The sequence below is a fragment of the Corynebacterium sp. CCM 9204 genome (genome assembly GCF_041357695.1).
Lineage (GTDB): Bacteria > Actinomycetota > Actinomycetes > Mycobacteriales > Mycobacteriaceae > Corynebacterium.
Genome location: NZ_JAUERX010000002.1, coordinates 288,358 through 346,028, shown reverse-complemented (window position 1 = coordinate 346,028; position 57,671 = coordinate 288,358). Strand labels below are relative to the sequence as shown.

Here is a 57,671-nt window from a genome sequence, read left to right as displayed (position 1 = left end):
GTGGTCTGGGCCGTGACGATCGTGGCATTGCCGGACCACAGTTTACGTTCCACGGCGACCAGTTCAGCGGCGATTTCAGCCATGAGACCCGCCCTTCTACTTTTCGTTCATCTTCTGGTATGCGGCCTCGACATCGTCCAGCCCGCCCAGACCGTTGAAGGCCTGCTCCGGGTAGTGGTCGAAGTCGCCGCGGCAGATCCGCTCGAAGGCCACGATAGTGTCCTCCAACGGCACGTAGGAACCGGGAATGCCGGTGAACTTCTCCGCGACGAAGAAGTTCTGGCCGAGGAACCGCTCCAGGCGACGAGCGCGCTGAACCGTGATCTTGTCCTCTTCGGACAGCTCGTCCATACCGAGGATGGCGATGATGTCCTGGAGTTCCTTGTTCTTCTGCAGGATGTTGATCACACGCTGAGCGACGTTGTAGTGACGCTCACCGACGATACCGGGCTCAAGAATCCGCGATGTGGAGGTCAGCGGGTTCACGGCCGGGTAGATACCCTTCGAGGCGATCGAGCGATCAAGCTCAGTGGTTGCATCAAGATGGGCGAAGGTCGTCGCCGGAGCCGGGTCGGTGTAGTCGTCCGCAGGGACGTAAACGGCCTGCAGAGACGTGATCGAGCGGCCCTTCGTCGAGGTGATGCGCTCCTGGAGCACACCCATCTCGTCCGCCAGCGTGGGCTGATAGCCCACAGCGGAGGGCATCCGACCCAGCAGAGTCGACACCTCGGAACCGGCCTGGGTGAAACGGAAGATGTTGTCGATGAACAGCAGCACGTCCTGGTGTTGGACGTCGCGGAAATACTCCGCCATCGTCAGCCCGGACAGCGCCACACGCATACGAACTCCCGGGGGTTCATCCATCTGGCCGAAGACGAGTGCGGTGTCCTGGAGAACCCCCATCTCCTCCATCTCGAGGAAGAGGTCGGTGCCCTCACGGGTACGTTCACCGACACCGGCGAACACGGAGGTACCGGAGAACTCACGGGCGATACGCGTGATCATCTCCTGGATGAGAACGGTCTTACCGACACCGGCGCCACCGAACAGGCCGATCTTTCCGCCCTTGACGTACGGGGTCAGGAGGTCGATGACCTTGATACCCGTCTCGAGGATCTCGGTCTTGCCTTCGAGCTGGTCGAAGGGCGGTGGGTCGCGGTGGATGCCCCACTGCTCACCATCACGACCGAGGCCGGGCTCGTCGAGGCAGTCACCGAGAGCGTTGAATACATGGCCCTTGACGACGTCGCCGACTGGAACGGAGATCGGACGACCGAGGTCGGTAACTTCCTGGCCGCGGACGAGTCCATCAGTGGGGGCCATCGAAATGGTACGCAGCAGGTTATCGCCCAGGTACTGGGCGACCTCGAGCGTAATGGTCTTGGCGACTGCCTCGAGCTTAATCTCGACAGTCAGTGCGTTGTAGAGGGCCGGAAGCTCGCCGCGCGGGAATTCCACGTCGACGACCGGACCAATGACGCGCACAACACGGCCGGCGGTGGACGCCTGCTGTGTGTTCTGCTCTTGGAGAGCTGTAGTCATAATCTAGTCACTTTCTCCGCTTTCGGCGAGCGCTCCCGCGCCACCGACGATCTCTGTGATTTCCTGGGTGATCTGTGCTTGACGAGCCTGGTTGGCCACACGGGAGAGGTCCTTGACCAGCTCGTTCGCATTGTCGGTCGCCGACTTCATGGCGGTGCGCCGGGATGCTGACTCACTGGCTGCAGCCTCGAGCAGCATCGCGTAGAGACCACGCGACACGTACTGCGGAAGCAGTGCGTCGAGTAGTTCCTCTGCGCTGGGCTCGAAATCGTAGTCCGCCTCGACCTCATTCGATGAGGAGGCGAGTATGTCTTCCCCGGTCTCGATGTGATCAAGCTCGATGATCGGCTCAATCGGGAGGAGTTGGTGTGCGCGAGCGTTCTGCGTGAGCATGGACTCGAACTCGGTGTACACGACGTGCAACTGATCGAATCCCTGGACAGCTTCGCCTTCGGGCGCAGATAGTCCTTCACGCCACTTCGCGGTACCTGCAGATCCTGCAACGAATCCATCGATCAGGTGCCTGCGCATTCCGTGCGTTTCCTTGTAACCCGGGTCCTGGGAGAACCCAGTCCAGGCACCAGCGATTTTCTCACTGCGGAAACGGTAGTAACTCAAACCCTTGTTACCGGAAACGTACAGAACCACTTCGTAGCCCTTTTCCTCAAGCATCCCACGCAGTTCCGCAGTCTTCTTGAAGACATTGTAGTTGTATCCGCCGCACATGCCACGGTCACTGGTCACCACGAGAATCGCGGCCCGACGTCCGTTCTCGCGTTCACGGAGCATCGCGTGATCGAGTTCAGTGGCGGATGCCAGGCGTTCGATCACATTGTGGATCTCTTCGGCGTACGGCATCGATGCCTGAACCCGCTGCTGGGCCTTCGTGATTCGCGAGGTGGCGATGAGCTCCTGCGCCTTGGTGATCTTCTTCGTCGAATTCACCGATTTGATACGGGAACGTAGTTCTCGAAGATTGGCCATGGTCTATCGCCTCCCTTCTTTTCCTTGGACGGTCATGGTGCGTGTCACGACCCTATTTCTTGGCTGACTTGCGAGAAACCGTGATCTTGTTCTTCTTCAGGTCTCCCTCAGCGAGAGCTCCGACCTCAGGCTCGTTGATCACGGGGGTCCCATCCGTGGTCTGGAAGGTTCGCTTGAAATCCTCGGTCGCGGAAACGAGCACTTCCTTGGACTCATCGGAGAAAGCAGCGCCACCTGCGATCTGGTCGTAGACTTCGCGGGCGTTGCCATGCAGGTACTCGTGCAGTTCCGACTCGAAACGACGGACATCTTCGACGGGAACGTTGTCGAGGTGACCTTCGCCTGCGAGCCAGATCGAAACCATCTGATCCTCGACGGCCATCGGGTTGTTCTCGGACTGCTTGAGCAGTTCGACGAGACGCTGACCACGTTCCAGCTGGCGCTTGGATGCCGGATCCAAATCGGACGCGAAAGCCGCGAAGGCCTCCAGGTCACGGTAGGAAGCGAGATCCAGACGCAACGAACCGGACACCTTCTTCATGCCCTTGGTCTGTGCGGCACCACCGACACGGGAAACCGAGACACCGACGTTAATGGCCGGTCGGACACCCTGGTTGAACAGGTCCGATTCCAGGAATACCTGACCGTCGGTAATGGAGATGACGTTGGTCGGGATGAAGGCCGAAACATCGTTAGCCTTGGTCTCGATGATCGGCAAAGCCGTCATCGATCCTGCGCCCATGTCATCGGACAGCTTTGCGGCACGTTCCAGCAGTCGGGAGTGCAGGTAGAAGACGTCACCCGGGTAAGCCTCACGGCCCGGCGGACGGCGCAGCAGCAACGAGATCGCACGGTAGGCCTCAGCCTGCTTGGTCAAATCGTCATAAATGACCAAAACGTGCTTGTTGTTGTACATCCAGTGCTGCCCCAAGGCCGCACCGGCGAACGGCGCCAACCACTTGAATCCAGCGGAGTCGGAGGCAGGAGCGGCAACGATCGTCGTGTACTCCAGCGCACCGTGCTCCTCGAGGGTCTTCCGGATTCCGGCGATAGTGGAGCCCTTCTGACCGATGGCAACATAGATGCAGCGGACCTGCTTCTTCTCGTCACCGGACTCCCAGTTGGCCTTCTGGTTCAGGATGGTGTCCAGGCAGACAGCAGTCTTACCGGTCTTCCGGTCACCAATGATCAACTGACGCTGACCACGCCCGATGGGGGTCATTGCATCAATAGCCTTAATACCTGTCTGAAGCGGCTCCTCGACGGGCTGACGCTGCAGCACAGAGGGTGCCTGAAGCTCGAGGACACGGTCCTCTTCAGCCTCGATAGCGCCCATCCCGTCGATGGGTTCACCCAGGGGATTGATCACTCGGCCGAGGAACTTGTCACCGACCGGGATGGACAGGACTTCTCCCGTCCGCTTGACTTCGTCGCCTTCTTTGAGGCTCTCGTAGTTACCCAGCACCACGACGCCGACGCGGTCGGTATCGAGGTTCTGTGCGACGCCGATGACGCCACCCGGGAACTCGAGCAGCTCATTCGTCATCACTGACGGGAGGCCCGAAACCTGGGCGATACCGTCAGCCGCCGAAATGACCACGCCGACCTCCTCACGGGAGGCCTCCGGGGAGTAGCTCGAGGTGTAATTCTCAATCGCGCTACGGATCTCGTCGGAGGAGATCGTCAGCTCCGCCATGTTCTTCCTGCTCTCGGTTGTTTCTTCCAGCATTATTTGTCTAGTTCTCCTGGTCGTAGTCGGCGCCGGTCACGGCAGTTTCGACCGCAGGCGTTGAAGTTTGCCTGAAGTAGAACCATCAATGACTTCCGAACCGACGCGGACGACCACACCACCGAGGAGGCTGGGGTCAACCTCAGAGTGGATGGACATCTCACGACCGTAGATCGTGCCCAGCTTGTCCTTCAGTCCCTGCTCCTGCTGCGCAGTGAGCTGGGTCGCGGCAACCACATGGGCAACCGTCCGGTTCTGCATGTCGGCGGCCAATGCACTCAGTGCGGCGATGTCGTCGACGGGGCCGTGGTCTCGTCGGGTGATCGCCTGCAATGCCAGTGCCTCGGTTACCGGGGTGACCTTCCCGTACAGAACGTTCGCCAGCAACCCTCGCTTCGCGTCGGCAGTCGCCGTGCGGTCGTCGAGAAGTTGCGTGAGTTTGGGTTCGTCGCTCAGTATCCGGGAGAGCCGGAACAGTTCGTCCTCGACCTGCTCCAACTGCCCCTGATTCCGGGCAGCCTCCAGCAGTGCGCGGCGGCCGAGTTCAACTAGGCCTTCCCGCATCTCACGGGGGGTCGACCAGGTCAGTTCAACCGCATCTCCGAGGACCTTGAGGGTGGTATCGGAGACCTTTCCCCCGAATACCTCCCGCACCAGGCCCACGCGCTGCTCGGCGGGGTTCGAAACCTCCGCTGCAGCGACACGCAGGGCGCGGTCGCCGTCGAGGACTTCCACGACGTCGAAAAGCTCGGTTCCGGTCTGTGCGGCGCTGGCCACGGCGTTGCCCTGGCCGGACAGGATCGTGTCCAGATTGCGCGTCGCCTTCGCCAATGCCTCGCGGCTCGCTGCGTGCATGTCGCTCACTTTCCTGCCGGGGCCACGGTGTCGAGATCGGAGAGGAATGTATCGATCGTCCCGGAGCGCTTGACGTTGTCGCCGAGCTGCTCGCCGAGGAGGCGCTCAGCCAAGTTGATCGAGTTCTGTCCCATCTCACGGCGAAGCTCGGTAATGACCTGCTCGCGCTGAGCCATCAATTGCTTCTCACCGGACTCGATGATTCGGTTACTTTCTTCTGTGGCCTGGGCCTTCATGTCTTCGATGATCTGCTTGCCCTTGGTACGCGCATCTTCACGGATCTGCGCGGCTTCAGCACGAGCCTCAGCGAGCTGGGCATTGTACTTTTCCAGGGCCGCCTTGGCTTCCGCCTGAGCAGCTTCCGCGCGCTGAATTCCGCCCTTGATGCGGTCTTCGCGCTCGACGAGCACTTCACGGGCCTTCGGAAGAACAAACTTCCAGAAGCCGATCAGGATGACAATGAAGCACAGCGCCGACCAGACCATGTCGTAGGTGAACGGGAACAAGGGTGAAATCTGGCCGCTCAGCGGCAGATTTCCATGCTCCGCGCCACCTTCGGCAAGGTGGTAAAGGTGGTTAGTCATAGGTCCTCACAGCTTTCGTTGTCGGCGTGGTTCTTCGCTGTTGAGTAGATCAGAACAGGAAGCCGGCAACGAGGCCGATGAGAGCAAGCGCCTCCACGAAGGCGATACCCAGGAACATCGTGGTGCGGAGCTGGCCGGCCATCTCGGGCTGGCGTGCCATACCCTCGAGGGTCTTACCGACGAGGATGCCGATGCCGATGCCGGGGCCGATCGCGGCGAGGCCGTAGCCGATGGCGCCGAAACCGGAGAAGGAGGTGGCGGCTTCCTGCGCGAGGATGATCTCGTTCATTGGTGTGTCGTTCCCTTTCTTAAGCCCAGAAAGGTCATTGTCTTCTGGGCGAGGTGGTGATGATGGGGTATTCAGTTGACCGTATTGATGCCCCGGCCTGAGCCGAGGCTGGTCCGTGGCTCCGGTCTCCCGGAATCACGAGGCCTGGGCCGACGCCCCGGAGGGCGACGGGTGTCAGTGTTCGTCCGCGTGCAACGACAGTTCGATGTAAACGGCAGAGAGGAGCGCGAAAATGTACGCCTGCAGGAAGATGACCAGCAGTTCGAACAAGGTGAACGCGACTCCGGCAAGGAAGGTCACGCCACTCAGCAGGGTCCAGCCGTTCAACTGCCAGAAGAAGAAGTTCGTGGCGGAGAACAACAGAACCAGAATGAGGTGACCTGCGAGCATGTTGGCCATCAGACGCAGGGTCAGCGTGGCCGGCCGCATGACGAACGTCGAGAAGAACTCGATCGGAATCGTCAGAAAGTGGAGCAACGGCGGAAGGTTCGGGACCACCGTCGAGCACTTGACATACTTGAAGAAGCCGTAACGCTTTACACCCGCGTAGATGAACGCGATGTAACCGACTATCGCCAGCGTCAGCGGCATGCCGATTCGAGCATTCGGGGAAATGTTCAGTCCCGGGATCACAGACGGGAGATTCATCGCAAAGACGGTGAAGAAGATAGCCGTCAGCAATGGCAGAAAGCGGTGTCCCTCCCGCTTGCCGAGGATCTCCTCGGCGATATGAAGCCGGACGAAATCAAGGCCCATCTCCCCCACGCTCTGCAACCGGGACGGAACCAGTTTGGGGTTCCGCATGGCGATGGCGAAGAAGAGGACGAGCAGAACCGCCATGAGCAGGCGGACGAACATCAGACGGTCGAGTGCGAATGCGCCGTTGAAGAAGTCGTGGAACCAGAGGTTCACGACATTCCCGTGCTCATCCACGTACCCCGGGAAAAATTCTTGGTCCAGGTCGGGCTTATGGAACTCACCCTTCATGGACAGTGTTGTAACGCTCAGCGTTCTCTCCCGTGTTCGGGCCGCACCCGACGCTTCTGCCTGCGGGTGCGGTGCGATGGACGTCTGAAAAGTACCTGGACCAACCGCGGACTCCGTCGCACATCATCGCGGTGATCACTGGGGACGGGAAGCCCGGCACCATCCCAGCAGAATGGCACACCTGTACGGACGAAAGCACGTCAGCACAACGGTTCCCTAAACCCGGGATCAGACTATCAGGTGCCGGGTACGTTTACCGAAGATTGCCCCGGGGGTATTCACCCACCCCCTGGACCAGAACCAGCGCACCACTGTTCAACGGGGAAAATGTTTACTTGTAAGTTCGGTCACATGGTGTTGAAGTGGGGGCTACGGGGGTAATCCACCAACTTCAGAGATGTAATGCATCTCCGGATTTTCCCGGCCCCCGGTTCCCCCGTATGCGCCTTATCCTATACTCGGACCTCAATACCGGACGTAACACCGTGATTCATCTGTCGCGGGAACGATGTCCACCCACTGAAATAGAGCACGCGGGAAGTGTCAGGAGACATAAGTCGTGCGACTGCTCACGATGGCCCATGTCTCTGATCCCAGGACCACGGTCAGTGCCGCCATTACCGTGACGAACAACGCCCTGCGTGAGTAGAAGTCCAGATCACGCAGAATGAACAGAAGGATGAGAAGTGCCACCAGTTTGAGGAGCCAGCCACCAAGCACTAAAACGGCTGTCATACTCGGTGAGGTTCCACCGGTAATCAGAACACTCAGCACTGTCAGAAGAACGAATCCGCCTCCGACAATCCCACCGATGATTCCACCCCACATTCCCCGTTCACCATCGATCATCCACCACCCCGACACGGAGAGTGCCGTGATTCCGAGCAGGGCGAACGACCCCATCTGAGCAGCACGTATAAGCGGGATCCGATGATTGTCATACGGGGACTCGGGGAACTGGGTCGATTCACTCACATGCGGAATCCTACGTCATGGGAGATGGAGGGTCGATCGAGAGTTCACGGTCCCGCTTCCGTTTGTCCAGGACCGGTGTGATCGTAAAAATGAACGCCAGCGTAATCGCGAGGAAAAACCCCACGAGCACTTCCATGACATGGAGGACCGTGAACGCTACCGCACCGAAGGCGACCGCAAAGGTCCACGAGTAGATCGTTACCGCAACCTGACGGGGGGAATGCCCGTGGCGCATGAGTTGATGATGCAGGTGATTCTTGTCGGGAACCGACATCGACTGTCCGGTGACCAGACGTCGGACAACCGTCAGACAGAGTTCCGCGAGAGGAACACAGACGCATCCCACGGCGACAATCATCGGTGCCATGACAGCGAAGATATCTGCCACACCGTACAGGGAGAGATTAATCTTTCCCGAGGCGGACGTTGACCCGGCTGCGAGAAGCAACCCGATCAGCATACTGCCGGTGTCCCCCATGAAAATCCTCGCGGGAGCGAAGTTGTGCGGGAGAAACCCGAGACAGATTCCCACCAGGCCCGCTCCAATGATGGCGGGTGGATACGCGGACACCGCTCCTCCCTGATCGTGGAGAATGGTCAGGGAAAAAGTCAGGATCGCCCCACCCGTGATCAACCCGACCCCGGCTGCAAGTCCGTCACTGCCGTCAACGAAATTCAATGCGTTGATCAACGCCACGGTGACGAAAGCAGTGAGTACCGTCGACAGCACCTGATCGAGCACGACGGTTGTTCCACCACCGAACGGAAAATATATCAGGGTCCAGGTCAATCCCATCAGGCTCATCACGACGGCACCAAGGATCTGTCCGATGAGCTTCGCCAGAACATCGAGTTCGAAAAAATCATCGATGATACCCACCAGCACGATGACGAGTCCAGCCCAGGCGACGGCCCCCATCTCCGGGGTGATCGGTTGAAAACCTCTGTTGAGCGCTGGAAGCTGCTGTGCCAGGAAAACTGCCGCCAGAAAACCAGTGAACATAGCTACTCCGCCCATCTGCGGAGTCGGGTTCTTGTGCACGTCCCGTTCCCTTACCGGGTCAACCTTGTCTGTGCGAACCAAGACATACCGGACGATTCCGGTGGCCAGATAGGTCACCGCGCAAGCGACGAGAAGGACCAGTCCAAGTTCGCGCAGGGGGACTCCGGCGCCTCCGGATCCCATGTCAGGCCAGAGTCTCCGGAGAGATCCCGAGCGCATCAGCGATCCGTGCAGCCGGGACGGCCCCTTCCCGGAGCAGTCGCGGGCGACTCCCGGAAAGATCGATAATGCTCGAAGGCTGACCCGCCAGACAGGTTCCGCCATCGAGATAGACGGAAACGGTGCTACCGAGTTGCTTCCGGGCTTCCTCGGCTGTTGTTGCCGGAGGTTGACCGGAAATATTCGCACTTGAAACCGCCATCGGCCCGGTTTCCCTCAGCAGCTCGATCGCAACCGGGTGCAGCGGCATCCGGAGCATCACCGTGCCACGGGTGTCTCCGAGATTCCAGGGAAGACTCGGTGCCTGGACGACGACTATGGAGAGTCCACCGGGCCAGAACGCCTCGATAAGAGTACGCACCTGCGGTTGATTGTCACGGACGAGTCCCTGGACCGTGTACCAGCTTCCGACGAGAACAGGAACCGGCATGTCGGGTCCCCTGTGCTTCGCCCGAAGCAGGTCACCGACGGCACGATTATCGAACGCGTCGCACCCGATTCCATACAGCGTGTCCGTCGGTAGGACGACGAGCCCGCCGCCTTTGACCGCGTTGACGGCAGCGGATACACCGTTGACGCGGTCCTCGGTGTTCAGGCAGTTGTAGATCCGGCTCACTGGTTTGTTCTCTCTTTCCGGGTGGAACCTCGTTCAGCAGTGTCCGAGTCTACTCGCCGTGGTGAATCGCTCCCGACCCGCCAGGTCGCTCCGGGTCCGAACCCGGTTAAACCCACCGTGCGCGGAGAACGCCGCCCGTACCGCACCTCCGGTGGAATCATCATGTTCGATTCCACAGATACCCCCCGGTTTCAGCAGTTTATACACGGTCTCGAGCATGGGGATGATGACCTCCATGCCATCTATGCCACCAAATACGGCACGGTAGGGGTCATGGGATATTTCAGGGGGCAAGATCTCCGATCCGCGCTCAGGAACGTACGGCGGGTTCGAAAGTACCAGGTCCACCCTGCCCTGAAGATCCGGGAGGATGTCCATCCGGGTCGCATCGGCCTCAACGAGCCGGACACGGGGAGCATGTACATCAATATTTCTCCGTGCCCACCGGGCTGCGTCCGGATCCAATTCGACCGCGATGACCGTGGCATCAGGGACCGAGTAGGCAACCGCGATCGCGAGTGCCCCCGAGCCGGTGCAGAGATCAACGACGACGGGGGTAGCCAAATTAGTGAGTTCAGTGATTCCCCAGGCTGCGAGCAGTTCAGTCTCGGGGCGCGGGATGAAAACCCCGGGACCGACTGCCAGGTCAAGCCCGCCGATGGAAGCAGTTCCGGTGATGTACTGGAGAGGCTCTCTTCGGGCCCGTCGCCTGACGAGCGCCGCGTAGCCTTCCGGTGCCGGTTCCCCGCCACGGAGGAAGAGGTCCATCCGCCCGCAGCCAAGAAGATGTGCCGCGAGCAACTGGGCGTCGACGAGCGGCGTGTCGATGCCCGCGGCAGAAAGAACCGCCGCAGCGTCGCGCACGGCAGCGGTTACCGTGAGCTGCACGTGGATACCTCTACTCAGCTTCCAGACGGGCGTTGCGTTCCGCGGTCTGGAGCGCGGCGAACAGATCCTCAAGATCACCGTTCAGAACGGTGTCGAGGTTGTTGGCCTTGTATCCGATCCGGTGGTCACTGACCCTGTTTTCGGGCCAGTTGTAGGTCCGGATACGCTCAGACCTGTCCATGGTGCGGATCTGGGCAGCACGGCCCTCTGCGGCTTCAGCGTCAGCGGCTTCCTCGATCTGCCGCTGCAGCCGGGCTGCGAGAACCTGCATGGCACGAGCTTTGTTCTGGATCTGTGAACGTTCCTTCTGACAGGTCACAACAATTCCCGTGGGCAGGTGTGTGATACGGACAGCCGAGTCGGTGGTGTTGACTCCCTGGCCTCCCTTGCCCGATGAACGGTAGACGTCCACCCGAAGATCCTTGTCATCGATCTCCACGGCCTCAATCTCATCGGGCTCCGGATAGACGAGAACACCCGCTGCGGAGGTCTGGATACGCCCCTGTGACTCGGTCACGGGCACCCGCTGAACCCGATGAACACCACCCTCGAACTTGAAGACGCTCCACGCACCGTCCGCAGAAGGCTGCTTCGACTTGATGGACAAGGTCATGTCCTTAACTCCACCGAGATCTGATTCGCTGAGCCCCAGAATTTCAGTACTGAAGCCGTGCTTCTCAGCGAAACGCTGGTACATCCTGGCGAGCTCGCCGGCGAAGAGCGCCGCCTCTTCACCACCGGCGCCGGACTTGATCTCCATCACGATGTCATCGGCATCGTGCGGATCACGAGGAGCAAGGAGGTCGGCGAGCTTCTCCTCCAACTCGATCTTCCGTTCGGAGAGACGTTCGGCCTCAGCGGCAAACTCGGCATCCTCGTGGGCCATCTCAAGGGCTGCCTCAAGATCACCACGCACAGCAGACAACTCACCGTGCACGCGGATGATCGGTTGCAGTTGCGAATAACGCTTACCGACTCTACGGGCGGCCGTCTGATCATTGTGCAACTCCGGGTCTGCGAGCTGTGCTTCGAGGCCCTGGTACTCGGAGAGGATGTCGTCGACAGCGGAAACCTGGTTCGACATCTTAGGAGTACTCCTCCTCGCCGTCAGACGCCATCGGCGCCGACGAAGCGATCTGCATCATGAACTCTGCATTGGATTTCGTCTTCTTCAACTGCTTCAGTAGCAGATCAATTGCCTGCTGATTGTCCAGGGCAGACAGAATCCGACGTAGCTTGTGCATGAGCCGCGCTTCCTCGGGGGCGAGCAGAAGCTCGTCCTTGCGGGTGCCGGACGGGTTGACGTCGACGGCCGGGAACACCCGACGCTCAGAGATCTTGCGGTCGAGCTTGAGCTCGGCGTTACCGGTACCCTTGAATTCCTCGAAGATGACCGTGTCGCCGGCCGAACCGGTCTCAACCATGGCAGTCGCGATGATTGTCAATGAACCACCCTGCTCGATATTCCTGGCGGCACCGAGGAAACGCTTCGGCGGGTAGAGTGCGTTGGAGTCCACACCACCAGACAGAATGCGTCCCGACGCCGGAGAGCTGTTGTTGTACGCGCGTCCCAGTCGGGTGATGGAATCGAGTAGAACGACGACGTCTTTCCCTTCCTCCACCAGGCGCTTGGCACGCTCGATAGCGAGCTCCGCGACAGCCGTGTGCTCGCTCGGCGGACGGTCGAAGGTGGAGGCGATGACCTCACCTTTGACTGAACGCTGCATGTCGGTGACTTCCTCCGGACGCTCATCCACAAGCACGATCATGCAGTGGCATTCCGGGTTGTTGGTCGCGATCGCGTTGGCGATGTTCTGCATGATCGTCGTCTTACCCGCCTTCGGAGGTGAGACGATCAGTGCACGCTGCCCCTTACCGATCGGCATGATTAAATCGATAAGTCGAGTAGTGAGAACCTTGGGGTCAGTCTCCAACCGCAGACGCTGATTCGGGTACAGCGGGGTGAGTCTGTAGAAGTCAGGGCGTTTACGTGCCTCTTCCGGACTCATCTGGTTCACCGTGTCGACTTTGACCAGCGAATTGTACTTCTGCCGGTTGCGTCCACCACCGCTGTGCTGGTTGGCGGGCTGTCCGTCGGCACGCATCTTCACCTGACCGGTGATCGCATCCCCAGAGCGCAATCCGAACTTGCGGACCATCTGCTGCGGCACGAAAACGTCCGCTGGGCCAGCGTGATACCCGGTTGTACGGACAAATGCGAGATTGTTGTCGACGATGTCGAGAATACCTCCGACCGGAGAGAACACATCATCATCGCGAGAATCATCGTTGCTGTGATTGTTACCGTAGGCGTCGTTTCCGCCTCGGTTACGGTCCCGGCGGTTACGTCGGTTACGACGGTTGCCCCGCCCACCATCATTGTCATCGCCACCGCGGCTGCGGTCCCGGCGGTTGTTCCCCCCGTTGTTGTCCGAATTCTGCTCGTCACTGCCGCCGCCCCGGTTGCGGTCCCGGCGATTGTTGTTACGGCCTCCGTCTGAATTCTGCTCGTCACTGCCGCCGCCCCGGTTGCGGTCCCGGCGATTGTTGTTACGGCCTCCGTCTGAATTCTGCTCGTCACTGCCGCCGTCACGATTGCGGTCCCGGCGATTACCGTTACGGATGTTTCCGTCATTGTCATCGCCGTCATCCTGCGTACCGTCATCACTAGTGTCACGGCCACCCTTCCGCTGCTGGCGGGCACGGTTGCGACGTGCCCGGCGCGCAGCCGAACGTGATTCAAAATGCCCGTCATCGTCACCGTTGTCACTGTTTTCAGTACCCGGGGAACCCTCCGCCTCGGAATCCCGATCTTCGCCTCGATCACGACGTTCCGCATCGTTCGGGTCACCATTCTTGTGGGCACCGTTCCGCTGCTGACGCTCATTCTGTGCAGACGTCTCCGGCTGCATTGCCGCATCCCCCCTCTGCGCGGACTCCCGCGCAGATTCCCCCGGAGTGATCGTTGAGGTACTGACCCGGCGTCGATGCCGTTCTCCACCGGAGACATCCGAACCTGACTCCCCCTGATCCGGTGCTGAGGCTGTGGCGGGGGCCTGGCTCTGTCCACCTGCGCCGCGGATTGCCTCGATGAGGTCTCCCTTGCGTTTGCCGGAGATTCCCCGGATACCGAGTTTCTGCGCCATTTGGCGCAGCTCAGTGAGCTTGAACGAGGCGAGATCCTTGTTCACGGCGTTGTCCGTATCGGTCACGAAAGTCCTTTCAATCGCTGTACCGGCACTGATGGCGTCATACACCACTGGGCAGATCGTACTGCCGGCAGCTTTTCACGGAAAATAATCAGTCATCGCAGTACCGCTCGGCTTCGGACACCTGCCGGAGAATATCCGTGGGGCGATCCGGGAGCGAGGAAGCTCTGCTTCAGACTTGTCTGGGTGCTTCGGCCGGTTCATCCTTCGGGTATACCGCCGGGAGACCGTCATCGAAGCTGTATTAACTGGCCCGGGCATGCACCCCGGCCATTCGAGTGCGCGGCCATGGGAGGAAGCACGGAAGAAGATTGTCGTTCCCGATAATCCGGCTCCGTGCCTCGGCCCTGGCGGTCACACTGCATTAACCTGTCGGTTCAGTCACCTACTTTAGCGTATTCGGCACGTCTACGCCTACATCGGACACGGTCGAACAGGTAGTCCGCATCATAGCTCCCCGGAGAAATGACACGTCCCGCACCAGCATTCCATGGACCCCTGCCCCCGCATCAGCACGCGGTTAGAGTGGTGAACATGCTGAGTACCATGCACGACATCCCCATGTCGTTGACCAGGATCCTGCGCTACGGTTCCACCGTGCACGGGTCATCGACGGTCACGAGTTGGGACCACGGTGAACCAACCTCAATGACATTCAGCGAGATCGGGGTCCGCGCAGCGGCACTCGCCAACGCTCTCCGAGATGAACTCGGCATAGATTCCGACCAGCGTATCGGTACATTCATGTACAACTGCGCCGAGCACCTGGAAGCGCTGTTCGCGGTTAGTTGCATGGGAGCGGTGTTCAACCCCCTCAACAAGCAACTCATGGAGGATCAGGTCTCCCACATCATCAATCACGCCAATGACCGCGTCATCATCTCCGACCCACGGCTGATTCCGAAACTGGGACGGATCCTCACCCACTGTCCCCGGGTCACGGATGTGATCATCACAGGCCTGCAAGGCATCGACACGCTCTCTTCGCATCTACCCGACCACATCAGGATCCACTCCTACGAAGCGCTCATCGACGGTCGCCCCACGACATACGACTGGCCCGTCCTCGACGAACACACCGCAGCCGCGATCTGCTATTCCACCGGCACAACCGGGGCTCCCAAAGGGGTCGTCTACTCCCACCGGTCCATGTATCTCCACTCCATGAGCCTCCGGACCACGGATAGTTTCGCGGTGAGCCATGGGATACCTTTCCTCTGCTGTGTACCGATCTATCACGTCCTCTCCTGGGGGGTCCCGATATCCGCATTCATGTCCGGCGCACCGATGATTCTCCCCGGCCCTGATCTCTCCGCACCGACACTCGCGAAAATCATCGCGACGACCCACCCACGGGCGGCATCCGGGGTCCCCACACTATGGATTTCGTTGATGGTGCATTATCTCTCGCATCCCCCAGAACGAATGAGTCTCCAGGAGATCTTCGCGGGCGGATCCCCCGTACCACCGATCCTCATCAGAATGTGGGAGGAACGGTACGGAGTCGACGTCATCCACATCTGGGGCATGACAGAAACCTCACCCATCGGCACCGTCGCCCGACCACCGATGGGTGTCTCCGGCCAAGCCCGTTGGACATATCGAATCAGCCAAGGCAGATTCCCCGCATCCATCGAGTTCCGGGTGGTCAACGACGGCCGGGAAGTCACCGGAACAGATCGGAACCAGGGCGAGATCCAGGTCCGTGGCAACTGGGTCACAGCCTCCTACTACCACTCCCCAGAGGAGGACAAAGGTGGCCTCGCACAGAGCTTCCGCGGCGCGGACGTCGGGGACGCCACCGACAAATTCACCGATGACGGGTGGCTGCGCACCGGGGATGTCGGATCGATCACCCGTGACGGCTTCCTCACCGTTGAGGATCGTGCCCGCGACGTCATCCGATCCGGCGGGGAATGGATCTACTCCGTCCAACTGGAGAATCTGATCATGGAGGCGGATGAGGTCGTAGAAGCCGCCGTGATCGGATATCCCGATGACAAATGGGGTGAACGGCCCCTCGCTGTGACGGTCCTCTACCCTGGGGTCACCCCCGGAAAAGCCACCGCGGAACACCTCCGGGACACACTCCGCGAGAAACTCCCGGCCTGGATGCTGCCCGAGTACTGGACCTTCGTGGAACAGATCGACCGCACCAGCGTAGACAAGTTCGACAAAAAGGATCTGCGCAAACACCTTGCTGACGGCGACTTCGAGGTGATCCGACTCAAGGGCCCTGGCGAGCGTTGACGATGAACCGGGATGGCTTTCTCCCGGCGAACCCCCACGGCAGCTCGCGCATCGGGGACCGGTGACAATCAGAGTATCCGAGATTAACATCGTGGAATATCATCTACAGCTCCACTGAAAGGAACCCCGATGAGTCTCCGGGAACAACTGCCCCTCACCGAAAAAACGGGCACCTGTAGCTGTACTGAACAAGAGATTCCGATCCCGGAGCTGGATGCGGCTGCCATTCCGCATGCCATCCGACACGGGGCCATCCATGGTGCACTGGGGGTCCTCCCCATCGGAGGGGCGCTCGTCCTCGTCGCCCCGCACAATCCGGTCCCCCTGATCAACGAGATCGCCGCTCGTGAGGAATCCTTCGACATGAAGTTCATTCAGCAGGGCCCGGACGAGTGGCGGATCAGATTCACCAGGATGGCCTGACCCGGAGTTTCCACGGGGAGTTTTCCTGACCATGATTCCCGGGCCATAACTGTGACATCATGAAGTGATCTGCACAATACCGTGCAGTCGGTATCATCCCCTGGTCACAGCATCTGGGCACGGTTTCGACGTCGCGCTACCCTGCCGCGTATGGCGTAAACTCCTTGCCACGGTGGGCGGGGAAGGTACTCCACTCGGATCGTCCGGCACGTACCTGCCGGTGGAGGGAATTCAATCATGGCTACAGTGACTTTCGATAAGGCCAGCCGAATATACCCGGGGGCCAATCATCCGGCCGTCGATAAACTTGATCTACACATTGATGATGGCGAGTTTCTCGTTCTCGTCGGTCCGTCAGGCTGCGGAAAATCCACTTCACTCCGGATGCTCGCCGGACTGGAGGACGTCAACTCGGGCCGCATCCTCATAGGTGACCGCGACGTCACTTCGGTACTGCCGAAAGACCGGGACATCGCGATGGTGTTCCAGAACTACGCACTGTACCCGCACATGACCGTCCGGGAGAACATGGGGTTCGCCCTCAAGATCTCCAAGACCCCGAAGGACGAGATCGCCCGCCGCGTGGACGAAGCCGCGGGGATCCTCGGTCTCGAACCTTTCCTGGACCGGAAGCCCAAAGCGCTCTCCGGCGGCCAGCGTCAGCGGGTGGCCATGGGCCGCGCCATCGTCCGTAAACCCCAGGTATTCCTCATGGACGAACCCCTGTCCAACCTTGACGCGAAACTCCGTGTACAGACTCGTACCCAGATCGCCTCGTTGCAGCGCAACCTCGGTGTCACCACGGTGTACGTGACGCATGACCAGACGGAGGCGCTCACCATGGGCGACCGGATCGCCGTTCTCAAGGACGGGGTACTCCAACAGTGCGGCACGCCGCAGGACATGTACGACCGGCCGGTCAACAAATTCGTCGCCGGATTCATCGGATCACCCGCGATGAACCTCGGGACGTTCCACGTCGACGGCGACGAGGCCAAGCTCGGTTCCGCTGCGGTGCGGCTCCCGAGGGACACGGTCGCAGCTCTCACCGAAGCGGACGGCGGACGCATCACGATCGGTTTCCGGCCCGAGAGTCTCGAGGTTGTCAGCGAGCAGGTGGGCACAACTATTCCGGTGGTCGTCGATCTCGTTGAGGAGCTCGGCTCCGACGCCTACATCTATGGTCACCTCGCGGGTGCCACGGATGCGGCGATCGGATCTGGCCCGGACGAATCCGCTGATTCGCCCATCATCGTGAGGGTTCCCCCACGGACCGCACCGACGCGCGGCGAGACGATCCACGTGCGGATCCGGGAGAACCAGCAGCACTGCTTCAGCGCGGCCACCGGCGAGCGGATTGCCTGACGTCCTTTCGATCCCCAGTCGCTGAACGAAGCGGGGTGGGTGGGAGATTCCTCTCCCCGCCCACCCCGACTTTCAGGTCCGCCGGTCCGGATCAGTCAACGGTGACCTCGACAGGTCCGGCCACCTCAAGCTCGTGCACCACGAGTCCGTCTGCCCGCGCCTGGTCCAGGATCATCGGATCCACGGGTTCCGTGGACAACACCATGACGGTGGGTCCTGCTCCAGAAAGATAGGCGGCCCAGCCCCGATTCCGGAGTCGGTTGACCCACTCCGCAGTCACGGGGAGGACATCCGCACGGTAGGGCTGGTGCAACCGGTCCCGGGTGCCCTCCCAGAGCAATTCGGGATGATGCTGGATGGCCACGGTCATCACCGCGCACCGGGAGACGTTGAAGCGTGCATCCATGTGGGTGACGTCACTGGGCAGCACCTGGCGGACGGCCTGCGTCGAGGCACGGAAATCAGGAACCAGGGCCGTGGCCCGAATCCGCTTGTCAGTGGGGATTCTCACGGCACGGTACTGGGGTTTCGTCGTACCGTCTACCGGTACCTCGGTCCAGCCTACGATGGCGCTACCGAGCACACTGGCCGCGGCATTATCGGGATGTCCCTCGAAATCGCTGGCCAACTGTACGAGAGCCGCATCATCGAGCACAAAGCCCGCGAGCCCATTCGCCGCGGCGACACCAGCGACAGCGGCAGACGCTGAGGAACCAAGTCCACGGGACTGAGGGATCGAGTTCCGGCAGGTCACCTTGAGTCCTGGCACGGTGACACCGGCAGCGTTCAAGCCTGCCCGAACAGCACGCACCACGAGGTGCCGCTCATCAAGGGGAACCTCCCCCACACCCTGGCCCTCGACGGTAACCTCGAGACCGGACTCCGTGACTTCCACATCAACATGGTCATAGAGACTCACCGCGAGGCCCAGGGTGTCGAATCCTGGCCCCAGGTTCGCGGAGGATGCGGGGACCGTGACGTGCGCGGTTTTACCTACAGGAAGTGCGGTGCTCACCGGGATCACGCCTTCAGACCAAGTGCCTCGACCACGGCAGCGGGATCGACGTCAATCGGGGTCGGTTCCGGCATCTGCAGCAGCGCCGTCGTCGGATCCTTGAGGCCATTACCAGTGACAGTGCAGACAACGAGCTGGCCCGGCTCGAGCCAGCCGTCTTCGTGCGCCGCAAGGACACCGGCGACGGACGATGCGGATGCAGGTTCGACGAAGACGCCTTCCTTACCGGCGATGAGCCGGTACGCCTCGAGGATCTTCTCGTCGGTGGCGGCACGGAACACGCCTTCAGACTCATCACGGGCGGCGACAGCCGAGTGCCAGGACGCCGGGTTACCGATGCGGATAGCGGTCGCGATAGTCTCCGGGTTGGTGACGGGTTCACCGTTGACAAGGGGTGCTGCGCCCGCAGCCTGGACCCCGAGCATCCGGGGACGACGCGTGGTGACACCGTCGTTGAAATACTCGGTGTAGCCTTTCCAATAGGCAGTGATGTTACCGGCGTTGCCGACGGGCAGCGCATGGATGTGTGGCGCATCGCCGAGGACATCGGCGATCTCGAAGGCCGCGGTCTTCTGCCCCTCGATACGCATGGGGTTCACGGAGTTGACCAGGGCGATCTCCGGATACTCGGTGGTGGTCTTCTGGACGAGCTCGAGGCAGTCGTCAAAGTTACCGCGCACCTGGATGATCTCCGCACCGTGCATGACCGCCTGAGCGAGCTTCCCCTGGGCGATCTTTCCTTCGGGGATAAGGACGGAGCACTTGATGCCCGCGCGGGTCGCGTAGGCAGCCGCTGACGCGGAGGTGTTGCCGGTGGACGCGCACATGAGCACCTTCTTGCCGTTGGCGACGGCATCAGTCACTGCGACGGTCATACCGCGATCCTTGAAGGAACCGGTGGGGTTGAGGCCCTCGACCTTCAGATAGACATCGCAGCCGGTGATCTCGGAGATGTGGTGGGCCTTCAGCAGCGGGGTGCCACCCTCCTGAAGCGTGACGGCGTTCCACCCCTGGGCCACCGGCATACGGTCGCGGTACGCCTCGATCAGTCCGGGCCAGCCGTGGTGGACGGGGTTGTGGGAGCTCATTGGATCATTCACCTTCCAGTCTAAGGACACTGTTGACGGTTTTAACTGCGTCGAGCTTCTTGAGCGTCTCGACTGTTTCGGACAGGTCTGCTTCACGCGCGGAATGCGTCATGACGACGAGCCGTGCGGCATCGTCACTCTCCTCCTGGCGAACCGTACGAAGAGAGATACCCGCGTCGGAGAAGACCCGGGAGACATCGGCGAGAACACCGACGCGATCCTCGACCTCCATGTCGACGTGGTAACGGGTGATTACCTCTCCGAACTGCGCGACGGGGAGGTTCGCATAGGTGGACTCCCCTGGTGCACGACCACCGTGAACCTTGTTCCGGGCAGCGCCGACGAGGTCTCCGAGCACCGCGGAGGCGGTTGGGGATCCGCCCGCACCGTTGCCGTAGAACATGAGGCGACCGGCGGCCTCCGCCTCGACGAACACCGCATTGAAGCTCTTGGTAACACTCGCCAACGGGTGATCCCGTGGAACGAGGGTCGGGTGAACCCTGGCCGAGACCTTCGCGGCACCGTCGTCGCCGGTGATGCGTTCACAAATGGCCAGTAGTTTGATGGTGTACCCCGCTGCGCGGGCGGCCTCGATATCGCGTGCGGTGATTGATGAGATGCCCTCACAGTGGACGTCCTCAAAAGTCACGCGGGTGTGGAACGCCAGGGATGCCAGGATAGCGGCCTTGGACGCGGCATCGTGCCCCTCGACGTCAGCGGTGGGATCAGCTTCGGCGTAACCGAGACGAGTGGCCTCCGCGAGCATGTCGTCATAGGATGCACCGGTGGAATCCATGGCGTCGAGAATGAAGTTAGTTGTGCCGTTGACGATACCGGCCACAGATTCAATGCGATCACCCGCGAGGGAACGCCGTAGTGGGCCGACGACGGGGATCGCGGCAGCCACAGCAGCTTCGAAATAGAGGTCCACTCCGGCAGCGTCCGCAGCCTCAGCAAGCTCTGCGGAGTGCGCCGCCACCAGAGCTTTGTTCGCGGTGACCACTGATTTCCCGGCCTTGAGCGCCGCCAGGACCAGTTTTCGGGGATACTCGATCCCACCGATCACCTCAACGACGATATCCACGTCATCGCGTTGGATGAGTTCCATTGCATTAGTGGTGAGCAAATCCTCGTCTACTGAATCACGGTGCTTTGATATATCCCCGACCACGACGCCTTTGACTTCGAGGGGTCCACCGATCCGATGCGTGAATTCATCGGAGTTGTTCTGGAGAAGTCTGAGGACCTCGCTCCCGACGGTTCCGTGTCCGAGGAGAGCCACGCCCACCGGGCTGCCCTCCCCCTTACCTGGGTTATAGGTTGGGTGTTCTTTGACGGTCATGGCGCTCCATGTGGGTTCTGGTGACTTGTGCTCTACCGATTCTCCGCCGAAACAATCTGCCCAGTCCACCTACTCAAGATTCAATCTGCAGGCGCACCGAACCATGTCGAGGCGTACTCAGCCATCATAGACAGAGTGTTCCACCGACCTCGCCGATGGACCGCCTTAATCCCCGTGGATTCACCGTCAGCGTTAGGGTCCGGAGCCCTCTCGGGCAGACCGTCGATTCATCATATCGGGCTACTCGGATACGGGAGGCGCCGCAAACCTGAGGACCTATCAACCTCGCACCTTCACGTCCCCGGATCAACAAGGTCATATTGTGGACGGTTAAGAAAACAGAACACCGGTGGCGTACATGCAGTCGCAACCACCGGGTTCACGCGCCCCACCGGACAGTTTCACCCTTTAACCGGGAGACCCCACTATCTCCAAATCCAAGGAGTTCCCTCACGAATCCATCCGACTACGGCGCGGCATCATCAATGCAACGTCACTCTCTCACCGTCTGCGGCACGTCCGCAACGACGAAGGACAATAACTCATGCACACAGGCCACCTGCGCAGGCCACTACACAGGTTCTACACCGGGGGTGCCGCGACTGTGACAGGTTCTTATGCGGACGGCAACATTCACACGGCTACCTCAACTGGATGTTCGCCCGTTGGGTGAATTTTCTCAGGATTTTTACTATTCATGTAACACTTCTACGACAATTCCGATACAGTTCATGTATTCACCACATCTACCGAGTCTGCTGACCACGATGTGGTGGGCACACATGTAGCCACAGATGAAATTGTCAGTGGCTTAGGTCGGGCATGCCCGAACCGACATACTTCACACCCTTATCAGGAGATCTTTTTACATGACGAACCGTCGTTTCACCTCCGCCGCAATCGCGGCTGTCGCTTCCCTCGCACTGCTTGCTGGTACCGGCTCGGCCGTCGCCACCGAAGGCAACGCCAATGCCCATGTCACTGTCAACGGCTCCTCCGTGAAGGTAGGTGGCAACGCCGAGGGTGAGAATTCCGGTTCCTCCGTCGACGACATCACCGCCAAGATCAAGAACGCCTTCGGCTCATCCACCAACACGGACGAGAAGAACGACGACACCGACAACGGCGACAAGAAGGAAGACGCCAACGGCTCCTCCATCGACGACATCACCGCCAAGATCAAGAACGCCTTCGGCTCATCCACCAACACGGACGAGAAGAACGACGGGACCGACAATGGCGACAAGAAGGAAGAAACGGGTTCCAATGCTAAGGCTGAGGGCGGCTTCAAGCTCGCCCTGGGACTTGGTGCCTTGGCTCTCGTCTTCAGCTTCGCCTACAACTGGGCTGTTCAGCATCACCTGATCGCCCCCTTCTTCCACTAGGATTTAGGTTTTCCCGGTTCCCCGGGAAACTGAAAACGCCACTCCGCCTTTACCGGCGACGAGTGGCGTTTTCTCTTTGTCATCCTCAAGTTGATGATTTCCCCTTGCTGTATCTCTGTCGATCAGCCGATCTGTGTGGGCCGCATGAAACAAGCCGCCTCCATACCGTGCTGATCTTGACCAAAGGCAGGACCGGAAGAGCCCAACGGCGACGGGACCGGGTCCGACGCTCCATGAACACGAAAAAGGCGGAACGGCTTTCCCTGCTACACAAGGTGCCGGTCCGCCTTTTTCTCCCCTCAGATCATCGAATCCGAGGGTGTCCGGTTTCTATCGGAAGACAGGGTGCTCAAGATCGGTTAATTCTCAGTGTTCGCAGAATCAATCTTGTCCTGACGAATTTGTTCGGCGCGCTCTTCGATACACCGTTCACGTTCGGTTGTGTCCTCGATCGAGTTGCACTCGGTGATCGACTCGATGTTTTCGGTACCGATGAACTGCACGAGCGCCCAAGCAAGAACCACGCTGAGGATGATGGCGACCACGGAGATAATGATCGCGGCGATCGAGAGTCCCTTTCCGTTCTTTGACCCCGTCACCCCTTTAGCTTTAATGATTCCCACGATGCCCAGAATCACACCGATAGCTGCCAGGAGCCAATTGAACACCGGAACCCAGCAGATGAGCAGCGCGATAATCGCGACTCCGAGAGCCCATGGGGCGATGGCGTTCCTGGTTGATCCATTTCTCGCCTGCGGGTGATCGAGTCCAGAGGGATATCCGTCAGATGGATTACCGTATCCGGGAGTGTCAGGATTTGTCATAAAGATCTTCTGCTTTCTCTTGTCCTACGATGTAAGGCACTGGCCCCCTAGCATTTAACGCGCAGGAAGAAGGTCCATACGCTTTATGCTCAAGGAGGGCAGTGCCCGGAAAGTCTACGTAATAAATCCCCCATAGACAACATCCGTCACACCGTCTGTCCCCAGCTAGACCTGATCTGTTTCCAGGGCCAGAAGATCATCGAGGGTCTCTCTCCGTAGCATGAGGTGGACCCGTCCATTTCTGACAGTTACCACCGCTGGGCGGGTGAACATGTTGTAACGGGAGCTCATCGCGTAGCAGTAAGCACCCGTACCTGCGATCGCGAGAAGGTCCCCTGAAGCGATATCATCCGGGTATAGAACATCGCTGAGTAGGATATCCCCCGATTCACAGTGGGACCCGACAACCCGCGTCGCAATGCCCTTTCCCTCCACGAAACGGTTCACCACACGCCCCTCATACTCCGCCTGATAGAGGGCTGGGCGGATATTGTCGCTCATTCCCCCGTCGACGGACAAGTACCTGCGGGTCATGTCCTGGGCCGTATGAACATCCTTCACGGTACCGATTGTGTAGAGTGTCACCGTTGAGGGGCCCGCAATCGCCCGGCCTGGTTCCACGAGTAGTTGCGGCGGCTTGAGCCCCAGCGAATCAGCGTGGGCACGCACCTCCCGGAGAAGACATGCAGCGACGCCCGGCACGTCGAGAGGTTCTTGGAGTTCCGTATACGCAATACCGTATCCCCCACCGAGATCCAGGATGGATACCGCGTCTGCCGCGTCCTCTGGCGCCAGATTCCGGATGAGTTCGCCCATGAGCCCCAACAGGCGTTCGGCTGCGAGTGAGAATCCTTGGGCGTCGAAAACCTGCGAACCGACATGACAATGGAGACCCACGAGTTTGAGGTTCTCGGCTTCAACCACCGCCACACAGGCCGCATGCGCCGACCCCGAGGCCAGGGAGAAACCGAATTTCTGGTCCTCATGGCTGGTGGCGATGAACTCATGGGTGTGCGCCTCAATCCCGGGTTTGACCCGAACAAGCACTTCCTGCTCAACACCCTCATTCACCGCAATGGTGGATAACCTGCTGATCTCTTCGGCGCAATCGACAACGACGTGCCCGACTCTCGCCCTGACACTCGCCCGCAGAAGCTCTTCCGATTTATTGTTCCCGTGGACGGTAACGCGTGAGGCAGGAAAATCAGCGGCCAAGGCGACCTGCAGTTCCCCGAGAGAAGCGACGTCGAGGGACAAGCCTTCCTCATCAATCCAGCGTGCAATGGTTCTGGTGAGGAACGCCTTGGAGGCGTAGTGGACATTGTGCCCACCACCGAAGGCCTCGGCCATATCACGGCACCGGGACCGAAAATCATCCTCATCGACCACGAAAACCGGAGTTCCGTAGGTCTCCGCGATCTCAGGGAGTGGAACACCAGCAATCGTTACAACCCCGTCATCCTGGCGGCGGGCGTTCCTGGGCCAGACGTGAGCGGGAAGTCCGTTGAAAGTCTCCGCCACATCCATCATCCGCCGTGCGGAAAATGACGCACCTGCGGCGCGCTTCTCGACGGAATCGAATCCGCCGTCCGCGATACCCGCGATCGCACGGCGTTCCAGTGACGGCTCGCTACGGCGGTTCATTTACATCCGCTCCGGGGCCGTGACGCCAACAAGCCCGAGAGCGTTGGCGAGTGTCTGTCGGGTCGCTGCTGCGAGCGCGAGGCGGGCACGATGCACCGGTTCAGCTTCCTCACCACCCCGGGGCAGGATCTGACAGGTGTCATAAAACCTGTGGAACGTCCCCGCGAGCTGTTCCGCATACCGGGCGACCCGGTGTGGCTCTCGTAGCTCAGCCGCCGCCGTGACAACCGCGGGGAATTCCCCGAGGGTGCGGATGAGTTCACCTTCCCTGGGTTCCGTGAGCAGGGAGAGCTCTGCTCCCACGTAGTCGACGCCGAGGTCCGTGGCCTTCCTGGCGATGGAGCACAGCCGGGCGTGCCCGTACTGGACGTAATAGACGGGATTGTCGCTGGACTGCGACGACCAGAGGTCCATGTCGATGTCCAGGGTGGAATCCACGGAGGAACGGATCATGGCGTAACGGGCTGCATCCACACCAATCGCCTCTACCAGATCGTCGAGCGTGATGACCGTACCGGCACGCTTCGACATCTTCTTCACTTCACCATCCTTGACCAGGCTGACCATCTGCCCGATCATGACCTCGACGCTGGCCGGATCATACCCCAGTGCCGCTGCAGCGGCTTTCAGCCGGGCGATATACCCGTGGTGGTCCGCGCCCAGCATGTAGATGCACAGGTCATGGCCGCGTTCGATCTTGTCGACGACATAGGCGATGTCACCCGCGATGTAGGCGGCGTCACCGTCGGACTTGATGACGACGCGATCCTTGTCGTCACCGAACACGGATGATTTCAACCACCAGGCGCCGTCCGCCTCGTAGAGGTTTCCGTTCTCCTTGAGCATCTCGATCGAACGCGCGACAGCCCCGGAGTCAAAAAGCGAATTCTCGTGGAAGAACACATCAAAGTCGGTGCCGAACTCGTGCAGGGAACTCTTGATGTGGGCGAACATCATATCAACGCCATGCGCGCGGAAAGTCTCCTGTACGGTTGCGGGATCCTGCTCCATGACACCCGGAACCTCAGCCTTCACAGCCTCCGCGATCTCACTGATGTACGCGCCGCCGTACCCGTCCTCGGGTGTCGGTTCCCCTTTCGCCGCTGCAACGAGTGACCGAGCGAAGCGATCAATCTGAGTACCGTGGTCATTGAAGTAGTATTCGCGGGTGACACTCGCACCGCAGGCGGTGAGTATCCGGCCGAGGGAGTCTCCGACGGCAGCCCATCTGGTGCCACCGAGGTGAATCGGCCCCGTCGGGTTCGCGGAGACGAATTCAAGGTTGATACGACGCCCCGAAAGTACATTGCCGTCACCGTACCGGTCCCCTGCGTGCAGGATCTCCTCGACGATTCTCCCCTGTGCATCGGCTGCCAGCCGGATATTGATGAATCCCGGCCCGGCGACATCCGCCTCAGCTATCTCATCCGACTTCGCTAGCGCGTCCACGAGCCAAGTCGCGAACTCCCGCGGATTGGCCCCCACCTTCTTCGCCGTCTGCATGGCCACATTCGTGGCGTAATCACCGTGTTCGGGATTACGAGGACGCTCAACGGTCACCTGTTCAGGCAGGAGCGAGGAATCGAGGCCGCGGGCGTCCAGAATACCGGTCGCGGTGGTTTTGATGAGGGAGGCGAGATCTGATGGAGTCACGGTCAGTCATGCTATCAGCCTCCAACGACCACGTACGTAGTCTCGTCCACGTCGGCGAAGTACCTGGCTCCACTCGATTACATCCCTGGATTTCCGTGACGAGCAACGGGGGCACCCATCGACCGCCCAAATGCCGCTATCTCGAAACAATGGCCCGGGGCCAGTCCGTTCTTGAACAGCCGTGAAAATCACCGAAACGGTTCACAGGAAAACATGAACTCCACCCCCACGCTCATACATCCGCAACTCCACCCCCTCCCCCAGAATCGATGTCACCGACCACACCACTGGTACACCAACCCCAGCAGCCTCCTCACTTCTCCCACAGAAGATTTGTCGTTACATGACAGTGAAGCAGCAAAGTAAATCCACCAGGCAGGTTTTTAACGTCGCTTGATAGGTGACCAGACCACAATGACCCATCAACCCAAAAGTCCACCCCCGGGGGTATTTTTTATCACTCTTAGCCAGAGCAGGTCAGCAAACCCCCTCCGATGTCCGGAAAGACGGTTCTCACTGCAGCGTTAGACCTTTTCGCTGAGTCAGCACCGCCCCCATCACAAACATTGACTCCCTTCAAGATATCCGGATAAAGAAATTTTTCCCCGATTCTCCATACTCGATAAAGTCTCTCCGCCTAGGATTCAGGAGACTCACGGTGGCGCCCAACGCGACAGAAACTTGATCGATTCCGCCCCGAGGACCACCGGCCCACGCATTCCGAAACACAAGGAGGTCCCATGCGGGATTTCACTATTCTCACCAACGCGGTGGGAGGTAGCCTCGGGCTTTCAGCGGCCGTGGCCACCATCCCTCTGCTCACGTTCTTCGCGATGCTCATCTTCGTCAAGGCACGTGCTCATACCGCAGCCCTCGTTGCCCTCCTGGCGTCCCTGATCGTGGCGATAGTCGGATTCAAGATGCCCGTTCTCCTCGCTGTCTCCTCCGCGTTCCGCGGTGGAGCGTTCGGCATCTTCCCGATCGTCTGGGTCATCGTCATGGCTCTCTGGTTCTACGAGATCACCGTCGTATCCGGACGGTTCGAAGACCTGCGACGCACATTCGACAGGTTGGGAGCCGGCGACATTCGTATCCAGGCAATCCTGATCGCGTTCTGCTTCGGCGGCCTCCTTGAGGCACTCGCCGGCTTCGGAGCTCCGGTCGCGATCACCGCCACGATGATCCTCGCACTCGGCGTCAAACCACTGAAGGCAGCGGTTGTCGTCCTGCTTGCCAACACCGCCCCGGTGGCTTTCGGCGCAGTCGCGATTCCGATCACCACAGCCGGCGCCGTAGCCGGTCGAACCACCGAACAGACGGAGAACATCGCCGCGATCGTCGGACACCAGGCCCCATTCCTGGCATTCTTCGTTCCGGTGATTCTCCTCTTCATTCTTGACGGAGCCCGGGGAATCCGGGACGCCTGGATGCCCGCTGTCGTCATCGGCTTCTCGTTCGGAATCGCCCAGTGGGCCACGTCGAACTTCTTCGCATACCAACTCACCGACGTGGTCGCCTGCATCTTCTCGCTCGGGGTCGCAGTCGCTTTCCTCAGGATCTGGAAGCCTCGGGGAGTCACCGCCATGCGCGAGCGTCTCGGTGTCGGCGAAATCAAGGCCTCGGAGGAACTCCCCGGGAGACGGATCTGGATGGCGCTCATGCCCTACGGTGTCGTCACCGTCATCTTCGGCATCGCAAACCTCGGAACCACGATTCCGAATGCGCTCAAGTCAGCATCCATCACTTTCGACTGGCCACTACTCTCCGACGCCCTGTTCAACGCCGACGGTAGCCCCGTGAAGTCTGCTTACACCTTCGCTTGGCTATCTAATCCCGGCACGCTGCTCCTGATCTCCGGGCTCATCGTGACACTCCTGTACTCGATCTTCAGCGAAGGGGGCCGATACCGGATAACAATCGCCGCAGCCTTCACCGCCATGGCGCACTGCATGGTGAAGATGCGGTGGGCCGCACTCACCATCGCGGCGGTCCTGGCACTCGCCTACGTGATGAACTTCTCGGGGCAGACCGTTGCCATCGGCCAGTTCGTCGCCTCTCTCGGCGCGATCTACGGGTTCCTGGCTCCGACGCTGGGGTGGGTGGGCACAGCCGTCACGGGATCTGACACGTCCGCCAACGCGTTGTTCGGGAAAATGCAGGTCACCGCCGCCGAAGCGGCCGGATACAACCCGGACCTCATGTTGGCCGCTAACACGACGGGTGGTGTCGTCGGAAAGATGATCTCCCCCCAATCACTCGCCATCGCCGCTACCGCCGTCTCGATGGGCGAGGATGCAGCGGATAACCCCCGGGAATCCGACATCTTCAAGGCTGTTCTCCCCTGGTCCATCATCATGCTCTTCGCCGTCTGCTGCCTTGTGTTCCTTCAGACCAACATACTGAGTTTCCTCGTCACCACCGTCGGCTAATTCCGGACGCCCCCACCCCACCCCCACTGGAGCCCCGGAGGGGTTCCCACCAATTCCAGCGGTGGGAACCCCTCCGGGGCTCCAGTGGATTCTACCTTCATATCACGACACAAATAGCATCCGATGTTTTTAACCACATACCCAAAACAAAACAAATAAACCTCATCTGAATCAGATTTTGTTCTTAATTCAGATGCTAATGATAAATAATACCGAAGGACTAAACTAAATAGCGTCGGCAACAACTCATCCCCCCAACGAAACCCCGATAAGCTGCACATTTTACGCAAACGCACCCGACCTCCGAAAGGAACTAAACAGAACTCGACAACATGTTTGAGCCGGCCCGCAATCCGGAAACCGGGTAACATGAGAAGCATCAGCCACACCTCCACATTCGCCAGTAAGAATTTAGGTAAGGCTTCATTTAAATTTAATCGCCCAACAACAGCGAGGAACACCATGCGTGTCGCTCTCTTCTCCACGTGCATCGGGGATGCCATGTTCCCGGATGCAGTCAAAGCCACCGCTGTGGTCATCTCACGCCTCGGACACGAGGTCGTGTTCCCACCGGAACAGACCTGCTGCGGTCAGATGCACGTGAACACCGGATATCAACGTGAAGCGGTGCCACAGATCCGGAATTACGTCGACGCTTTCTCTGATCCATCGATCGACTGCGTTGTCGCTCCTTCAGGATCCTGCACCGGGGCGGTACGTGAACAACACGTACACGTCGCCAAGCGGTACGGAAAGAAAGGCCTCGCAGAGGCAGCCCAGAGAACCGCGGACAAAACTTACGATCTCTCCGAGTTTCTCATCGACGTCGCCGGAGTCGATCAGCTCGGCGCATTCTTCCCGCACCGGGTCACCTATCACTCGACCTGTCACTCACTCCGTTTTCTCAAGGTCGGAGACCGTCCTCTTCGCCTACTCCGCAACGTCGAAGGCATCGATCTCGTAGAGCTTCCGCATGCGGATGAATGCTGCGGATTCGGTGGCACATTCTCAGTGAAGAACGCCCACACTTCGGCAGCGATGGTCGCCGACAAGGTCCGCAACATCCGCGACACCCGGGCAGAATACGTCACCGCAGGTGACGCATCCTGTCTCATGAACATCGGTGGGTCCCTCTCCCGACAGCAGTCAGGGGTACGCGCCCTCCACATGGCGGAGATCCTGGCGTCCACGAAGAGCCATCCATGGCAACCGGACTCCGCAATCTACTCGAAGGAGGCCATGCTGTGACCACTCTCCTCGGTACCCCGAAAATGCCACCGCGCGCACCGAAGGGCGTCGGGCACCTCCGCGGCTCCCAAAGCTTCACCAAAGCGGCGGAAACCGAGCTCGACAACGCCACCCAGCGACGCAACCTGCACAAGGCAACCCACACCATCCGCGAGAAGCGAATGCAGGTCATCACCGAGATCGATGACTGGGAACGGCTCCGCGAAGCGGGTTCGCACATCAAACGCGATGTGATGGCACGGATGCCGGAACTCCTCGAACAGTTTGAACAGGAGGTGACCGCCCGCGGCGGACACGTGCACTGGGCACGGGACGCCAACGAGGCCGGCGCCATCGTCACCGAGCTGGTCAGGCAGACCGGCGAGACCAACGTGGTCAAGATCAAATCAATGGCAACGATGGAGATCGGGCTGAACGACCAACTCCGGGAGGCGGGGATCTCCGCCCGGGAAACCGACCTCGCCGAACTGATCGTCCAGCTCGGCCACGACACGCCGAGTCATATCCTCGTACCCGCTATCCACCGCAACCGGGCCGAGATCCGGGACATCTTCGTCCGGGAGATGCCCACCACGGACGAGACCCTGTCGACGGAACCCGCCGAACTCGCGGAAGCCTCACGGCTCTTCCTCCGCGAGCAGTTCATGCGCGCCAAGGTTGCGATCTCCGGCGCCAACTTCGGTGTGGCGGAAACCGGCACCGTCGCCATCGTCGAATCCGAGGGAAACGGCCGAATGTGTCTCACCTTGCCCGAGACCCTCATCAGCGTGATGGGCATCGAGAAACTGCTGCCGACCTTCCGCGACTTCGAGGTGTTCCTGCAGCTCCTTCCCAGATCATCCACCGGTGAGCGAATGAACCCCTACACGTCACTGTGGTCGGGGGTCACCGAGGGCGACGGCCCACAGAACTACCACATCGTCCTCATCGACAACGGGCGGACAGCAGCACTAGCCAACGAGATCGGCCGCGAAGCACTCAAGTGCATCCGCTGCTCAGCGTGCCTCAACGTCTGCCCCGTCTACGAGCGGGCCGGCGGGCACGCCTACGGTTCGACCTACCCAGGGCCGATCGGCGCGATCCTCACCCCACAGCTCACGGGCATCGACTCCGCCCATGACCCGAACGCATCACTTCCGTACGCATCCTCACTGTGCGGCGCCTGCTACGAGGCGTGCCCGGTCAAGATCGACATCCCGTCCGCGCTGCTGGAACTGCGACACCAGAAGATCGAAAGCCACAAACCGAAGATCGAGGGCGTCATCATGGGCGCTATGGGGCTGGCCTTCGGTAACCGGCATATCTGGAACACAGCGACGCATCTCGTGTTCCTCGGCCGGTTACTCGGCGGATTCGACGGTCGGATCACCCACCTGCCGAGTTTCCTCGCCGGTTGGACCGACGTTCGCGATACCTGCGTACCACCGAAGAAATCGTTCCGGCAGTGGTTTAACACCGACGAGGCCCGGGAACTGCTAGCCGAGGCACGGCGTACCGGTATCCCCGGCTCCGGAAACACCGCCTCGGCACCTGAAAGTACGGAGGAGAAGTGATGTCCACCGACACCCGCAGTGCATTGGACCGTTCGACGAATGCGGCCGCAAAGAAAGAGATCCTGAAACGGATCAGGAACGCCCACAAACTCGCGAACACAGCACCCGGCCCGGTGGCGGTTCCCCGCGAGTACAACCTCGAGCCCGAGATGGATTGGCCTGAGCTCAAGGAAGTCCTGATTGACCGTCTCGTCGATTACAAAGCAATTGTCCAGGAAACCACCCCGGACCAGATCTCCGACACCATCACCTCGATCCTCAAGGGCCGGGGCGCCCGCACGGTCCGGTACGCCGAGGGCCTTGATGCCGAACTGTTCTCGGGATTCGACGGCGACGCCGGACCCGACGACTGGGACACCAACCCCCGATTACTCAACGAGGTGGACGTGGTTGTCACCGACAGTCGGGTCACCTCAGCACAAACCGGTACGATCTGTCTAGAGACCGGCCCCGAATGTGGGCGCCGCGCCCTGACACTCGTCCCGGACTGCCACATCTGCATAGTGCGCCGCAACAGCGTCGTCTACGGTGTGCCCGCGATGATCGAACGCCTCGACCGCCGTCAGCCGATCACCATGATTTCCGGCCCTTCGGCGACCTCGGACATCGAGCTGAGCCGGGTCGAGGGAGTTCACGGCCCTCGCACACTGATCGTCGTAATCGTGAACTGACCGCACCTTCCTCATTACCCCGATACCGGGTGCCCCCGCCACGGTTAGGCACCCGGTATCGGGCTGTTCAACAGAGATCTCGCCCCATCCCACAGCAACACTCCGTACTCACCGGGATGCATCAGGGCTGCAGTTGGGCGGCCGCCACCCCACAATCCCCCGAAAACAGGCTCAAGCAGGGATCTCGTGGATGTTTAGTGCCCAAGCTCCGAATACCCCCGATTCCCCGAGAAGATCCTGTGGAGCCTCCACCTAACCCGGAGCACTCTATAGCTCCACCGGATCCTCCACACACGCCGCCCAGAAACCAGGCCGTGTGGCCACTGGAAGCAGCGCCCCGACGACCAGGAAGACGAGGTCCGCCCATCAAGAAAACCGCTGTTGACAGCGCTTCTGTACCCGGTACTCCGCAACAGGAATGTCACTCTGCAGTGAACCACCCACCGGCTCCAGCATCAGCTCACCCAGAGCCATTTGGTGGCTGGCCCCCTACTGGTGCTAAACTAACATCCGTTGCGCAGTCACCGGGGAATGTTTCCACATAACCTGAAACTGCGTTGGCACGCCTCCGTAGCTCAGGGGATAGAGCATTGGTTTCCGGTACCAAAGGTCGCACGTTCGATTCGTGTCGGGGGCACAATAGGTAAAAGCTCCACCGCTTTTGCGGTGGAGCTTTTTTACTAGGCATCTGCGGGATCTGTTCATTGGCTGAAGTAGGTCGCCCACCCCTCCCTCACATATGTTGTTCTTCCGCTCCGGTGTATTTTTGCGGCAGACCGGTCTCAAGGCATTCCTAGGGCTAGACCCAAGGGCAGTACGCCACAATCAGACTGGCCGGATGAAAAAGAAAACCCGTTCAGCCATTGGGACCGGGCATGATGAACCACATCACAAAGTAGAAAATCACCTGTGGCCCGGGAAGTAGAATCGACGCCACGAACAAGATACGCAGCAGCGTACTGTTGATCCCGTAGGTCTCCCCAATACCGCCGATAACACCAGCTACCAGTTTGTCCTCCGCACTGCGTCGAAGTTTACGCCGCAGTAGGGGTGCATCGGATTCATTACTCCGACCATTGCCGGGATATTCATATTCCATGATCACGCCTTTCTCGAGCTGCCGGGGACGGACTGGTTGATTATCTCCCCTGCAGACTCAATTATCCGGTCATAACATGTGGAATCACATCAGGGATTACCCTGATTCTCCCCCGATTTTCCGGTTCAAGACCGGAGTCCGTCGGCAGCGCTCGATGACACCCGAACGATCACTGATTACAGGGGGTAACACCGTTATCCGGGAATGCGTGACGCTCAGGATCATATCCTTCTGCTCCGGGGACGTTGTCGACGGAGAGCACCATCTGAAGATACCGGGTCAGAAGAGGGATATCGGCCCGATCCAGGCCGTCAAAGATGAGCCGCTGCACTGATTCAACATGCTTCGGCGCTGCAGCGATGAGGCGTTCAGTACCTTCACGAGTAATCCCGACCACAACCCCTCTGGCATCACCGGCACAGCGGGTCTTATGGACGAGGCCACGGCGTTCCATCCGGGTGATCTGGTGCGAAGCACGTGATCTGTCCCAGTCCAAGTCAAGGCAGATGTCGCGGAGTCTCATCTGCCGGTCGGGGTTCTCCGAGAGACTGACCAGGACAGCGAACTCCGACGTTGAAAGACCGTGATCAGTGACCAGTGTTTCTTCGATACAGCGACTGGCTTTACGGACCGTTGCAAGCAGAAGCCGCCAGAAGGCCTGCTCCTCCTGCGACAGCCAACGGGGCGACGACTGTGGATCCGAGTTCATGGGGCTAACTGTATCGGGCACCTGCCCAGTCCTGAAATCCCGCACCCGGACGCCAGAGACACCGAATACGGCAGGTATGCGCAGGTCTACAGCTCAGGCTCGTGGTATCCGACATCGTTCAACCCCCGTCACATCCCCCCTGTTGAAGCATCGGAATACATCACAGTAATGAGAACTCGTCAGGGTCTGCTGAAAAACAACATTCTTCACTCCCGAGGCTTCTTCAGATCCGACATCACCAGATGGTGTCGCCCCGGAACATGGTCATAGCGGGCTGGCACGCAAGTGAGCACGAATATCTGCCCCTCTTTTCCGGCGTCCGCCAATACGGTGGCCATACGGCGGAGGCGTCCACCGTCGGTACTTCCCAATGCATCGTCGATGAACACCGTCACCCCGTCATCCTTAGCGACAAGTTCCGCGACAGACAGTCTCACCAGGATGCCGATCTGTTCCCGGGCCCCGACAGAGAGCGAGTCAACATCGATGGTGGCGTCTCCGAGAGTACGGTGAGCGACCGCAAGTTCCTCAGTGAGTCCGAATGAGACACCTGGCCCGAACACCGTTTCTGCCATGCCCGTCAACCGTCGGGCGAAGGGCTCCGCGTATCGACGACGAGCGTCATCACGGTAACGGAGCAACGTCTCCCGGAGTCGTTTCGCGGCGGCCGCCCGACGAAGGGTGGATTCAAAGCTGTCGCGAGCTCTCATCTCCGCCGACACCGCCTTCTCCAGCCGCTCTTCCGCGCCGGTTGCCTGCTCGATTCTTCCCTTGTTCTCCGCGATCGCCCGCTCTGCGAGGCGGATCGTCTCATCAATGGAATCCACCTGCGCTTCCGCTCCTCTGAGGAGTTTGGTAACAAGGCCCGGGTTCACCTCGTTGAGTTCCCGTCTGGCGGCCTCCAGTTCGTCCTCTGCGTGCTGCATTGCAATCGTCTGTTCCGCGATACGCTCATCCAGGTCTCCGGTATCGGCATCGCCTGCGATCCCGGATTCGGCCGTAATTCGAGCTTCTTCGGCACGTTGGAGAGCTTCTTGCGCCGCTTCGATTCTCGCATCATGGACAGCTAGTGATCCGGAAACCCGTCGTTCCGACAGTGCCGACAACCGCGCTCGGCAGAGTGCGACAGCGTCCTCTTTCTCTTGTCTCTTAGCCTTCGCCGCATCGAGGTCCGCGGTAATAGCGGGAAGATCGGTATCCTCAGTCTCCTCATCTACGGTAGTTGCACCGAGAGAATCCATCTCGTGTTTCAGAGCATGTTCTTCTCTACCCGCGAGACGCGCCTCGCGTTCCCTCCGGAGGGTGTTCAGTTCGCGTTGCCGCGCCTGCTCGGACACGAGCCGTTTTCTGGCTGTGTCGACATCCGGGCATTCCAGTGCCCGGAGCAGGTCCACTAGGGACCGCTCCACCGAGCTGACATCCGCGTTCGCTCCCTCGATCCCGGAACCAGGGGTGATCACGGCCGTTATCCCTGATACCACGAAGGTCATTGTCCCGGTCACATCATAGGAAAGACCGTCACCGTCGAGAACGACGTCTTCACCATCGACCGTGATCCCAGTCGGTTGTTCGGCAGTCAATGCGATCGAGGCCGAGGCTGCATCTCTCCGGCTTCGGGCGAGTTTGAGTTCGAGCTCCGCTGCCTCCACCTCGGCGACCGCCGACTCAGTCACGATGTTCTCAGATGACTGCTCACGCAGGACCGACATACGCTCATCGAGACTGGCGATTTCATGGAGTATTTCCCCCAGTTCCTCCCTGCGGAGCCTGTCAAGGAGGCTCTTGCGTCGGAGTTCCGTGGCCTTTACCAGTTCCGTGGCTTGTCTGAGTTCCCTCTCCGCGTCGCTGAGATCCTTCTGCGCCTCCTCGATCTTCTCCCGCTCCCGAGCGGCTGCGGTGGCGAGCTCCGTACGCTCATGGGTGAGGGTGACGAGCTTCTTCTCCATCTCGGTTACTTGGGCAGCAAGTTCCTCACGCCTGCGCCGCGCACCGAGAAGGGCATCGCGGGTCGCGGTGACAGCGGTGAGTGCGTTCACGGCTGCTCGCAACCTGGCTTCTGACTGCTCCGCTTGCTTCGCCGCGTTCCGCAGTTCCGCGCGTTCTCTGATGGCGTCCGGTCTCCGAGCTCTCGCGGAGCTCTCCTCTTCCGAGCGCCGACGAACCTCTTCGACATACTCTGCGAGCTTTTCGACGTCGGTGTTCGCTTCGGCTAATTCGGCGGCGGCATACTCCGCATTCGCGCGTGCCACTTTAAGTTCCCCAGTCTCCGTACCGCGGGCGGCGGTGTAATAGCGCTCGTATTCCTCCTCAACTCGGCGCAGAATCTCCTCGCCTTCCCGGAAAGTAGGGTCCTCTCCTGATCCGGAGTCCTCCGTACCACCGAGAGCACGGGCGAGGGACGGCACTCCCGCAGCGGCAACCGCGGCATCCAATTCGCCCTGTCGTACGAAGAGCACGTCCATGAGGGCGGTGTCCAGGTACTTGTCGAGGATTTCAGCAAGCCGGTCCTCAGCTTCCCTTCCGGTCAGATTCTCCGGGTGGGGTCGCCGAACTGTGAGCACCGCCGACTTCTGTCGGAGATAGCTTTTCGTAACGGTGAAGGAATAGGGGCCAACCGTGGCGGTGAGTTCGATCCGTGGTGCGACATCGGCACCCACCGGCTGAAGTGTCCGAACCTCGCGGCGGTTGCTCGAGTGGGGAAGCATGAGCACGGTTCGCACCGACTCGAGGATCGTGGACTTTCCCTGTTCATTGTCACCACTGATGACGATGAGTCCACTCTCCGGGAGGTCCCGGAGTTCGAGGTGACCGATTCCCCGGACATTGTCAAGGATGATCGAGTGGATACGCATGTCGGTGTTCCTTCTCAGACAAATCGGTGAAGTAACCGGAGGGCATCTCGGGCGACAGGGTCTGCGGGTGTGGTGTCGCTGCCGAGTGCGGCGTCGAGAAGCTCGTCCCACGCGCCCGCCACATACCCGGACAAGCAAAGTTCCCGCAGCTCTGCGTCCCCTGGTACCACAGAGAGATCCATCAGCCGGGGGCGTTCCCTGAGTGAGGCAAATCGGGGTTCCAGCCTGGCGAGTTCGTTCTCCAGATGCTTCCAGGTACCGAGGTCGACAGATCCACGCAGCGCGTACTTGATGACGGTCCTCGCCTTATCCGGGTACCCATCGAGTCGGGAGATGAACGCGGAGACGTCCGCACTGGAGTTGATCTCTGCGCCGAGAGACTCGAATATCCACGTTCCAACATCGATCTGTCGAACAACTACCTCCGCGGGCGAATCGGGGGCGTCATCGTCAACGGTTACGGTGACCACGAGGGCCGTTCCCGAATTGTCCTCCCCGCCCCCACCGGAATCGAGATCATGGTAGTCCGTGGCCTCCGGCGCACCGGAGAACCAGATCCGGCCAGTCTCACCGACCGACTGTGCGGAGTGAGTGTCCCCGAGCGCGACGTAGTCGATGATCCTCCGGGCCAGTGCATCCTCAAGAACCCCGAGATCGATGAGACCCGGACCCGGATCACCACCCCTGTGGAGTACTTGTCCATGGGCGGCGAGAATCCTGATACCCGGTGTCACCTCCAGCTTCCCAAGCGCACGTGCCGCGAGGTCTTCGCTGGCATATCGAGCAGTCAATGGGGCACCAACCAATTCGACACCATCGGCGACCTCCCGGGGTGCGTCATCCGCGAGAACACTAACACCGGGGATGTTGCACGCGCCGTAGAACGGGTTTGCTGCGGTCAGGGGATCGTGATTGCCGGGCAGCAGCCACACCGGGGTACGTAACGAGGCCAGGGCCTCGAGAGCACGCCCGGTGGTGTGTTCCGCGAGACTATTGTGTTCGAAAATGTCCCCGGCGACGAGCATGAATGCACACCCATGGCTGACTGCTGCGGCGTCGAGTACTCGGATGGCGTCAATACGCGCCTGGTCAAACCGTGCCTGCGCTTCAGGGGGAAGGAACCAGCGTTCCATCCCGAGCTGCCAGTCGGATGTGTGGAGGAAAGAGATTGTGGTCATGTACTGCTCCGGGGTCCATGGGCAAGATGATGGTAGAGCTCGGTGATCTCCGCAACGCCGTGGCGGGCTTCGATACGTGTGTAGGAGACGGTGAACAATGCCTCGACGAGCTTGTCTGGATCGGTCTCATCAATGAGTGGTGACGCCGTCGGCTCCGGAAGCGGGGGAAACTCGGCACCTCGCCAGAACTCCTCAGTGCTCACCACCGCAGATTCGTTCCGCTCCGTGACCGCGCCGCTCATGCTGCGTTGAACCGCGACAGGATCGACTCCACGCAGGGCATAGAGGAGATGCGGTCCGGCTTCGAGTTTCTCCGATGCTATCCGTGCAACAGCAACCGAGTGTTTGCACACGGGAGCCGGATCAGGGCATGTGCAGTGGAAACGAAACTCGTCTGCCTCTGCACAGAGCAGAACATCGAGTACTTCATCAGGAATATTGCCCCGTCGGACGGCATCGATCCCCCGGGGGTCTCCGGCCAGAACCCTGATAGCCCGCTGCAGATCCTCCGCCCCCCGGTAACCGAGGCTGACGGTAACCGTGAATGGTTCATTCTGGCTACCCGCGACGGTCCCGACGATGCGGTCCCGATCAACGGTCACGGAGAGAACATTGCCGTTAGTGGCATAAGCCACACCTCTTTTCCGGCGTCCCTCCTCCGCAAGTGCGGCGACCCCTTCGCCGAGTCTGCGCATGACGGGACTCACAGGTACCACGTTCTTCTGTTTCTTCTTTGCACGAGGCGTTTCGGTGGTGACCCGTGTGGTACGTCCAAAATTTGCGTAGATAACGTTGTCGGCGCCCGTGCTGTGTCCTCGGCGAGATGTACCGGTGTCGCTCATTCCGCTTCCTCTCTCAACTTGACCGGCCCGGTAGGAGGCTCAGCCGCCCGGGAACCGTGCGCTCCGACCCTATCCCGGTAGCTGAACAGTTCCGCCAGCTCGGCATCGGACAATTCCGTGATCCATCCTTCTCCACCATTGATCACCGTGCCCGCCAAACGACGTTTTCCTTCGAGCACTTCCTGGATCGCCTCCTCGATCGTGCCCTCGGTGACCATCATGTAGACGCGGACGTCCTTGAGCTGGCCGATCCGGTAAGCCCGGTCAGTGGCCTGATTCTCCACGGCAGGATTCCACCAACGGTCCATGTGAACCACAACGTTGGCCGCTGTGAGATTGAGGCCGGTTCCTCCCGCTTTCAGGGAGACGATCATCACTGGTGGACCGTCGGTGGACTGGAATTCAGCGACGATTCGGTCCCGTCGGCCCCGACTCAATCCACCATGCAGGAACGGGATATTCCGATCCAGTCGTGAGGACAAATACGGAGCAAGAATCGTTCCGAAGGCCCGGTACTGGGTGAACACGATTGTCCGTTCCCCGGCTGCGGTGGTCTCGTCGAGCAGATCCATCAGTGCGGAAACCTTGCCGGACCGATGCCTTCCACGGATCGAGACCGGCGAACCGTCACCGAGGTAGTGGGCAGGGTGATTGCAAATCTGCTTCGTTCTGGTAATCGCCGCGAGGACCAGCCCACGACGTGCAATGGCCTCGGTTCCCGCCAGTTTCTCCTGTACTTCGTTCACGTAACTCTGGTAAAGGGCCGCTTGCTCAGGTGTCATCGGGACCCGGAGAATGGTCTCGTTCTTCTCCGGGAGGTCGTCGATAACAGTGGGATCTGTCTTCACCCGACGCAGGATGAACGGAGCAGTGAATGTACGGAGCCGCTCAGTCATCTCCTCGTCACCATATTTCTCGATGGCATTCGCATAATGGTTCCGGAAGAAATTTGCGCTACCGAGGACACCGGGGTTGCAGTAGTCCATAATCGAACGCAGTTCTGATAACCGGTTCTCCACCGGGGTTCCTGTCAATGCGACACGGTGCCGGGAGGGAATGCTCCGGACAGCCCGCGAAACGGCGGTCGCGGAGTTCTTGATGTGCTGAGCTTCGTCGAGAACTACGCGCCACCAGCCGACTTCGCAAAGCGCCTCCAGGTCACGGGTCACTGTTCCGTAACTGGTGATCACGACATCGGTATCGACGACAGTACCGGTGAAAGAAGCACCACGAAGACGCGTTGCACCGTGGTGCACGATGACGCTGAAGGAGGGAACGAAGCGCGCGGCTTCCGCCGCCCAGTTCGCGAGAACCGCATTCGGAGCGATCACCAGGGTCGGACCGAAATTTCCGTCAGAGTCGTATTCCTGCTTTTCAGCGGCGGTCAGCGCAAGGATCTGAAGGGTTTTACCCAATCCCATGTCATCCGCGAGAACCGCTCCCAGACCAGATCGTGACATCCAGTGGAGCCAGTCAACTCCCCGCCTCTGGTAGGGACGAAGCTCCGCATGGACGGTCGCGGGAATCTCGACCCGACACGGGGCCGGCTGCTCCGGGACTGCACCGGTTGGGAGACCATCTGCATCGGTGGCGATGCTCTCCCCCATGATCCGTGCATGCCAACCGATGGCAGTGAATTCGACAGGAGCATCCTCAACGGCGAAACTCTCCATCGCGATCTTTCGGAGTTCGGCTGCGGTCAACGCCCCTGATGTACCTGTGCCTTCCAGGTATTCCCGGCTCGCCGCTTCGAGTTTCTCCTCCAGATCCCGGACATCGCTGTCTCCCGACATCCGGGCAGTTGCCAGTGCCTCACGGCACCGTTCAACCTCTTCACGGAGATGTCCCTCCCCCGCTCTCACCAGCTCCTCCACGTACTTTGCCACACGGGCGACGCTCGCCTTATCCGCGACGACCCAGTTGCCACGGAGCTTAACCAAGCCATCCCGGGAATTGACCAGTTCAGCCATCTCACTATCGTCCAGAACTGTGTCTCCGAGACTGATACGCCAGTTGTAGTCGACTATCTGGTCCAGACCGAACCGGCGATGTGTGCCACCAGCGACACCCGGATCCTGGGGCGAAGAGGTGGTCACCTTCAAGCCCATTTCCTGGTGCGACCATGACGCGGGCAACAGCACCAGAAAACCCGCGTTCCGTAGTGCGACGGCATCCTTCTCAACGAAGGCGAGGATCTGGCTTCCGCTCAGGGCCACATCCCAGTCACCATCATCGCTCCCGGTAGCAGAATCACGGAGCCCGAGCCCGTGGCGGGTGTCATCCAGGAGAGCACTGACGCGGACGGCCCTGAGATGCTGCTCATTCAATTTTTGCCAGATCTCAACTGGCCAAATCCCACGTCGGAAAGGCTCCGGGCTACCACCGTCTTTCCTGACCGCGACCCGTACCCGCCAGAGATCTTCAACCTGCTCCTCATCTCCGGGTTCGTGAACCACCGTCTCAGCGAGCCCACGAAGTGCAGACACCGTGTACCGGGCACCACGGGCACGGGTCAGATCAATCACCCGATCCTTGCCCGGTGCGGGTTTGGGTGACGCGGAGACGGAGGGGCCGGGTCCTGGTTCCTCGACGACGAAAACCAGCTCAAGCCGTTCACTGTCCAATGAGTCCCGCCACTCCGTCAAACCGGCGACGAGTCGCGCATTGCCCCTGTTGAGGGCTTCACCAGCGAGCAATGCAGCAACGAAGGGATGCGGTTCACGATCCACGTCGGCAAGCCGACAGTCAGCCAAATAGGCGAGTGCGATCCAGTGCGGAAGAATTCCTGCTATTTCCTCGGCAACTGCCGCCGAGGCATTGACGGTGAGAATCCGGGGAGCGGCGGCGGCCATGGCTGTCAACCACATGGCTTCATCCGCCCCCATCACCAACTGCCATTCGGGCCACCACTGCCCGTCAGCCCATCGACACCGCAGGGAAACTCTTCCGGCTCGGACGAACCGTTCGAGCCCCAGATACAACCGGACCAGCCACAACAGGTCGGGGGCGACCGCTGCTCGTTGCATCGGTCCCACTGCAGGACCCGGCTGATCCAGCGGAGCGAGCTGTGCCAGCAGTTCAACCGCTTGTTCGGGGGTAAAAGCCGTAGTCGGAACAGTGAGGCTGACTCTACGTTGTTTCGGAGTCTGAAGAATGACGGGAATCCTGTGTCGGAAGGATCTCCCCGACAACGTGGTCTCCAAAGCCATGGGAAATGTACCGTCCGGAACTGAGTCGGGACCGACCACACGATGTCCGTCAATTTGCTCGATCCATACGTGCAGGCCCGTGTCACGGCACCACAACCCATGTGCGAGATGCGTGGGCTCCGGAGTCATGCTGTCTTTTCTACCACCGACACCTGACTCCCCCAACCATCTGAGGCGAACATTTTTTCGATACTCAGCACCCCGGAGGTAAACACCCACTACACATCCTGCTCTCACCCCCCCCAGAACGGGCATCTTCTCCCATCCGGCCAACGAACTCCCAGGTGCCCCCGCACACTCCCCCGAAATCAGGGCTCTCACCACCTGTTTTAAGGAACCATGTCGACGGTTACCCCGCCTTCCGCCGGAAATAACTCCATGGATCACACGTCTCAGGGTTGCTGACTCTAAGCTGGTGTGAAACCGTCTTTAAGGCTGATCTCACCAGATGGCGGCCCGATCCAACGATGACTTTCGACGATTCCCCGGAGAAGCCCCTCACGAGACAGTCACCATACACCGCCATCCAGTACACCTAGGAGGACACATGGCCGAACAAACCTGGTTCGTCATTGCCATTGTCATATACATGCTCGTCATGCTCGCCATCGGATTCTGGGGGTTCGGCAAGACCGACGAATACGATGATTACGTTCTGGCCGGTCGCGGCCTCAACCCATTTGTCGCCGCACTCTCTGCCGGTGCATCAGATATGTCAGGCTGGCTCCTGATGGGGCTTCCGGGTGCTCTGTTCGTGACCGGCTTCTCGGAACTCTGGATCGCGATCGGACTGCTGATCGGTTGTTGGGCAAACTGGTTCTGGGTCGCTCCACGCCTACGCAGTTACACGGAGGTGGCGAACAACTCCATCACCATCCCGTCCTTCGTCGAGAATCGGCTGCGCGACAAGTCACACACCCTCCGTATCATCAGTTCACTGATCATCCTGGTGTTCTTCACTTTCTATGTCTCCGCGGGCATGGTTGCCGGCGGAAAGTACTTCCAGGCCACCTTCGACGGTGACTATCACACGGGCCTTCTCGTCGTCGCTGTCGTAACCGTCATCTACACGGTCATCGGTGGATTCCTCGCGGTCTGCTACACAGACGCCGTCCAGGGCATGATCATGTTCGCGGCACTGCTCATCGTCCCGGTGATGGCACTGTTCGTGATGAACGATCCCGCCTCCATCTTCACCTGGGCTACCTCCAACGACTACGGCCCCTACACCGAGGGAACAGGTAATCCGTCCTACTTCTCGATGATCTCCGGAGTCTCCTTCGCCGCCATCATCGGTAACCTGGCATGGGGGCTCGGATACTTCGGCCAGCCACACATCATCGTCCGGTTCATGGCGCTCAGTTCCCCCAAAGAGGCGAAAGCCGGGCGCCGCATCGGCATCGGCTGGATGCTGCTCTGTGTCATCGGTGCCGCCGCCGTTGCACTGATCGGAACATCCTTCTTCGGACAGGACCCGAACATCGCGATCACCGACCGCGACTCCTACGAGACGATCTTCCTCGACATGGCCCGCATCCTCTTCCACCCGTTGATCGCAGGTCTGGTGCTCACGGCGGTTCTTGCGGCGATTATGTCGACGATCTCATCTCAGCTCCTGGTCACGTCCTCCGCGCTCATCGAGGATTTGCTGCGACTGTTCCACAAGAGCGCCATGTCCAATCAGAAGTTGGTCTACTACTCCCGTACCGCTGTGGTCGGCGTCGCCATCATCGCCGCTATCCTCGCGTGGAATCCCGACGCCTCGATTCTCGGACTCGTCGGCTTCGCCTGGGCAGGCTTCGGCTCAGCTTTCGGCCCGGTCGTGATCGCGTCGCTCTACTGGCGTCGCCTCAACACCGCAGGCTCCATCGCAGGTATGGCCACCGGTGCCCTGGTCGCATTCTTCTGGGGCAGGTCTGCACTCGGTGGTTTCCTTTATGAGATGGTTCCCGGCTTCATCCTCGCAACCATTGTCATGGTCGTCGTCTCTCTGCTGACCGCACCCCCGTCCCGTGCCGTCACCCGAGAGTTCGATGAAGCCGCTGAATTGGCGAAGCTCTCCGACCGAAATCCCGACCTCGCGGTCGATGAGGTACAGGCCAAAGCCGCGAAGGGCGAAATCTAGATACCCCGCTCTCGACGGTCGTGACCGATGATCGACGACTGGCCCGGCACCACCCCGAACGGGTAGAGCCGGGCCAGTCGTATTCAAGGAACCGGATTCCGCAACCCCGGGTCCAATGATTCATGTCGACAACCACCCCCGGTACCCGCCCTCCAGCATGGATCACCGTTTCACTCATTCTCATGACCGCCAGCCTGCTGCTCTATACGCTCGCGCCGACAACGGGTCGGATACCAAACGGACAATCGGAGCCACCACGATTGTCCGAGACGTTACCGAATATCAGAATCGTCACCGATCGACCCGATGTTCCCGGATATCGTCGTGACCAGTTCGGTGCCGGTTGGGGCCCCGCGCGTGCGGGCAACTCAACCTGCACGACCCGGGAGATGATGGTCTCGAAAGCCCTCCCCGGTGCGCTCGTCCTCCGTGACTGCACAATCAAGGCCACGAAGGGTCTCGATCCGTATTCCGGTGGAATCATGGCGACGCGGAGCCCGGAACGGAAACAACGCATCGAGGTCGACCACATCTACCCGCTAGCTGCGGCCTGGGATATGGGCGCATCGGAATGGGATCCTTCTGTGCGAGTACGATTCGCCAACGATCCACTGAATCTGGTTGTCGTCACGGCTGTGGAGAACAGAGCGAAGTCCGATGCACTTCCCGCCACATGGCTTCCGACAGATCGATGGGCACGATGCTGGTATGTGCGCCGGATAGCTGCTGTCGCTCAGGCTTACGCCCTCCCGCTGACCGTGGATGACGCAGTGAAAATGCGCAGGCAATGTCTGCTCGAGCGATTGAACGGCATTCTCCGTTGAACCAGCCCCGCTCTTTATCCCGCAAACCGGTCACCAGGTTATGGTAGTCAGGTCCTTCCATCCCCGACCTTCGAGAGGCCGATCCCCGACGTGGATAATCTCATCAGCATTCTGCATGTGCTGGCAGCAATCGTTTTCCTTGGACCGGTGACCATCGCCGTCTCCATGTTTCAGGGCCGCGCACGCGCAGCCCATGAGGGTGACAGCGCGGCACTCGGTTCTGCCGCCATGCTTCACCGCATCACCAAGACCTACGGTTTTCTTTCCCTCCTCGTTCCTCTGTTGGGACTGGGTCTGTTCCTCACCGACACGGTATTCCTGAAGGATGGACGTTTCCACGTCTCCATACTGTTGTCCGTGGTCGCCTGGGGAATCCTGTTCTTCCTCATCGTTCCGCAACAGAAGAAGCTGATGGCCAACCTCGGGGTAGCAACTGATGATGATGATCCCGCGTCAGCTCTCAACGTCGACGATGGTTCCATCGATGGAACCGCAGGAGTTAACTGGACCGCAACGACGAAGAAATTGTCCATGTTCGGCGGCATCTTCTCGTTGCTGTGGTTCATCGTCGCGATTCTGATGATGATCTGAGATACAGCGGCTCAACTACGCGAAAAGACCCGCCCAACGGTGTGTGCTGCTCCACAAAGGTCGAACTGAGAGATCAGAACACGGACCGGGAGTACAGTTCGGTGTGAATCCCGCCCCTGGGCGGGTTTATCGTTCCCACCAGAGTTTCTGGCCCGGAATCAGCGCCCACTGTCATGCTTCCGATCAGGGAGCCGGTTGCGGGAGAATCCGGGACGAGAGCCCACCGAGAACTTCCGCTGACGCCGAGAAATCGACGGGAATTCTGGGCAGGATGTTTGACTGTCGAGCGATAACGATAGCCAGCATGACGAACGCTCCGAGACTCAGGACACCGCTCACTCCCATACCCGTACTCAACCCGACGCTCTTCCCCGATAACGTTTCAGTGCTGTTCAGGATATTGAATCCCGAGGACAGTTGCGCAGCAGAACCACTGGGCTGCGGAGGAGTGTAATCATCCGGAGGCGTCACCTTACCCCGAAGATGCGGAGTGAACGTCTCATCACCCGCCCTATCGACCGCCAGGGTATCCCCCGACGTTTCTGGCCCGGTGACCACGGTGCGGTCGGTATCCGGTGCGGCCTCTTCGGCTACGGAAACGGGAACGAGAATCGTGGTGGCCAGCGCAAGACTGCTGGCAACCGCGACGCCCGAACGGATGATGGAGAGGCGGAACGAGGTAGGCATGAGATGTTCTTTCCGGAAATTGTCGGGCCGCATGAGCCGGAGTAGGCCATGCAGGAGGTGAAATCAGAGTATCTTCTGCGACCGCCCCTCTCGGACTGCCACAGAAGATTCCGAGAGTGACTTTACATCGGATACGGTCGACTCCTGACGATCCTATCCGGCCCGACCACGATTTCGTTAGCTTTCCCGACACATGTGCAGAACCCGGAACGAATCCTTCCAGCCCGTTGTCCCAGGCTGAATCTGAATACTGAGCACCTCGGCTGGTCCAACAACACGGGTAACTGCACCGGGTGAGTAAGAAAGTGGAAGATAACCCCACTGAACACGGGCAGAGCTCCCCGGAGGCCATCGGCTCCACTTCATGCGTTTCCGGGGTCTCACTCTGGATTGTTATAGCATGGTCATCTGAATCGGTTCGATAGCAGGATCCTTCTGACTGATACCTGCGATCGCGGACAACCGGAGCCGACCCACGAAAAGTTCCCTCCGGAAAAATCCTTGGGGGTGATCAAAGACATAGATCGAACCATCGGAAAACTCTGGCACCGTCAGTCAGTGAAGGGAAACGGGTGTCCTTCACGTGCTAGCCGTAGCCGCTGGTGTCCGTCATCCCGTCGAGTCCACCGGATACCGGGTCGATGACCGCCGTTTCCCCCGAACACCAGGAGGCCACCACGGCGTTATCGTCGGCGACGAAAACGGCACCGAGGTGCCCCTGATGATATTGGCACCAGCCTTGATTCCATGAATCTCTTTCTGGGGATTAACCATGTTCAGTGGTGTCACAGTCTTCGCCACGGGGTCAGATCACAGGTACACCTCCGGTACGGGTACCAGCAGCAAAAGTAGTTTCCTTCCTTGATATGCAGGAAGGTGTTATCCGGAATCAGACCTAAGCCCGTGTAATAACAAAGAGTTGCGCTGGTCGCCACACAGGTGACTGGTGCACTCCTCTCATTCAGTTCTTTACCCAGGACATCCGAAACACGCGGGAGTGCCTTTCGCGAACCTCTCCGTCACGTCCACAGCAATGAATCCGCCATTCGGCCCCGTCTCGTACAGAGCTCCGAGGTTTCCCGATTCTTCAGCGAATGCGACACCCGTGATTTTTTTCGTGCGTCCTAGGTACTGCCACCCACACCGCCGGCGACGTGACCGGCACCGCGGCGATGATGGCATCACCGGCGAGGCATTCCGCTGTGACAGAAACCTTGTGGACCGATCGATCGTCGAAATCAACATAGAAGAGAGTGCCCGTTTGTCCACCCCAACCTGAATCAAATCTGATGCGCCTGTCAACCCTCTCGCTGATTAGCTTTGTTCCCAGGTCAGCGAAATACCTCTCAATGAACCCGGTTTCACATTTGCTGACAACAGCGATTCCATCATCTTTAGTATGTCCCAACGCATTGGCCGCCCCACGCCACATCAACGCTGACGCCACTGATGGCCCAGTACGCGGGGCTATCGACATCCGGTAAGACTTCCCCCGGATAGCCGAAGCTCAGGACAGTCAGATTCCCTCGCGCTGTGTAAAAATTTCGAGGACACACTGTTCTTCTCTTCCGCCCACGTCACGGTGCTGCGATCCCAGCTAACCACCAGACCTGCACCGTTAAACCTCCCGGCACCGGTGTGTCGAGTGAACCAAGTTGAGCTTCCTCCGGCCCGTGTCAGTCTCCCTGATGTTGCTTGCTAAACCGGATGAACAGTTCTCCATCCCCGGGAAAGAGGATCGAACACGATACGCGGGTCAGCGAAAGTCAGGTCCAGGTCGCACTGCCCCCGAACATATATCCACTGCACTGAACCTTCCCGGAAGTGGGAGCCAGACCGACCGTTGAGTTCACATCCGCCCCCCCCCTGCGAGACAACCGTGCTGGTCAGTGCGTAGACGGTCGTGGATACTACGACGACAACTACAGCGACTCTCGGCGACCTTTCAATGACATAGGCCGACCCCCGATCACACTCCGGTAAATGCCGGAAGTGTGATCGGGGGTCGCTCTTTGCTTGCCTCAGCCGTGTACGGCCGAAAAGCGTTGATCGCTGTGGAGGTTAGCTGCGCCAGCCGCCACGGTCAGTGTTGCGGTCACCACCGCGGAAACCACCACGACCACCGCGATCTTCACGGTCACCACCGCGGAAACCACCACGACCACCACGATCTTCACGGTCACCACCGCGGAAACCACCACGACCACCGCGATCTTCACGGTCACCACCGCGGAAACCACCACGACCACCACGGTCGCCACCGCGGAAACCACCACCACCGGAAGACTGGCGTCCGATGGGTGCATCCGGAGTGTGCTCCAGTTGAATGAGCTGGCCCGAGATGCGGGTGTCAGACAGGTTTTCCCACACTTCGCGGGGCAGATCCTTGGGTAGTTCAACCAGAGTGTGGTCGACATTGATGGTGATACGCCCGACATCCTGAGAAGTCAGTCCACCCTCGTTAGCCAACGCACCGACGATGGCACCCGGGCGAACATGCTGGCGTTTGCCGACCGCGACGCGATACACGGAGAGGTTCTTGTCGCCACGGTCGAAGCGGGCATTTCCGCCTCGGTCGCCACGGTCGCCTCGGTCCGGTCTATCGCCCCGGTCGAAACGTCCACCGCGATCATTGCCACGGTCCCGATCACGGTCAAAACGCTCACGATCCCGCTTCGGCTGTTCCTTGAGAAGGAAATCATTGCCAGCCTGGGCCTGGGTAGCGAGTGCGGCAGCAACGTCTTCGAGCGGCACATCGTGCTCTTCCGCATACTCCTTGACCAAGTGACGGAAGAGATTGACCTGTTTGTCCTCCAGCGCGGCAGTAATGGAGTCGGCGAACTTCGCTTTACGCGAATCGTTGACTTCCTCAACACTCGGGAGTTCCATCTCGTTGAGCGGGGCGTTGGTCGCCCGCTCGATGGACTTCAGCATGCGACGCTCACGCGGAGTGACAAACAGGATCGCCTCACCGGAGCGGCCCGCACGGCCGGTACGGCCGATACGGTGGACGTAGCTCTCGGTGTCATGGGGGATGTCGAAGTTGAGCACGTGGCTGATGCGGTCGACGTCGAGTCCACGGGCGGCGACATCAGTCGCGACGAGGATGTCAAGGCGACCATCCTTGAGTTGGTCGACGGTGCGCTCACGCTGAGCCTGGGCGATGTCACCGTTGATGGCGGCCGCGGAGAATCCCCGGGCGCGCAGCTTCTCAGCGACTTCCTCCGTCTCGTGCTTGGTGCGTACGAACACGATCATGGCCTCGATCTCTGTGACCTCGAGGATACGGGTCAGCGCGTCGATCTTGTTCCGGTGCGCGACAGAAAGGTAGCGCTGCGTGATGTTGGTGTTGGTACGGGTCTTTGACTTGACGGTGATCTCCGCCGGGTCATTGAGGTACTGCTTAGAGATGCGACGGATACCGTTGGGCATCGTCGCGGAGAACAGGGCGACCTGCTTCTCGGCGGGTGTGTCGGCGAGGATCCGCTCGACGTCCTCCTGGAAGCCCATGTTCAGCATCTCGTCGGCCTCATCGAGAACGAGGTAGCGCAAGCCGGAGATGTCCAGTGACCCCTTCTGCAGGTGGTCGATGACGCGACCGGGGGTACCGACCACGATCTGCGCACCACGACGGAGACCACCGAGCTGCACGCCGTAGGCCTGGCCACCGTAAATCGGTAGGATACTGATCCGGTTGCCGATGTGATCGGCGAATCCCTGGAACGCATCGGCGACCTGGAGTGCGAGCTCACGGGTTGGCGCAAGCACGAGTGCCTGGGGCGCCTTCACCGACGGATCGATTCGGGAGAGGATGGGCAGTGCGAACGCAGCGGTTTTACCGGTGCCGGTCTGGGCGAGCCCGACAACGTCCCGGCCCTCCATGAGAAGCGGGATCGTCTGGGTCTGGATCGGTGAGGGGGACTCGTAACCAATCTTGCGGACGGCCGCCAGAGTGCGTTCCGGCAGTCCGAGTCCAGCGAAACCGTTCTCTTCCGGTTCTTCGGCCTTGACCTCCGGGGTTTTTTCCGGAGCGCTCTCCTGTGTGTCGACGTCGTGCTTTGCATCATCTTCCACGACGACCGGAGCTTCTTCCGCTTCGTCGCTAACCTCGCCGGATGCCTCAACGTCGGAAACGTCATCATCACTCGCGACGGTCACAACGACAGTCTCGGGGTTTTCTGCATCAGCGGTATCCGCACTGATTTCAGCCGCGGTGTTCTCTGCACCTGCATTGACCACGTCATCCAGGGTGATGATCTCATTCGCATCACCGTTGGTGTTCAAGTTGTTTTCGTTCTGGGCGTTCACTGCGCCATCCTCATTCTTCTGCGCGACTTCATATTTCGCGCTGCTCATGTCATTCCGCACGCTGTTCGCGCGGCTCACACATTATTTTTCTTGATGTTGTATCGGTGCCTGGCGTTATGAAGACCGCACCGACCAGCGCTACCCGACGCTTGCACTACGGGGCACTGTGTCCTGCTCGCCACACCTGGGCCTTGCCGGTCCACATCTAACAGACTAATCCCATGAGGGTGTCTGACTCGTCGATGGAAGATGGTGTCTACGCAGAAGGCTCGTCACAGCCAGCTTCAAGTGACTGACGACGGCCTCGCGGACACGACACAAACCAGCATCCCAATGATCCAGTGAGGCCATGTCGGCGCTCAACAAGATCGGGCGTACAACCACCGGGGATGTAGGCTAGTGAAAAGCAGTACTTCTCCACAGTACGCGCAAAACCGCCGTTTGGCTAATCCAGAGCCAGCACAAACACCGCGGTGAGCAGAAAATTTAAGGTGAACCGTCAGGTCGAAACCTAAATATATTCAATAATTTTCTGGCAACACATAAGACAGTCACTAAAATTTATCGACACCTAATCCATTATCCAATAATTAATGCACTATAAAATTATATTAGAAAATATTAACCTCTACAAAGGGGTGGAAACCCACAATCTAACTAATGACAAATTTCGACCATGGGATATTCGGGCAATATTTTAATTTTATAAGGATATCAATATTTCATCCGCCTTTTTAGAAAAGACCCCAGATCTTCAAGAAGCTCTCTAATGACAATACAATCAATCTTTCCGCCATGACTTGGGGCCCAAATACAGTCAGGGTGACAAGCGTAAAGATTCACCATCTTCCCATAAATTCCACTAGGGTTTCGAAACTTCTCTCCCCGCCCCCCAGGTGATGAATATTGGCATTATTCAACACCTCAGATAGGCGACAAACTTTTCCACAGTCGGGTCAAGATACTTCCAATGTGACCCATACAAAAGAGCAGCCACAATAGTCACTCCAGTTAGGTGAAAGATTCACCCTTTCAGGATATCCCCACCTCCCTATAAATCCGGAACACAACCAACCATTTACGATAACCAAACCTGGATGCACGTGAAACGATCGAGAGAAACATCACGGATGCCTTAGCTCATGAATGCGGGTGAATCAGTACCTACTGATCACCATCGCTTGTCCCTGCCCTCCAGCTCCACAGAGTGAGACGGCGGCGGTCCCACTTCCACGACGGAGAAGTTCATAAACGGCGGTCACCAGAACCCGGGCACCGGAGGCCCCCAGCGGGTGCCCCAGGGCGATCGCGCCTCCATTGGGATTGCACTTCCCCATGTCCAGGTCCAGGTCGCGCAGGGATTGGATGACCACCGATGCGAAGGCCTCGTTGATTTCCACAAAGTCGACGTCATCGAGTTGTATCCGACTGTCCGAGAGTGCTTTTTTCAGGGCGTCGGCGGGTTTGGAATGCAGGTAGTGGTCCGGTCCCCCGGTACTCCCCTGCCCTTCGATGGTGGCGAGGATCTCAAGCCCGTTCCGCTGCGCGTACTCGCGGCTGACCACGACCAGTGCCGCTGCGCCGTCTGAGATCTGGGATGAGTTACCCGCTGTGATCGTCCCCTCCCGGTTAAATGCCGGGCGGAGTTTCCCGAGGCTCTCCATGGTGGTGTCCGCACGTATCCCCTCGTCGCTCTCCACCACCAGGGGGTCGCCCTTCCGTTGTGGGACCGTTACCGGGGCGATCTCGTCGCGGAATCGGCCTTCCTCCTGCGCTTCATGGGCACGCCGGTTGCTGAGTTCCGCGATAGTGTCCTGCTGTTGCCGGGTGATGCCACGTTCTCCGTTGCCTTTCTCCGTGAGCGCCCCCATGGTCTCTCCGGTGTACGGGTCCTGGAGTCCGTCGTACAGCATGGCATCTTCCGCTGTGGTCGGCCCCAGAACAGTTCCTGAGCGTGCCGCAGTGAGCAGATGCGGGGCACAGGTCATGGATTCCTGACCACCAGCTACCACCACGTTTGCGTCACCACATCGGATGAGTCGGGCGGCTTGGGTGACCGCCTCGATGCCGGAGAGGCAGGCCTTGTTCAGTGTGTCCGCGAACGCACTGAGGGGAATCCCGGCGTTGATCGCCGCCTGGCGGGCCGGCACTTGCCCGGATCCTGCCTGGATGGCCTGTCCCATGATGACCTGATCAATGTGCTGCGGATTGATTCCGGAGCGTTCCACGGCGGCTTTGATTGCCACGCCACCCAAATCAACTGCGGAGACGTCCTTGAATACGCCGAGGAGTTTTCCCTGTGGTGTGCGGGCAGCTCCCACGATAACAGCTTCGCGTTTCATGATTGTTCTCCTTCGATCCGGGTTGCTCCGTCATCGGTGATGACGGTAAATGTCGCTTCGGTGTTTTCCTCGACCTCTGCCAGGCTCACACCCGACGCAAGTTCCCGGAGCACCATTCCTTCGCGCTCGGTGATGTCGAAAACTGCAAGGTTGGTGATGACGCGGTCGACGACCTGCGTTCCGGTGAGTGGCAGGGTGCAGTTCTTTTTGAGTTTCGGACGTCCCTTTTTGTCCACGTGGTCGGTGAGGACGATGACCCGGGGGGCTCCCGCGACCAGGTCCATCGCTCCCCCCATTCCCTTGACCATGACTCCGGGAATGATCCAATTAGCGAGATCCCCTTTCTCGGAAACCTCCATCGCACCGAGTACCGCGAGCTTGAGGTTTCCGCCCCGGATCATCGCGAAACTCTCTGCCGAGTCGAACACTACCGCCCCCTTGCTGAGTGTGACGGTCTGTTTCCCGGCATTGATGAGATCGGGGTCTTCTTCCCCCTCAAAAGGGAACGGGCCCATTCCAAGGATTCCGTTCTCCGATTGCAGGATGATGTTCACGCCCTCGGGTAGTTGATTAGCGATCATGGTGGGGATACCGATCCCCAAGTTAACGTAATCACCGTCGCTGAGTTCGGCTGCGGCGATGGCCGCCATTTCTTCGCGTGTCCAGGCCATGTCGTTTCAGTTTCCTTTCTCGGCGGAGTTACCTTCGGGGCGTGGTCGGGTAGTCACCCGTTCAATCGGTTTGATCCGGGGTACAGCCTGCACGAGATGCTGAACGTAGACGCCTGGTGTGTGAATGAAGTCGGGGTCCAGATCGCCGAGTTCAACTACCTGTTCAGCCTGGGCGATGGTGATTCGACCGGCCATCGCGCACACCGGGTTGAAATTTCGGGCGGTGCGGTTGTAGACGAGGTTCCCGTTCGGGTCCGCTGTCGCGGCATGGACGAGGGCCAGATCGGTTCTGATGGCTTCTTCGAGGATGTAGTGCCGTCCATTAATCTCGCGGACTTCCTTACCTTCCGCGATGATCGTCCCGTAACCGGTGGGGGTGAAGAAGGCTGGGATACCAGCGCCCGCTGCACGAAGCCGTTCCGCGAGGGATCCCTGTGGAACGAATTCGAGCTCGAGTTGTCCGGCGAGGTATTGCTCTGCAAACGCCTTGTTTTCTCCGACGTAGGACGCCATGACCTTTTTCACCTGCTGGGATTCGAGAAGGAGTCCGAGCCCTATTCCGTCAATGCTCATGTTGTTGGACACGATCGTGAGATCCTTCGCTCCCGAGGCATTGACTGCCTCTATGAGGTCAAAGGGGCTGCCTGACAGTCCGAATCCGCCGACTGCGATGGACATGCCGTCCCTGATGAGTCCCGACACCAGATCGGTGATGTCACCTGTGTGTAATTTGCTCACGTAATGCTCCTCAGAAAGGTTGACAGACGATCCGGGGAAACATGGGCTCCGCCTCGGATCACAGTTGGCGGAAGGTGGTCAGAGGGCCTCAAGGCGTTCCAGAACAGTGTCTGGTTCGGCGTCTACGGGAATTTGGGCGACGAGAAAATCAGCCTGCGGTACCTCCCCCTCCCCGAGCCAGTAGCCCGGGTCAACAGTTGCACCACACAGGTCCTTACCTGCGACGGCGATAGTTTCATCGGTCTGCATCAGTACGGACCAACCGACATGTTCTGCGGCGTTGATCACCGGTTGGTAAGCGGCGATGTCCTCTGCCGGAAGTGTCGTGTCGTCACCGGATCGTCGGCCATCGAGAAGTAGACCGGCGACGGGGGCGTCTACGAACCTGCGGAGCCAGTCGGCGACGTACATGGCTGCGGATTCCGCATGATCCTCGGTGATCGAACTGACGTCGGTGTTTCCGGCCGCTGCCGCCGCTTGTGCGAGCCAGCGTAGCGGCGACGGTATCCGGAGGAGGAACGGTACTCGACTGGTATGGCTGGTCGCGGTGAGAATACGGTTCGCTACGGTCGCTGCGGAGTCATCAGCGAGCATGGTGCGCAATGCGTATCCGGTCCGGGAGCGGGCTCCCATGGACTCCCCCAGCTCGGGGGTCGCGGAGAGAACCGCGCTATAAAGTGCTCCGAGGTCGACGATGGTGGCGTCGGAGTTCAGCATTCCCTGAGCCTGACCGTAGTAGCTTGCGGTCGCCGGAGCATCGAGATAGGGAAGTTCACCGTGGAGGATGACCCGTTCGCCGAAGGGAACATGGTCGAGAAATAGTGCGGTTCCGCGTTCCGAGGGTGGGGTGGTGATGAGGTCGGTGAATGAGGTCATGGGATGCTCCTTGTTCCGGTGGATGAACGCCTGTTGTACCTGGTTGTTGTCAGTAAAAATAGGGCTGCCCTGGGGCGGCGTGGAACCGCACCCAGGGTTGTGGAGAGACGGGTCAGCTCTTTTTCGAGACCGTCTCGCCGTGTTTCTCCTCGAGCTCCGCGATCCGCGCTTCGAGAGCCTCGATCTTCAATTCGCGACGGTCCGGGATCATGATGATCGGAAGTTCATCGACTGTTCCGGTAACCCGCTTGCGGCCGTTGACTGTGAAGACCGTGGCGGTGAGTTCCTCGGTGTCATCACCCCAGTTGCCGTAGTAGAGGAGGTCCTCCGGGGGCTCCTCCGTGACGAACTCCTTGATGAACTCGGCGTAGGGCTTGCCCTTGGACAGGCGTTCCCTGCGGCGCGCCTCACGGAGTCGTCGTGTCTCCTCGGCATCCAACCGGAAGTGCTCTTCGTCATAGGCGACGCAGAAGATATCGCGGGCGACTTTCGGTGAGATGCGTCCGAGTTCCGCATCCGCGACGACGGACTCGGGGTCCCGTTCGATCGGGTCACCGTAGCCGCCGCCTGCACCTTGGCTGATCATGTACAGCTCACCGTCCTTGGCGACGTCGAACTGCAGGCCCATGTGTGACGTCATATACTTCGCCCCCTCGAAGGGACGTTCGTTCATGACCTTCTCAATGGAGAGATCAAAGGTGCGGGAGTCTTTGCGGAAGCTGTCGTAGGTATTGACGCCCTTCACCATCGCGAGCGGGTAGGCACCGCAGCCGTAGCCCCCGAACATTCCGTAGATCGAGCTGAACTTCGATCCGGATGTCACCGTCATGAATCCCCAGTGCGGGGTTCCCTCTGCTGCGACGATCATCTCGTAGCCCATGCCGCCGGTGAACTTGCCGAAGCCCATGTTGTCCTTGACCAGGCGCTTCGACACGAGCTGCATGAAGGGAACCTCCTCCTCCATGATCTCCTGCTCTGCGGTGTCCGCCATGGCGCAGAATAGTGGGGAGACAGAATCCTCACCGTCCCGGAAAGGCTTTGCCCCGCCTGGCATTCCGTTGAGGTCGGCGCAGAGGTTACCCACCTGGTCACCGTGCTGTGTTTCACCGCCCCACAGGAAGGTATTGATCTGGTTAAACCAGTTGGCCACCACATTGGAGTACTTGCGGGGGGTGGAGAACTGCATCTTCCCGTAGAGCGCCTGCATCGCGGAGAAACCGCGGAAGGATGCCTGGAGGGACTGGCCCATCGGCGCATCGTAGGAGGCGTCCGACCAGGTTCCCTCGTCGGAGATGATCTCGATGCAGCTCATGGCTGAGGTGCAGCGTGGCAGATCCGGCCACCAGAAAGCGAGGATCGCCTGCATCATCATCGATTTGACGGAGCACAGTGGCGAGTTGAACGCACGGTTGAGGATCTCAGGGCCAGAGCCCCGCAGATCGACGGACATGTGATCCCCCTTGACGGTGATCTTGCACGCCATCTTGATGAGGATGTTCTCCTTCAGGGTCGAGTCCATGAACTGATTAAAGGAATAGGTACCGTCCGGCAGTTCCGCGATGCGACGTCGGACCTCGGCATCGACGTCCTCGATGGTGATGCGGATCGCGGCGACGAACGTCTCCACCCCGACTTCATCGATCAGCGTGTTGATGCGTTCCATGATGCGGTTAACGGCCCCGATCTTGACCTTCAGGTCAGCCAACTGCAGCTTCGGATCACGGACGGAGTGTTGCAGGAAGGTCAGCAGGTCACGACGCAGGTGGCCGCGCTCGACGATCTTGAAGGGACTCATCCGGAGGCCATCATCGAAGGGGGTCTCCGAACCCGAGGGCATACCGCCGGGTTCA

44 protein-coding genes and 1 tRNA gene (2 of these 45 only partly in view) are annotated in these 57,671 nt (G+C 59.7%); 12 read left to right on the top strand and 33 right to left on the bottom strand.

The features are described from left to right. From QWU43_RS05685 to rho, 14 genes are all read right to left on the bottom strand, one after another. A protein-coding gene (locus tag QWU43_RS05685) for a F0F1 ATP synthase subunit epsilon (RefSeq protein WP_370915072.1) crosses the window boundary here: on the bottom strand, positions 1-83 show its start. Its footprint begins 289 nt before the window's first position; only the first 83 of its 372 coding nucleotides appear in the window; it begins with the start codon at positions 81-83; its stop codon lies beyond the left edge, outside the window. A gap of 13 nt (positions 84-96) precedes the next feature. After that, complete coding sequence (atpD, locus tag QWU43_RS05680) at positions 97-1,542, bottom strand: F0F1 ATP synthase subunit beta (RefSeq protein ID WP_198735648.1); 1,446 nt, start codon at positions 1,540-1,542, stop codon at positions 97-99. Positions 1,543-1,545: 3 nt separating this feature from the next. Further along, the gene (locus QWU43_RS05675; protein WP_370917347.1) at positions 1,546-2,526 is read right to left on the bottom strand and encodes a F0F1 ATP synthase subunit gamma; all 981 of its coding nucleotides are present in this window, start codon (positions 2,524-2,526) and stop codon (positions 1,546-1,548) included. A gap of 52 nt (positions 2,527-2,578) precedes the next feature. Beyond that, the gene (gene atpA, locus QWU43_RS05670; RefSeq protein ID WP_370915359.1) at positions 2,579-4,222 is read right to left on the bottom strand and encodes a F0F1 ATP synthase subunit alpha; all 1,644 of its coding nucleotides are present in this window, start codon (positions 4,220-4,222) and stop codon (positions 2,579-2,581) included. Positions 4,223-4,291: 69 nt separating this feature from the next. Next, entirely contained in the window at positions 4,292-5,110 is an 819-nt protein-coding gene (locus QWU43_RS05665) for a F0F1 ATP synthase subunit delta (protein ID WP_370915360.1), read from the bottom strand. 5 nt (positions 5,111-5,115) lie between these two features. Continuing rightward, positions 5,116-5,694: a F0F1 ATP synthase subunit B gene (locus tag QWU43_RS05660; RefSeq protein ID WP_370915074.1), complete on the bottom strand. Its 579-nt coding sequence runs from the start codon at positions 5,692-5,694 to the stop codon at positions 5,116-5,118. Between the two features lie 49 nt (positions 5,695-5,743). Next, positions 5,744-5,983 (bottom strand): ATP synthase F0 subunit C, encoded by a 240-nt coding sequence (locus tag QWU43_RS05655; RefSeq protein ID WP_198737374.1) that lies wholly within the window; start codon positions 5,981-5,983, stop codon positions 5,744-5,746. A 174-nt stretch (positions 5,984-6,157) separates the two neighbouring features. Further along, positions 6,158-6,970: a F0F1 ATP synthase subunit A gene (gene atpB / locus QWU43_RS05650; RefSeq protein WP_370917346.1), complete on the bottom strand. Its 813-nt coding sequence runs from the start codon at positions 6,968-6,970 to the stop codon at positions 6,158-6,160. A 543-nt stretch (positions 6,971-7,513) separates the two neighbouring features. After that, entirely contained in the window at positions 7,514-7,945 is a 432-nt protein-coding gene (locus QWU43_RS05645) for a hypothetical protein (protein WP_370915076.1), read from the bottom strand. A 10-nt stretch (positions 7,946-7,955) separates the two neighbouring features. After that, positions 7,956-9,131: a glycosyltransferase family 4 protein gene (locus QWU43_RS05640; RefSeq protein WP_370915077.1), complete on the bottom strand. Its 1,176-nt coding sequence runs from the start codon at positions 9,129-9,131 to the stop codon at positions 7,956-7,958. 1 nt (position 9,132) lies between these two features. After that, the gene (locus QWU43_RS05635; protein WP_370917345.1) at positions 9,133-9,783 is read right to left on the bottom strand and encodes an L-threonylcarbamoyladenylate synthase; all 651 of its coding nucleotides are present in this window, start codon (positions 9,781-9,783) and stop codon (positions 9,133-9,135) included. Between the two features lie 33 nt (positions 9,784-9,816). Continuing rightward, complete coding sequence (gene prmC, locus QWU43_RS05630; RefSeq protein WP_370917344.1) at positions 9,817-10,671, bottom strand: peptide chain release factor N(5)-glutamine methyltransferase; 855 nt, start codon at positions 10,669-10,671, stop codon at positions 9,817-9,819. Positions 10,672-10,681: 10 nt separating this feature from the next. After that, the gene (prfA, locus tag QWU43_RS05625) at positions 10,682-11,755 is read right to left on the bottom strand and encodes a peptide chain release factor 1 (RefSeq protein ID WP_370915080.1); all 1,074 of its coding nucleotides are present in this window, start codon (positions 11,753-11,755) and stop codon (positions 10,682-10,684) included. 1 nt (position 11,756) lies between these two features. Next, a complete protein-coding gene (gene rho / locus QWU43_RS05620) occupies positions 11,757-13,883 on the bottom strand; it encodes a transcription termination factor Rho (protein WP_370917343.1) in 2,127 nt (708 codons plus the stop codon). A 531-nt stretch (positions 13,884-14,414) separates the two neighbouring features. Here rho and QWU43_RS05615 point away from each other — a divergent pair. The 3 genes from QWU43_RS05615 (at position 14,415) to QWU43_RS05605 (ending at position 17,918) form a co-directional block, all read left to right on the top strand. Beyond that, positions 14,415-16,130, top strand: a complete 1,716-nt coding sequence (locus QWU43_RS05615) for a long-chain fatty-acid--CoA ligase (RefSeq protein ID WP_370917342.1) — start codon at positions 14,415-14,417, stop codon at positions 16,128-16,130. A 129-nt stretch (positions 16,131-16,259) separates the two neighbouring features. Further along, positions 16,260-16,553, top strand: coding sequence for a DUF2249 domain-containing protein (locus QWU43_RS05610; RefSeq protein WP_370915083.1), 294 nt, complete (start codon positions 16,260-16,262; stop codon positions 16,551-16,553). A gap of 237 nt (positions 16,554-16,790) precedes the next feature. Beyond that, positions 16,791-17,918, top strand: a complete 1,128-nt coding sequence (locus tag QWU43_RS05605) for an ABC transporter ATP-binding protein (protein ID WP_370915084.1) — start codon at positions 16,791-16,793, stop codon at positions 17,916-17,918. Between the two features lie 91 nt (positions 17,919-18,009). Here the strand turns inward: QWU43_RS05605 and thrB are convergent, their stop codons facing one another. The 3 genes from thrB to QWU43_RS05590 are packed head-to-tail and all read right to left on the bottom strand — an operon-like array spanning position 18,010 to position 21,363. Then, on the bottom strand, positions 18,010-18,933 hold the full coding sequence (gene thrB / locus QWU43_RS05600) for a homoserine kinase (protein ID WP_370915085.1): 924 nt from the start codon (positions 18,931-18,933) through the stop codon (positions 18,010-18,012). Positions 18,934-18,938: 5 nt separating this feature from the next. Further along, on the bottom strand, positions 18,939-20,021 hold the full coding sequence (gene thrC, locus QWU43_RS05595) for a threonine synthase (protein WP_370915086.1): 1,083 nt from the start codon (positions 20,019-20,021) through the stop codon (positions 18,939-18,941). Between the two features lie 4 nt (positions 20,022-20,025). After that, positions 20,026-21,363, bottom strand: a complete 1,338-nt coding sequence (locus tag QWU43_RS05590) for a homoserine dehydrogenase (protein ID WP_370917341.1) — start codon at positions 21,361-21,363, stop codon at positions 20,026-20,028. Positions 21,364-22,232: 869 nt separating this feature from the next. On the opposite strand from QWU43_RS05590, the gene QWU43_RS05585 reads away from it, so the two are divergent. Beyond that, entirely contained in the window at positions 22,233-22,748 is a 516-nt protein-coding gene (locus tag QWU43_RS05585; RefSeq protein ID WP_370917340.1) for a hypothetical protein, read from the top strand. A 359-nt stretch (positions 22,749-23,107) separates the two neighbouring features. Here QWU43_RS05585 and QWU43_RS05580 read toward each other — a convergent pair whose 3' ends face one another. The 3 genes from QWU43_RS05580 to argS all read right to left on the bottom strand — a co-directional run bounded on the left by QWU43_RS05580 (position 23,108) and on the right by argS (position 26,869). Continuing rightward, on the bottom strand, positions 23,108-23,572 hold the full coding sequence (locus QWU43_RS05580) for a hypothetical protein (protein WP_370915089.1): 465 nt from the start codon (positions 23,570-23,572) through the stop codon (positions 23,108-23,110). Positions 23,573-23,737: 165 nt separating this feature from the next. Beyond that, positions 23,738-25,099: a diaminopimelate decarboxylase gene (gene lysA, locus QWU43_RS05575; RefSeq protein WP_370917415.1), complete on the bottom strand. Its 1,362-nt coding sequence runs from the start codon at positions 25,097-25,099 to the stop codon at positions 23,738-23,740. A gap of 117 nt (positions 25,100-25,216) precedes the next feature. Continuing rightward, entirely contained in the window at positions 25,217-26,869 is a 1,653-nt protein-coding gene (argS, locus tag QWU43_RS05570; protein ID WP_370915090.1) for an arginine--tRNA ligase, read from the bottom strand. A 740-nt stretch (positions 26,870-27,609) separates the two neighbouring features. On the opposite strand from argS, the gene QWU43_RS05565 reads away from it, so the two are divergent. From QWU43_RS05565 to QWU43_RS05545, 5 genes are all read left to right on the top strand, one after another. Continuing rightward, positions 27,610-29,298 (top strand): L-lactate permease, encoded by a 1,689-nt coding sequence (locus QWU43_RS05565; RefSeq protein ID WP_370915091.1) that lies wholly within the window; start codon positions 27,610-27,612, stop codon positions 29,296-29,298. Between the two features lie 462 nt (positions 29,299-29,760). Next, positions 29,761-30,546 (top strand): (Fe-S)-binding protein, encoded by a 786-nt coding sequence (locus tag QWU43_RS05560; protein ID WP_370915092.1) that lies wholly within the window; start codon positions 29,761-29,763, stop codon positions 30,544-30,546. A 23-nt stretch (positions 30,547-30,569) separates the two neighbouring features. Further along, positions 30,570-32,099: a lactate utilization protein B gene (locus tag QWU43_RS05555; RefSeq protein ID WP_370915362.1), complete on the top strand. Its 1,530-nt coding sequence runs from the start codon at positions 30,570-30,572 to the stop codon at positions 32,097-32,099. Further along, on the top strand, positions 32,099-32,770 hold the full coding sequence (locus QWU43_RS05550) for a lactate utilization protein C (protein ID WP_370915093.1): 672 nt from the start codon (positions 32,099-32,101) through the stop codon (positions 32,768-32,770). The genes QWU43_RS05555 and QWU43_RS05550 overlap by 1 nt, the downstream gene beginning before the upstream one ends. Before the next feature lie 564 nt (positions 32,771-33,334). Continuing rightward, positions 33,335-33,407 (top strand) — tRNA-Arg (locus tag QWU43_RS05545). A 219-nt stretch (positions 33,408-33,626) separates the two neighbouring features. Here QWU43_RS05545 and QWU43_RS05540 read toward each other — a convergent pair. The 6 genes from QWU43_RS05540 to QWU43_RS05515 form a co-directional block, all read right to left on the bottom strand. Further along, positions 33,627-33,869 (bottom strand): PspC domain-containing protein, encoded by a 243-nt coding sequence (locus QWU43_RS05540; protein ID WP_370917339.1) that lies wholly within the window; start codon positions 33,867-33,869, stop codon positions 33,627-33,629. A gap of 169 nt (positions 33,870-34,038) precedes the next feature. Continuing rightward, positions 34,039-34,578 (bottom strand): MarR family winged helix-turn-helix transcriptional regulator, encoded by a 540-nt coding sequence (locus QWU43_RS05535; protein ID WP_370915095.1) that lies wholly within the window; start codon positions 34,576-34,578, stop codon positions 34,039-34,041. Between the two features lie 206 nt (positions 34,579-34,784). Further along, positions 34,785-37,430 carry an AAA family ATPase gene (locus QWU43_RS05530; RefSeq protein ID WP_370917338.1) on the bottom strand — a complete coding sequence of 882 codons (2,646 nt, stop codon included), beginning with the start codon at positions 37,428-37,430 and terminating at the stop codon, positions 34,785-34,787. A 14-nt stretch (positions 37,431-37,444) separates the two neighbouring features. After that, positions 37,445-38,608 (bottom strand): exonuclease SbcCD subunit D, encoded by a 1,164-nt coding sequence (locus QWU43_RS05525; RefSeq protein ID WP_370915097.1) that lies wholly within the window; start codon positions 38,606-38,608, stop codon positions 37,445-37,447. Next, a complete protein-coding gene (locus tag QWU43_RS05520; RefSeq protein WP_370915098.1) occupies positions 38,605-39,450 on the bottom strand; it encodes a hypothetical protein in 846 nt (281 codons plus the stop codon). The genes QWU43_RS05525 and QWU43_RS05520 overlap by 4 nt, the downstream gene beginning before the upstream one ends. Further along, complete coding sequence (locus tag QWU43_RS05515; RefSeq protein WP_370917337.1) at positions 39,447-42,788, bottom strand: SNF2-related protein; 3,342 nt, start codon at positions 42,786-42,788, stop codon at positions 39,447-39,449. The genes QWU43_RS05520 and QWU43_RS05515 overlap by 4 nt, the downstream gene beginning before the upstream one ends. A gap of 418 nt (positions 42,789-43,206) precedes the next feature. On the opposite strand from QWU43_RS05515, the gene putP reads away from it, so the two are divergent. The 3 genes from putP (at position 43,207) to QWU43_RS05500 (ending at position 46,199) form a co-directional block, all read left to right on the top strand. Beyond that, on the top strand, positions 43,207-44,784 hold the full coding sequence (putP, locus tag QWU43_RS05510; protein ID WP_370915100.1) for a sodium/proline symporter PutP: 1,578 nt from the start codon (positions 43,207-43,209) through the stop codon (positions 44,782-44,784). Between the two features lie 182 nt (positions 44,785-44,966). Further along, a complete protein-coding gene (locus QWU43_RS05505) occupies positions 44,967-45,608 on the top strand; it encodes an HNH endonuclease family protein (RefSeq protein ID WP_370917336.1) in 642 nt (213 codons plus the stop codon). Positions 45,609-45,698: 90 nt separating this feature from the next. Beyond that, positions 45,699-46,199 carry a DUF2269 domain-containing protein gene (locus QWU43_RS05500; RefSeq protein WP_370917335.1) on the top strand — a complete coding sequence of 167 codons (501 nt, stop codon included), beginning with the start codon at positions 45,699-45,701 and terminating at the stop codon, positions 46,197-46,199. A 183-nt stretch (positions 46,200-46,382) separates the two neighbouring features. Here the strand turns inward: QWU43_RS05500 and QWU43_RS05495 are convergent, their stop codons facing one another. The 7 genes from QWU43_RS05495 to QWU43_RS05465 form a co-directional block, all read right to left on the bottom strand. Continuing rightward, on the bottom strand, positions 46,383-46,886 hold the full coding sequence (locus QWU43_RS05495) for a hypothetical protein (RefSeq protein ID WP_370915103.1): 504 nt from the start codon (positions 46,884-46,886) through the stop codon (positions 46,383-46,385). Positions 46,887-48,947: 2,061 nt separating this feature from the next. Then, a complete protein-coding gene (locus tag QWU43_RS05490; protein ID WP_370915104.1) occupies positions 48,948-51,242 on the bottom strand; it encodes a DEAD/DEAH box helicase in 2,295 nt (764 codons plus the stop codon). A gap of 1,109 nt (positions 51,243-52,351) precedes the next feature. Beyond that, positions 52,352-53,536 (bottom strand): acetyl-CoA C-acetyltransferase, encoded by a 1,185-nt coding sequence (locus QWU43_RS05485; protein WP_370915105.1) that lies wholly within the window; start codon positions 53,534-53,536, stop codon positions 52,352-52,354. After that, positions 53,533-54,207 (bottom strand): 3-oxoacid CoA-transferase subunit B, encoded by a 675-nt coding sequence (locus QWU43_RS05480; RefSeq protein WP_370917334.1) that lies wholly within the window; start codon positions 54,205-54,207, stop codon positions 53,533-53,535. Before QWU43_RS05480 ends, QWU43_RS05485 begins: the two co-directional genes overlap by 4 nt. A 6-nt stretch (positions 54,208-54,213) precedes the next feature. Continuing rightward, a complete protein-coding gene (locus QWU43_RS05475) occupies positions 54,214-54,945 on the bottom strand; it encodes a CoA transferase subunit A (protein ID WP_370915107.1) in 732 nt (243 codons plus the stop codon). A 78-nt stretch (positions 54,946-55,023) separates the two neighbouring features. Then, a complete protein-coding gene (locus QWU43_RS05470; protein ID WP_370917333.1) occupies positions 55,024-55,821 on the bottom strand; it encodes a hypothetical protein in 798 nt (265 codons plus the stop codon). A gap of 112 nt (positions 55,822-55,933) precedes the next feature. Then, positions 55,934-57,671, bottom strand: partial view of a hydantoinase B/oxoprolinase family protein gene (locus QWU43_RS05465; protein ID WP_370917332.1) — the 3' portion only. Its footprint extends 581 nt past the window's final position; only the last 1,738 of its 2,319 coding nucleotides appear in the window; its start codon lies off the right edge, out of view; its stop codon occupies positions 55,934-55,936.

Bases quoted from the DNA above. Each gene is read 5' to 3' on its own strand.
- atpD (WP_198735648.1), bottom strand. From the start codon at position 1,542: ATGACTACAGCTCTCCAAGAGCAGAACACACAGCAGGCGTCCACCGCC.
- QWU43_RS05675 (WP_370917347.1), bottom strand. From the start codon at position 2,526: ATGGCCAATCTTCGAGAACTACGTTCCCGTATCAAATCGGTGAATTCG.
- atpA (WP_370915359.1), bottom strand. From the start codon at position 4,222: ATGGCGGAGCTGACGATCTCCTCCGACGAGATCCGTAGCGCGATTGAG.
- QWU43_RS05665 (WP_370915360.1), bottom strand. From the start codon at position 5,110: ATGCACGCAGCGAGCCGCGAGGCATTGGCGAAGGCGACGCGCAATCTG.
- QWU43_RS05660 (WP_370915074.1), bottom strand. From the start codon at position 5,694: ATGACTAACCACCTTTACCACCTTGCCGAAGGTGGCGCGGAGCATGGA.
- QWU43_RS05655 (WP_198737374.1), bottom strand. From the start codon at position 5,983: ATGAACGAGATCATCCTCGCGCAGGAAGCCGCCACCTCCTTCTCCGGT.
- atpB (WP_370917346.1), bottom strand. From the start codon at position 6,970: ATGAAGGGTGAGTTCCATAAGCCCGACCTGGACCAAGAATTTTTCCCG.
- QWU43_RS05640 (WP_370915077.1), bottom strand. From the start codon at position 9,131: ATGGGATCCGGAGGCGCCGGAGTCCCCCTGCGCGAACTTGGACTGGTC.
- prfA (WP_370915080.1), bottom strand. From the start codon at position 11,755: ATGTCGAACCAGGTTTCCGCTGTCGACGACATCCTCTCCGAGTACCAG.
- QWU43_RS05615 (WP_370917342.1), top strand. From the start codon at position 14,415: ATGCTGAGTACCATGCACGACATCCCCATGTCGTTGACCAGGATCCTG.
- QWU43_RS05610 (WP_370915083.1), top strand. From the start codon at position 16,260: ATGAGTCTCCGGGAACAACTGCCCCTCACCGAAAAAACGGGCACCTGT.
- QWU43_RS05605 (WP_370915084.1), top strand. From the start codon at position 16,791: ATGGCTACAGTGACTTTCGATAAGGCCAGCCGAATATACCCGGGGGCC.
- thrC (WP_370915086.1), bottom strand. From the start codon at position 20,021: ATGAGCTCCCACAACCCCGTCCACCACGGCTGGCCCGGACTGATCGAG.
- QWU43_RS05590 (WP_370917341.1), bottom strand. From the start codon at position 21,363: ATGACCGTCAAAGAACACCCAACCTATAACCCAGGTAAGGGGGAGGGC.
- QWU43_RS05585 (WP_370917340.1), top strand. From the start codon at position 22,233: ATGACGAACCGTCGTTTCACCTCCGCCGCAATCGCGGCTGTCGCTTCC.
- QWU43_RS05580 (WP_370915089.1), bottom strand. From the start codon at position 23,572: ATGACAAATCCTGACACTCCCGGATACGGTAATCCATCTGACGGATAT.
- lysA (WP_370917415.1), bottom strand. From the start codon at position 25,099: ATGGATGTGGCGGAGACTTTCAACGGACTTCCCGCTCACGTCTGGCCC.
- QWU43_RS05565 (WP_370915091.1), top strand. From the start codon at position 27,610: ATGCGGGATTTCACTATTCTCACCAACGCGGTGGGAGGTAGCCTCGGG.
- QWU43_RS05560 (WP_370915092.1), top strand. From the start codon at position 29,761: ATGCGTGTCGCTCTCTTCTCCACGTGCATCGGGGATGCCATGTTCCCG.
- QWU43_RS05555 (WP_370915362.1), top strand. From the start codon at position 30,570: ATGCCACCGCGCGCACCGAAGGGCGTCGGGCACCTCCGCGGCTCCCAA.
- QWU43_RS05550 (WP_370915093.1), top strand. From the start codon at position 32,099: ATGTCCACCGACACCCGCAGTGCATTGGACCGTTCGACGAATGCGGCC.
- QWU43_RS05540 (WP_370917339.1), bottom strand. From the start codon at position 33,869: ATGGAATATGAATATCCCGGCAATGGTCGGAGTAATGAATCCGATGCA.
- QWU43_RS05535 (WP_370915095.1), bottom strand. From the start codon at position 34,578: ATGAACTCGGATCCACAGTCGTCGCCCCGTTGGCTGTCGCAGGAGGAG.
- QWU43_RS05530 (WP_370917338.1), bottom strand. From the start codon at position 37,430: ATGCGTATCCACTCGATCATCCTTGACAATGTCCGGGGAATCGGTCAC.
- QWU43_RS05525 (WP_370915097.1), bottom strand. From the start codon at position 38,608: ATGACCACAATCTCTTTCCTCCACACATCCGACTGGCAGCTCGGGATG.
- QWU43_RS05520 (WP_370915098.1), bottom strand. From the start codon at position 39,450: ATGAGCGACACCGGTACATCTCGCCGAGGACACAGCACGGGCGCCGAC.
- QWU43_RS05515 (WP_370917337.1), bottom strand. From the start codon at position 42,788: ATGACTCCGGAGCCCACGCATCTCGCACATGGGTTGTGGTGCCGTGAC.
- putP (WP_370915100.1), top strand. From the start codon at position 43,207: ATGGCCGAACAAACCTGGTTCGTCATTGCCATTGTCATATACATGCTC.
- QWU43_RS05505 (WP_370917336.1), top strand. From the start codon at position 44,967: ATGACCGCCAGCCTGCTGCTCTATACGCTCGCGCCGACAACGGGTCGG.
- QWU43_RS05495 (WP_370915103.1), bottom strand. From the start codon at position 46,886: ATGCCTACCTCGTTCCGCCTCTCCATCATCCGTTCGGGCGTCGCGGTT.
- QWU43_RS05490 (WP_370915104.1), bottom strand. From the start codon at position 51,242: ATGAGCAGCGCGAAATATGAAGTCGCGCAGAAGAATGAGGATGGCGCA.
- QWU43_RS05485 (WP_370915105.1), bottom strand. From the start codon at position 53,536: ATGAAACGCGAAGCTGTTATCGTGGGAGCTGCCCGCACACCACAGGGA.
- QWU43_RS05480 (WP_370917334.1), bottom strand. From the start codon at position 54,207: ATGGCCTGGACACGCGAAGAAATGGCGGCCATCGCCGCAGCCGAACTC.
- QWU43_RS05470 (WP_370917333.1), bottom strand. From the start codon at position 55,821: ATGACCTCATTCACCGACCTCATCACCACCCCACCCTCGGAACGCGGA.